The organism is Derxia lacustris, assembly GCF_002105195.1.
Taxonomy (GTDB): Bacteria; Pseudomonadota; Gammaproteobacteria; order Burkholderiales; family Burkholderiaceae_E; genus Derxia; species Derxia lacustris.
The window spans coordinates 400,570-451,852 of record NZ_MUHU01000025.1; the positions used below are offsets into that span (position 1 = coordinate 400,570).

Sequence of the window (51,283 nt, forward strand, 5' to 3'; positions counted from 1 at the left end):
GCCGGCCCGGCCGCGAACCGGTGGTGCTGCGCGTGCGCCAGCCCGACGGCGGCAGCGCCGAGATCGAGTTCAGCGCCCATGTCGAGCTCGACGGCGAAGGCCAGTCGCGCCGCATCGTCGGCTTCTCGCGCGACGTGACCCAGCGCGAGCTGACCACCCGGCTGCGCCACGAGCGCGATCTGGCCCAGCGCGAGATGCGCACCCGCAACGAATTCCTGGCCCGCATGAGCCATGAGCTGCGCACGCCGCTCAATGCCGTGCTCGGCTTTGCCCAGCTCATCCCGGTGCAGGAAGGCGCGGCGCTGTCCGAGCGCGCGCGGCGCCATCTCGACCACATCGTCGAGGCCGGCAACCACCAGCTCCAGCTCATCAACGAGCTGCTCGAACTGGCGCGCACCGCGCGCGAGGATTTCAGCGTCGACATCGCCGAGCTGGCGCTGGCGCCGCTGCTCGACCGGCTGCGCCCGCTGGCCGAGGCCACGCTGGGTCAGCGCGTCGGCCGGCTGGTGGTGGCCTGCCCCGATGCGCTGCGGCTGCGCGGCGACGAGCGCCGGCTGGTGCAGGTGCTGCTCAACCTGCTCAACAACGCCGGCAAGTTCGGCCCGCACGGCAGCGTCATCGAGCTCGACTGCGTGCGCGTCGGCGACCGGGTCGAGCTGAGCGTGAGCGATCGCGGCCCCGGCATTCCGCCCGAGGCGCTGGAACGGGTGTTCGATCCCTTCGTGGGCCGGGGCGTCGGCGCGCCCAGCGACAGCGGCGTGGGGCTGGGCCTGAGCCTGTCGCGCGCGCTCGCCACGGCGATGGGCGGCAGCCTGACCGCCGCCAACCGGCCCGAAGGCGGCGCGCGCTTCATCCTGAGCCTGCCGGCCGCCGACTGAGACCGTTGCCGGCTCAGGGCTGGCGCCGGTCGAGCGCGAGCGCATGGCGTTCCACCCGCGCAAAGCGGCCGGTCGCGGCATCGAAGTCGTAGCGGTCGGCGCGGCAGGCCGCCGGCCCGTCGCCGTCGCGCGCCCAGCCCAGCAGCCAGACCGAATTGGGCACGCCCGCGCGGACTCGCGCCGAGACCGCCGTGCCGGCCTGCACCACCCAGGCCGCGCGTGCCGCGCCCGGCGGCGCCAGCGGCCGCACATAGGGCAGATGCACATGCCCGCCCAGCAGCAGATCGGCGCCGGCCTCGGTCCAGGCCTGCGCCGCCGCGCGATGGCCGTGCAGCAGATTGGCCCGGTCGCTCTCCTCGATGGCGAGCAGCGGCTGATGCGTGACCACGATGCGCAGCTGGCCCGGTCGCGCCTGCGCCAGCCGCGCCGCCACGCGCGCGATCTGCGCCGCCGACACTTCGCCGTCCTTGTGTCGCGCTGGTCGCGTGGTGTTGACGCCCAGCACCAGCAGCTCGGCGCTCTCGAACGCCGGCTCCAGCTCGGGGCCGAAGGCGGCGCAGTGATTGGCATAGGGCGCGCGCCAGCGCCGCCACAGGTTGAACAGCGGCAGATCGTGATTGCCCGGCAGCACCACGCGCGCCGCCGCGCCGAGCGCATCGACGAAATCGCGCGCCGCCGCGAACTGGCGCCGCCGCGCGCGCTGGGTGATGTCGCCGGCCAGCACCAGCAGATCGGGCCGCAGCGCCTGCGCCAGCGCGATCAGCGCCGCCACCACCGGCGCGCGCTCGGTGCCGAAATGCGGGTCGGACAGGAACAGCAGGCGGCTCATGCGGCGGCCTCGGAGTCGAGCGCGGCATCGCGGCAGTCTTCGAGCCCGGCCGGCACCACCAGATGCAGCGGCGTCGGCGCCAGATCGAAGGTCAGCGGCGTCGCCAGCCGCAGCAGTTCGCCGTCGAGCGCCAGCTTCACGCCGTGGCGTGCGCGGCGCTGGCCGGCATGCACGGTCAGCTGGCCGAAGGCAAAGCGCGTGAGCTGCTCCGAATCGGCCAGCCGGCCGAGCGCGCCGGCCAGCAGCAGCCGGCCGAGCGCCAGCGGCCCGAGCGGCGGCAGCGCAAATGCCGCCAGCTCGCCGTCGACCACCGCCTGCGCCTCGGGCAGGCCGAGCCGCGCCAGTTGCAGCGGGTTGTTGCCGACGATCAGGGTCGAGGCGCGCAGCCGCAGCGCGGCGTCGGCGGCACCGTCGGGCGCAGCGCGGTCGAGGCCGAGCGCATACGGCCGGTGCTCGCGCCACAGCGTGACCAGCGCCGCCAGTGCCGCCACCGCGCGGCTGCGGCCCAGGCGCTGCTTCCAGACCTCGCGGTCTTCCAGCAGGCGCGGATAAAGCCCGAGGCTGGCATTGACCAGGAAGACGCGGCCGTTGACCCGCCCGACCTGCACCCGGCGCAGCGTCGGCCGGGCCTGGGCCAGCAGCTCGATGCCCTCGGCCAGATCGATCGGCACGCCCTGGCTGCGCGCGAAGTAGTTGAAGGTGCCGCGCGGCAGCACGCCGAGCGCCACGTCGGCGCCCAGCAGCGCCTGCGCCACCGCGTTGATGCTGCCGTCGCCGCCGGCGGCCACCACCACGCCGCGCCGGGCCTGGGCGCGGCGCAGCGCTTCGACGGCCAACGCCGGCAGATCGGCGCCGCGCTGCGCCAGCAGCAGCTCATGGCGCCGGCCGGCGCCGGGCACGCCGAGCCGCGCGGTCAGCGCCTGGGCCAGTTCGGCGCTGTCGTGCCGGCCCGAGCCGGCGTTGGCCACCACCAGCAGCGGCGGCGAATCGGCCAGAGCGGGGCCGGTCATGGCCGGGCGCCGCAGTGGCGTCGGCGGGGGTAGCGGCCGGCGGGCTTGGCTGGCATGCGGTTCTCCTCGGAAGGGTTGGGTGGCGCAGGCGCGTGCCTGCCGTGCCGAGCACCATCGCGCCTTGTGCCGGCCGCCGGCCAACGGGAAAGAATCTTGAGGCGCTTGTTACAGCGCGGCCCGGCGCCGCGGCGGCGCGGTTACCTCCGTTCGGCCCCGCGACGTCTTGCCGCCGCCCTTGGGCGGTAACCTCGCGGCCATGTCCGCCGCCCCCGCCTATCTCGTCCAGTCCGGCGTGTTTCTCGCCGCCGCCGTGGTTGCCGTGCCGCTGTTCAAGCGGCTTGGCTTTGGAGCCGTGCTCGGCTATCTGATCGCCGGCATCGTGATCGGGCCGTCGGCGCTCGGGCTGGTGCGCGATCCCGACCGGGTGCTCGATTTCGCCGAGTTCGGCGTGGTGCTGCTGCTGTTCCTCATCGGGCTGGAGCTGGAGCCGGCGCGGGCCTGGGCGCTGCGCCGGCCGATCTTCGGGCTCGGCGGGCTGCAAGTCGCGGGCAGCACCGCACTGGCCTTTGGCGGCGCGCTGGCGTTTGGCGTGGACTGGCGCGAGGCGCTCATCATCGGCATGGGCCTGGCCATGTCGTCGACCGCGCTCGGCCTGGCTTCGCTGGAGGAGCGCGGGCTGCGCGACACGCCGGGCGGCGAGGCGTCGTTCGCGGTGCTGCTGTTCCAGGATCTGGCGGTGATTCCGGTCTTCCTCATCGCGGCGCTGGTGGCGCCCGGGCATCACGCGCGCATCAGCGCCGGCGCGGTGTTGCCGGCGCTCGGCGCAATCGTGGCCATCGTCGTCATCGGCCGCACGCTGCTGCGCCCGGTGATGCGGGCGGTGGCGCGCACCGGGCTGCGCGAGCTGTTCGTGGCGCTGGCGCTGCTGATCGTCATCGGCGTATCCATTGCGATGCAGGCGGTCGGGCTGTCGATGGCGCTCGGCACCTTTCTGGCCGGCGTGCTGCTGGCCGACAGCGAATACCGCCATGAGCTGCAACTCGACATCGAGCCGTTCAAGGGGCTGCTGCTCGGGCTGTTCTTCATCGCCGTGGGCATGACGGTCGATCTGCGGCTCGTGGCCAATCAGCCCGGGCTGGTCTTCGGGCTGGCGGCGCTGGTGGTGGCAATCAAGTTCGGGCTGCTGTACGGGCTGGCGCGCGGCGCCGGCCAGGTGCCGCGCGATGCCGGGCTGTTTGCCGTGGCGCTGTCGCAGGTGGGCGAGTTCGCCTTCGTCATCTACGGCATCGGCGAGTCGCAGAAGAACTTCTCGGCGCGCAGCACCGACATCCTCAATGCGGTGGTGGCGGTGACCATGCTGGCCACGCCGCTGCTGTTCGTGGCGACCGACCGCTTCCTGCGCCGGCGGCTGGCGCCGGGCAAGAACGAGCCGATCGACGAGCGCAAGCCGGTGATCGTGGCCGGCTTCGGGCGCTTCGGGCAGATCCTGGTGCGGGTGCTCAATGCGCGCGGCGTCGAGACCACGGTGATCGACCGCGATCCCGATCAGATCGAGGTCATGCGCGAATTCGGCTGGCGCTGCTACTACGGCGACGCGACCCGGCTCGACGTGCTGCGCCAGGCCGGCATCGACGAGGCGCGGCTGTTCGTGCTGGCCATCGACGATCCGGTCGCGGCGATCAAGGTCGCCCGGCTGCTGCGCGAGCGCTGGCCGGCGCTGCCGATCGTGGCGCGCGCGCGCAGCCGGACCGAGGCCTATGCCTTCCGCGAGCTGGGCATCGTGTCGGTGCGCGAAACCTTCCATTCCAGCCTGGAGGCGGCGGCCGAATCGCTGATGCATCTGGGCATGGCGCGGCAGGCGGCGCATCAGGTGGTGCGCGAATTCGAGCGCTACGACCGCAAGATGCTGGAGCGCAGCTTTGCCGTGCGCGACGACCGCAAGGCGCTGCTCGGGCTGGTGGAGCAGGGCCGGCTCGACCTGGAGGAGCTGCTGTCGAACGAGAAGCTCCAGCGCGAAGCCGAGTTGCGCGAGGCCGATGGCCGGCCGCACGGCGTGGCCGATCTCAAGCCCGGCGGCGAGGGCGGCGGCAAGGCGGCGGCCTGACGGCCCGTCGGAACGCGTCGCCGCTCAGCCGTCCGGCTTCAGCACCGCGCCGGCGCCGGCACAGATCAGCTCCACCGCCGGATGCTTGATGCGGCGCTCGGCGGCGATCGCATAGAACTGCTCGCGCACCGTCGGGCTCGTGCCGACCAGCAGCAGCGCGTGCTGCTCGGCCAGGTCTTCGGCCACCAGCTCCGCCGCCGGAAACAGCCCGAGGCCCCCGCGCGCAAACGTGGCCAGCAGCGCGCTGTCCTCGAACTCGCCGGCCAGTCGCGGCCGGATGCCCAGGCTCTCGAACCATTGCTCCAGCCGCGCCCGCAGCAGGCTGTGGCGCGTCGGCAGCAGCACCGGCGCGCGATCCAGGCTGTGCGGAAAGCCGGCGCCGTACTGCGCCGCCAGCTCGGCTGTGCCGAACCAGGCGATGCCGGTCTCGCCGAGCGCATGGTTGAACAGCCGCAGACTGGCGTTCGGCGCCACCGGCCGGTCGGCCAGCACCACGTCGAACTTGTGCAGCGCCAGATCGCCGAGCAAATCCTCGAACTCACCCTCATGGCAGCTCAGCCGGATGCCGGCGCCGGGCGCGATCACCGCCTGCAGCAGCCGGAACGCCACCAGCTTGGGCAGCGAATCGGCAATGCCGACCGACAGCCGCAGCCCGCCCGCGCCGCCCGCATGCGCGAGCGCCTCCTCCATCTGCTCGCCGATCTGGAAGATGCGGTCGGCATGGTCGAGCGCGATGCGGCCGGCCTCGGTCAGCGCCAGACCGCGCCCTTCCTGCGTGAACAGCGCCTGACCCAGATCGGCCTCCAGCGTGCGCAGCTGCGCGCTCACCGTCTGCACCGCCAGCCCCAACCGCGCTGCCGCGCGCGCAATCCCGCCTTCCTTGGCGATGACCCAGAAGTAGTGCAGGTGGCGATAGTTGAAGCCGGCCATTGCGGGATTTCCTGTGTGAACTCACCGCAAGCTTCGCAAAAACCTACATGAAAGTCAGTCGAAAGCTGATTTTTCGGTTCCGGCTTCCGGCCGAGACTGCGGCTTCCCGCTGTTTTGTCCTTCAAGCCACAAAGGAGCCCGTCATGGACATCCGCAACTCGAACGTGACCACCGTCGAAAGCCGTCCCTGGTTCGACGGCGCCGTCACCCCCGACGCCGCCCGCAAGGTGCTGCGCCAGACCTATGCGCTGCTCGGCGCCAACCTCGCGTTCAGCGCGCTGGTGGCCGGCACCGTCACGGCGATGGGCATTCCCGGCCCGGGCCTGATCGTCACGCTGATCGGCTTCTACGGCCTGCTGTTCGCCATCACCAAGTTCCGCAACAGCGGCGCCGGCGTCGGCCTGACGTTTGCGCTCACCGGCTTCATGGGCTGGACGCTCGGGCCGCTGCTCAGCCACACGCTCAAGCTGCCCGGCGGCGCCGAGGTGATCGCCATGTCGCTCGGCGCGACGGCGGCCATCTTCTTCGGCATGTCGGCCATCGGCCTGACCACCAAGCGCGACCTGTCGTCGATGGGCAAGATGCTGTTCGCCGGCATGATCGTCGCCATCCTGGCGAGCCTCGGCGCGATCTTCTTCGACATCCCGGCGCTGGCGCTCACGGTGTCGGCGGTGGTGGTGCTGCTGATGGCCGGCATGATCGTGTTCGAGACCAACAACATCGTGAAGGGTGGCGAGACCAACTACGTGATGGCGACGGTCAGCCTGTTCGTGTCGATCTTCAACCTGTTCACGAGCCTGATGCATCTGCTGGGCTTCGCGAACAGCAACGACTGAGCGACGGACGCCGCGATGGATGCCTTTTTCGCTGCCAGCCTCATGGGCCATCCGGCCTGGCAATGGCTGGTGTTTGCGGCCGTGGTCGGCGTGCTGCTGGTGCTCGACCTCGGCCTGTTCAATCGCAAGGACCATGCGATCGGCGTGCGCGAGAGCCTGAAGATGTCGGCGTTCTACATCTTCATCGCGCTCGCGTTCGGCGGCTGGGTCTGGTGGCAGATGGGCTCGACCGCCGCCATCGAGTACACCACCGGCTATCTGATCGAGAAGTCGCTGTCGATGGACAACGTCTTCGTGATCGCGATGCTGTTCGGCTACTTCGCCATCCCGCGCGAGTACCAGCACCGGGTGCTGTTCTGGGGCGTGCTGGGCGCCATCGTGATGCGCGCGGTGATGATCGGCGCCGGCGCGGCGCTCATCGAGCGCTTCGGCTGGATCATGTGGTTCTTCGGTGCCTTCCTGATCTTTACCGGCATCAAGATGTGGTTCGGCGCCGAGCATGAGCCCGACATGGCGAAGAACAAGCTGATCGGCTGGCTGCGGCGCCATCTGCGCGTGACCGAAAAGCTGCACGGCAACCACTTCTTTACGCGGCAGCCGCCCAAGGGCGGTGGCAAGCCGGTGCTGTGGGTCACGCCGCTGTTCCTGGCGGTGGTGGTGATCGAGGTGGTCGATCTGGTGTTTGCGGTGGACAGCGTGCCGGCGATCTTCGCCATCACGCTCGACCCGTTCCTCGTGTACACGAGCAACATCTTCGCGATCCTGGGCCTGCGCTCGCTGTACTTCGCGCTGGCGGCGATGATCCATCGCTTCGACTACCTGAAGTACGCGCTGGCGCTGGTGCTGGTGTTCGTGGGCGGCAAGATCCTGGCAGCCGAGTTCATCGGCCACATTCCGCCGCTGCTGTCGCTCGGCATCACGCTGGCGATTCTGGCTGGCGGCGTGGTGGTGTCGCTGACCAAGACGCGCCATCTGGCGGTGGACGACGAGGACAGCGCCCGGGCCATTTCGGCTGGCGGCGAACTGCTGGCGCGGCAGGCGGCCGAAGCGCAGGTGGCGACGCCGCGCCCCGCCTCGTCGAGCTGAGGCGGGCGGCGTTGTAGGACAGCTGCGCTGCCAGGTCGGCGCCGGATGCCGCAGACAGGCGGCGTCGGCCGACAAGCGAAACGGCCCGGGACCGACCCCGGGCCGTTTCGCATTTGCGGACCATGCCTCTACCTGCTTCGGCCCCGGAGCGCCTCCCAAGGAGAACAGCATGATTTCCGTCTACGACCCGTTCTGGCCCGCAACCGCGATGTTCGACTTCTGGGTCAAGTGCTATGTGGAAAGCGCCGTGCGCATGGGGCTCTGAGCGCCCGCCACCAATGCAAAGGCCCGACGCGTCGGGCCTTTTTCATGCGCATCGAAAGCGCATCACTGGTGCAGCAGGATGTCGACGATGACGCCGGTCGCCACCGCGATCAGCAGCCATTGGCCGTCGACCCGCGCCCAGCGATGGCCGGGCGGCGGCCGGCGCAGGCCACGGGCGCGCCAGTCGTCGACATAGACCACGCGGGTGCCGCGCGGCATGTGCTCGCCGCGCGCCCATTCGCGCCGCTCGGGTCCGCGCGGGCGTTCTTCGTCGCTCCAGTTGCGGTGGTCGTCATGCCAGTCGCGCCGGTCGTCATGGCCGCGCGGGCCGTTGCCGCCGGGGCCGCGGCCGTCGCCATGTTCGCCGCCGCCGTGGCCGTGGGGCGGGTCGGCGAAGGCGGGCAGGGCAAGGCCGGCCAGCGCAAAGGCAAGCAGGCGGCGGCGGGGCAGGGAAGTCATTTCGTGGTCTCGCAGGCGGGTTGAACGAGCGCCGAGCATGGCAGCCGCAGATTGCCGCGAGCGTCCGAAACGCAAGCGAAAGCGCGCGCACATTTCTGGCTGCAACCGTTTGCGGCCCGTGCAACGCGGCGCGCGCCGGACGGCGGTTCAGCCGGCGCCGGCCAGGGCCGCCAGCGCCGCGCCGCAGGGCAGGGCGATCTTGTCGGCGAGCAGGTCGTCGGCGCGCGTGACGCCGAGGTTGATTGCCAGCACCGGCTTGCCGGCCCGGGCCGCATCGCGCGCAAACCGGAAGCCCGAGAACACCATCAGCGACGAGCCGACCACCAGCAGCGCATCGGCGGCGGCGAGCGCGGCATAGCTTGCATCGACGCGCTCGCGCGGCACGTTCTCGCCGTAGAACACCACGTCGGGCTTGAGCACGCCGCCGCAGCGCTCGCAGGCCGGCACGGCAAAGCGCGAGAAGTCGTGGCCGTCGAGATCGGCGTCGCCGTCGGGCGCGATGCCGGCCGCGAGGCCCAGCCAGTCCGGATTGGCCGCCACCAGCCGCGCCTGCAACTGCGCGCGCGGCGTGCGCTCGCGGCAGCCCATGCACACCACCGTGTCGATGCGCCCGTGCAGATCGACCACCGCCGCGCTGCCGGCGGCCTGATGCAGCCCGTCGACGTTCTGCGTGACCAGCAGCTCCAGCCGCCCGGCGACTTCCAGCGCGGCCAGCGCGCGATGACCAACATTGGGCTCGGCGCGGCGCATCAGCGTCCAGCCGATGGCGCTGCGGGCCCAGTAGCGCGCGCGCACCTCGGGCCGCGCCATGAAGTCGCGGAAATCGACCGGCGGCTTGCGCTTCCAGGCGCCGCCGGCGTCGCGGTAATCGGGGATGCCCGACTCGGTGCTGATGCCGGCGCCGGTCAGCACCAGCCAGCGCGGATGGCGCGCGAAGCGGTCGAGCAGCCGGTCGAGTTCGCTGCTGGCGAGCGTCATGGCGTGCCGGCGCCGGGCGTGTTGCGATGCGCCGGCGGCCGCTCGCGCGAACGGTCGCGCTCGCGCGGATCGACCACCACCACCATTGGCGGCTGCGGCCGCGCGGCCAGCTCGTCGAGTTCGCGCCGGCGGGCGAGCTCGCGCGCCAGCCGCGCTTCGCCGGCCTGCCGCTGGGCGGCGGTGGAAAGCCGCTGCTCGCCGGGCCGGCTGCTGCTGGCGCCCGGCAGCGTCGAGACCACCTCGGCCGCCTCGGTCGGCGCCGGCTTGGCTGCGCCCGCCGCCAGCGCCGTGCCGATCAGCGCGCCCGCCAGCGCCGCCGCGCCGGCCACCTGCACGGCCCGCCGCGTCACCGCGTCGCCGACCGCCTGCGCCCGTCCCACCGTTCTGCCTTGCCGCATTTCCGTCTCCCTCGCCCAGGACCGCAGCGACGATAGCGCGCCCGCCGTTCCGCCCATCCCGCATGGTGGAGGGCGACCGCCCGGCTGATCGCCGCATGCCGATGCCCGCCGTCCTGCCGCCGCTCGCGGGCTACCATTTCCGCCTCTTCCAGCCAACCGCACGCGGCCAGCCATGCACGCCGAACTCCCCACGCACGCCCACCTTCCCGACGACGACGATGTGCGCCGCACCGCCCAGCGCAGCACGCTCGTGAGCGTGGCCGTCAACGTCGTGCTCGCCAGCGTGCAGATATTGATCGGCGTGCTCGCGCACTCGGCGGCGCTGGTATCGGACGGCGTGCATTCGCTGTCTGACCTCGCCTCCGACTTCGTGGTTCTGCTCGCCAACCATCACAGCCGCCGCGAGGCCGACGACGACCATCCCTACGGCCATCTGCGCTTCGAGAACGCCGCCTCGCTCGCGCTGTCGCTGCTGCTCGCTACCGTGGGTGCCGGCATGCTCTGGGCCGGCGTGCACCGGCTGTTCGGCCCGCCGCCCGATGCCGCGCATGTGCCCGGCGCCGCCGCCGTGGCCGTCGCGCTGGTGGCGCTGGTGTCCAAGGAACTGCTGTTCCGCTACATGCTGGCCGCCGCCAGGCGCGTGAAGTCGTCGATGCTCGAAGCCAACGCCTGGCATGCGCGCTCCGACGCCGCCTCGTCGCTGGTGGTGACCGTGGGCGTGCTCGGCTCGATGGCCGGCTACCGCTTTCTCGACCCGCTCGCCGCCGCCATCGTCGGCGTGATGATCGTGCGCATGGCCTGGGAATTTGGCTGGCACGCGATTGCCGACCTGACCGACCGCGCCGCCTCGCCCGAGGAAGTGGCCGCCATCCGCGAAACCCTGCGCGCCACCTCGGGCGCGCGCGACCTGCACCGCCTGCGCACCCGCAAGATGGGCGACCGCGTGATCGTCGATGCCCACATGCTGGTCGACCCGCTCATCAGCGTGAGCGAAGGCCATTACATCGCCGAAAGCGCGCGCCACCGGCTATTGAAATTGCACGGCGTGGTCGACGCCACGATCCATATCGACCCGGAAGACGACGTGATCGACGGCGCGGTGGTGAAACTGCCCGGCCGCGAGCAATTGCTGGCCGAATTGAAGGATTGCCTCGGCGATCTGCCGGTGGATATCGAGAAGACGCAATTGCACTATCTCGAAGGGAAGATCTGGGCCGATGTGTTTCTCAAGCCGGCTGCGGCTGGCAATAGGGAAACGCTGGAAACGCGGATGGAAATGGCGCGCGGCCGGGTGCTGGAGTCGGCGAATTTCGTGGCGATCAAGGTGTTGCAGGTGCATTCGTGAGATTGAATCGATATCGACAATCGGCACGGCCATGCATGTCACGGCAGGAAGAGATTGCCGCCAAAAAAACAATGGCCCGCCCGAAAAACGGGTGAGCCATTCAAGGCGCTGATCTTGCGGCCCCAATAATGCTGAAACGACGGCTTCACCGCGCTTTATTGGGCGTCAGTCGCTTTCAATCATGCAGTACTTGAAAAATTCTTCCCAAGATTACCGCGCCAGCGTTGCCAGCATCTCATCGGCAATCAACTTGTGCGTGCGCCGCGTCGGATGGTATTCATCCCAGAAGTAATAGCTGTCAGGATTGGCACATGCCGCAGTGAAATTGCCTGTCGCGCCGCCCGGCTGGCATGCATCGACGATATTGAGATATCCGTTCGCTGCCGCATTCGACCGAATCCGGGTGCTTGCCGCAGTGTGATCGAAGTAATGAATCTGGATGCCGAGATTGCGCGCAATCGGTGCCAATTCAGCCGACAAGCGACTGTTGATCCGATCCCGGAAAGTGCTCGCTTCACTGACGAATGAGACCGGTTCCACTGCCAGGCTCTGATAGTTTTTCCAGTTGGCCCACGGCAGCAATCCCAGATCGCTGGAGCCGACCACCATCACATGCATTGCGCCGAGATTCTTCAGTTTTTGGACGGCGGTTTCGATGTTGGCGACGCTTTGATCCGCCAACGCCTGGACTGCGGCAGTGGTGAGCGGCGTGCTGCTGCTATCGACAATATTGCTGTCCACATGCTGGAACAGGTCGTTGGCGGAAATGAAAACCACGTAGAGCGCATTCGCATCGGCAGAATTGCTGGCCAATGCGCCCTTGAATCTGTCGATCTGACCCAGAACGCCCGTCGATATGTAAGGGTCCATCCAGGCGTAATAGTTGCCGGCATCGCTTTTGGCGCCGCCCACGGCATAGTCGACCAGCGGAACATTGAGCAGCGTCGCCAAATTCTCGACCGCAGTCACGCCGTTCGACCAATGACCTTGCCAATAATGCGTCTCGTCCGGCGTTTCGACCTGAGTGAGGCTGGCATCGACAGCGACCGGTCCGATGGGTTGAAGCAGGGACTTCGAGATGGCTTGCGAACCGTTGGCATTGCCCGCATCGGAATAGCTGTCGCCAAATGCGACAACCTGACTGAAAGCGGGTGGCGAAGAATCGTCACCGCAGCCGCCAAGCAAAATTCCAACAACGATGGAAAACAGCAAACTTGTCTTCGACATTGATCCCGCCCGCCGCTGGTTGATGTTGACCATTCGATCGCTCGACTCCCAATTGGCTTGAAGGCCGATTGGCGCGACTGCATTGCCATGCAGCAGAGTCAATGTAGGTGAGGCCAACTCCGGCGAGGCAAGCGGATGCGACGGGCAATTGCGCGAAAGCGACGGCAATCCTCGATCTCGTACCCGAATTCCGCATCGCAAGTCGATTTCAGTCAGGTTCGGATTTGTCGGCATTCGTGAACGCGATGGCGGCCGATCTGCACCGCTTTCCCGCCGGACATCGACGCATTCCGCGCATCGGATCTTGGGCATCTTGAGGCTCCACCCACTCGCCTCCCATTCCGGTGCCGCCATGCGTTTCAAGCCCTCGATAAGCCAGCTTCTCGCTTCTGCACTCGGGCTGTTGTCGTTGCTGTTCGGCCTTGCCACCGTCTCCAGCCTGACGGCGCTGCGCGACAGCAACGACTCGCTCGATCGCGTCAACCGCGAAATCCGCGTGGTCCTCAACCTCGTCGATGCCATCAATCACACGCGTACCGCGCGGGTGTGGCTGGCGCAGGCGTCGGTGCTGCGCTCGTCCGGGCAAGGTCAGCGCGCCGAAGAGGCCATCGCCCTTGCCGCCGACAAGATGACCAAGTCGCAGGCGAGCGCGCAGGCCTATGCCGCGACAGCCACCGATCCGGCCGAACGTGCGCTGGCAGACGACTACATGGCGCGTTATCGCAAGTACGTCGATCTGGGCGTGACGCCGCTGTTCGACGCGATGCGCAACAACGATCTGTTCCTCTACATGACCACGCTCGAAGAGCACACCTCGGCGCTGGATCGCGAGTTCGAGCAGGCGCTCGATAGTTCGCTGGCCTATCGCGAGGCGCAGGCCAAGGAACTCAACGCCCAGGCGGAGCGCAATTTCCACCGCGGCATCTGGCAGCTGGTGGGCTTTGCGGCGGTGTTTGCGGCCCTGGTGCTGCTGCTGTGGGTGGGGGCGGGCCGGCAGGTGCTGGCGCCGTTGCGCCAGGTGTCGGCGCTGCTGGGCCGGATCGCCGACAACGACCTGTCGAGCGGGCCGCCCCGGGTCAGCGGGCGCGAGCCGCGCGAGGTCGAGGCGATGCTCACCAGTCTGTCGCGCATGCTCGCGAGCCTGCACGAGACCATTTCGACGATCCGCAATGTGGCGGGCGGCGTGTCGGTAGCCAGCTCGGAAATCTCGCAGGGCACGCTCGATCTTTCGACGCGGACCGAGCGCCAGGCCGCGAGCCTGGAAGAGACGTCGGCGACCATCCACGAGATGGTCGAGCGGGTTTCGGCGACGGCCGAGGCGACCGCCCGGGCCGACACGCTCTCGGCCGAGGCGACCAGCGTGGCCGGCGAGGGCGGCCGTCAGGTGGAGGCGGTGGTGGCCAGCATGCGTCAGATCCAGGAGGCCAGCCGGCGCATCAGCGACATCACCTCGGTCATCGACGGCATTTCGTTCCAGACCAACATCCTCGCGCTCAATGCGGCCGTCGAGGCGGCACGGGCCGGCGAGCACGGGCGCGGCTTTGCGGTGGTGGCGGCCGAGGTGCGCGCACTGGCGCATCGCAGCACGTCGGCGGCGAAGGAGATCAACTCGCTCATCAACGACACCACCGACACCATCGACCGTGGCGTGCAGCTGGTGAGCCGGACCGGCGGCACCATCAGCGGCATCGTCGAGCAGGTGGATCGCGTCGCGGCGCTGATCGGCGAGATTCGCGGCGCGGCGGCGGCGCAGTCGAGTGGCCTTGGGGGCGTGAATGCCTCGGTCGGCGAGATCGATCAGCTCACGCAGCAGAACGCCGCGCTGGTGGAGCAGAGCGCGGCGGCGACCGCCAGCCTGCGCGACCAGGCCCAGCATCTGCTCGGCACGGTCAACACCTTCAAGCTGGCCTGAGCGCCGCCGTCATTCACACCTCGCGGCCGTGCCGTTTGAGGTAGGCGCGCCAGTACATCTTTCCGTCCGGCGTGATGAAGCCCCACCACTGGCTTTTCTTCCCCATCACGAACAGCGACCACGCCTCGCCGCCGCTGGGCACCACCAGCCGGTGCGCGGTCGCTGCCGACCGGAACACAACCGCACCCGGCCCGCGCCAGAACACGCCGAGCGCCGCCGCCTGCCGCGCCAGCGCCGCGCCGGTCGCCGCATCGAGCGCGCCCAGCTGCTCGATCAGCACCGCCGCCTCCGGCCGCAGCACGCCGGTGCTGCCTTCGGCCGCGCTCGTCACTTCCCAGTAGCCGCCGCGCAGCACCCAGCTGACGTTCCACCACGGATGGTCGTGCAGCGCGCGGTCGTGGTCCGAGCGCAAGACGTGATGGATGCGCGCGCCGAACGGCGGCCAGGCGCGCTTGCGGTCGCAGCGCAGCAGCCAGCCGCGTTCCATGTAGTTGCCGATGTTGGGATAGGGCGAGCGGCGCGAACGGCGGATGAGCCAGTCGATGACGACGGCGGGGAGCTTCAACTGCATGGCGGCGGGCGGGAGTGGGCGGCGGCGCGATTCTGCCAGCCGCCCGCGCGCGCCCATCGGCGGCAGAACGCCGCGCTCAGTCCACCTTGGCGATGACCGCCACCGGCCCGCCGCCCGGCGGCCCCTGATGCTCGGCGCCGCCCGACACGTAGAGCGTGGTCTGCCCGACCACCGACGCGATCACCGCGCCGGCCGCCGCGCGCGCATGGCGGGTGGCGTCGAGGTCGGCGTCGGACAGCATGGTGTGGCGCGCGCCGCGCACATGGCCGGTCGGATCGGCTTCGGCCTTGGCCAGCACGTTGACCACGCGGCGCGCGGCGTCGGCCGGCGCGATGCCCAGGTCGGCGAGCGCGCCGCGCACCGCATCGGCATCGATCGGGTCGCGCATGGCCCGGTGCGCGATCGCGTAGGGGCTGGCCGAGGTGAGGCTCATGCCGAACACGATCACGCTCACATGCTTCTGCTCATTGCCGGCCGAGCAGGACGCGACCGACGAATACAGCGTGCGGTGCGCCAGCACGTCGCGCTCGCGCACCGCTTCCTCGGGCAGCTCGCCGAGCGCGATGGCCACGCCCAGCGCCGAGGCGCCGCGCGACCAGGCCATCGACTCGCGGGTTTCGAGCGTGACGGTCTTCTCGCCCAGGCTGCGCGCCGATTCGATGTCGGCCACGCGCAGCAGCGGGCATTTCACCTGCACGAAATGCACGTCGGCCGTGTCGTCGATGCCGGCGTCGGCGATGGCCGCGCGCACCGCCTCGGCCGTGACCTGGATCTGCGCCATCCGGCCGACTTCATGCGGCTGCAGCTCGCGCGTGCTGCCGATGCCGACCGCCAGCCGCTTGCCGGCGGGCGCGGTCTTGCTGGTCCAGCGCCGCGCAAACACCGTCATGTGCGGGCTCAGCACGCCTTCGGTGCCGCCCGACATGACGATGGCGATGCGCCGCGCGATGTCGGTCCGCGACGCATGCATCGCGTCGGCGAGCAGGGTGGCCACGGTTTCCACCGCGTACTCGCGGGTGAAGTCGTTGACCAGCCCGTTGCCTTCGGTCTTTCCCAGGATGGCTAGGATCTCGTCCGCGCGTACCGTTCCTCGCGCCAGAAGCTCCGCCAAGCCCGTCACATCGCCCGGCCCGCGCATGGGAATGCGCACGACTTCAATGCTTTGCATGTTCACCCCGGCGCGATCCGCATTGCCGCGCCGGCCTCTTGCCTGCCGCTCTTCCTGACGCAAACGCCCGCATGCCTGCCGTTCCTTTGCTTATCGTTGTGAATGTCGTCGTCTTCCTTGTACAGAAGCTGCGTGGCGACTTGATGCTTTACCTCTTCGCCCTGTGGCCGCTGGAAGCAGGATTCCTGCCGTGGCAGCTCGTGACCAGCGCATTCCTGCACGGTGGCGTCTCGCACATCGCTTTCAACATGCTGGGCCTGTGGATGTTCGGCCGCGAGATCGAGGAAGCGCTCGGCGCGGCGCGCTTCTGGGTGCTCTATCTGACGAGCGTTGTCGCCGCCGCGATCACGCAACTGATCTTTCTTGCGCTGACCGGCTCGCTGGTGCCGACGGTGGGCGCGTCGGGCGGGGTGTTCGGGCTGCTGCTGGCCTGGGCGGTGTTCTTTCCCGACCGCGAGGTGGTGCCGCTGTTTCCGCCCATTCCCATGCGCGCGCGCACCTTCGCGGCCGGTTATGCGGGCATCGAGCTGCTGCTCGGCGTGACCGGCACCAGCCAGGGCGTCGCGCATTTCGCGCATCTGGGCGGCATGCTGGGCGCATGGCTGCTGATCCTGCGCTGGCGCGCGCGGGCGCGGGCGGCGACGCGGCTGCGCCGCTGAAGCGGCCGCGCGGGCGGGCCGCGCCGGCCTTGCAGCCGCCTTGCGCGAGCGGGCCAGCGCAAGCGCCCGCCCGTGGCGCCGGCCTTGCACCGGCGCCCGCCGCGCTCAGATGTCGATCTGCGTGCCCAGCTCGACCACGCGGTTGATCGGGATCTTGAAGAAGTCGGTCGCGAGCGCCGCGTTCGACTGCATCCACGCAAACAGCTTTTCGCGCCACAGCGCCATGCCCGGCATGTTGGTCGGCACCACGGTCTGGCGTGACACGAAGTAGGACGTGTCCATCAGCTCGTAGCAGAAGCCCAGCCGGGCGGCGGCGGCATGCATGATTTCGTCGACATCCGGGTCTTCCTTGAAGCCGTAGCAGGCTTCCACCCGCGCGAAGCCCTCGGGCAGCTCGACCACCTGCACGCGCTCCTCGTCGACCGTGTGCGGCACGTCGAGGATGCGCACCGTCAGCAGCAGCACCCGCTCGTGCAGCACCTTGTTGTGCTTGAGGTTGTGCAGCAGCGCGGCCGGCACCGCGTCGCCGATGCTGGTCATGAACACCGCCGTGCCCTGCACGCGCGGCGGCGGCCCGGCGGCGATGGCGCCGACGAAGGCATCGACCGGAATGCTCAGCTCGCGCAGCCGCTCGAACAGGATTTGCCGGCCGCGCTCCCAGGTGGACAGCACCGTGAAGGCGATGGTGCCGATGACCAGCGGGAACCAGCCGCCGTCGCCGATCTTGAGCGCGTTGGCGGCAAAGAAGGCCAGATCGAGCACCAGGAACATCAGCACGATGCCGCGCGCATACAGCTTGCGCACGCCCCACACGCGGCGCAGCACCACATAGACCAGCACCGTGGTGATGACCATCGTCGTGACCACCGCGATGCCGTAGGCCGAGGCCAGCGCCGACGAGGTCTTGAACATGAGCACCAGCGCGATCACGCTCAGCAGCAGCATGCGATTGACCAGCGGCACGTAGATCTGGCCGATCTCGCGCTCATTGGTGTGCTGCACCCGCATGCGCGGCAGATAGCCGAGCTTGATCGCCTGGGCCGTCATCGAGAACGCGCCCGAGATCACCGCCTGCGACGCGATCACCGTGGCAAAGCCCGACAGCAGCACCAGCGGCAGCGTGGCCCACTCCGGCACCGACAGGAAGAACGGATTGCGGATCGCCTCGGGATGCTCGAGCACCAGCGCGCCCTGGCCGAAGTAGTTGATGAGCAGCGCCGGCATGACAAAGCCGAACCACGCGATGCGGATCGGCCGCGCGCCGAAATGGCCCATGTCGGCATACAGCGCCTCGGCGCCGGTCAGCACCAGGAACACCGAGCCCAGCACCGCGATCGACGCAAAGCCGTGTTCCTGGAAGAAGCCGATCGCGTACCACGGCGCGAACGCCGCCAGCACCGCCGGATGCTCGACGATGTTGACCACGCCGATCACCGCCAGCGCGCCGAACCACAGCACCATCGCCGGCCCGAAGAAGCGGCCGATCACCGCCGTGCCGTGCTTCTGGATCGCGAACAGGAACACGATGATGACCAGCGTGATCGGCAGCACCCAGCGCGTGAAGGCCGGCGTCACCACCTCCAGCCCTTCCACGGCTGACAGCACCGAGATCGCCGGCGTGATCATCCCGTCGCCATAGAACATGGCCGCGCCGAACAGCCCCAGCACCGACAGCCACCAGCGCGCGCGCGGATGCCCCTCGGTACCGCGCAGCGCCAGCGCCGCCAGCGCCAGCACGCCGCCCTCGCCGCGGTTGTCGGCGCGCATCACGAAGATCACGTACTTCACCGACACCACTAGCAGCACCGACCAGAACAGCAGACTCAGGATGCCGTAGACGTTGTTCACGGTCAGCGCAATGCCGTGCTCCGGATTCATGCATTCCTTGAAGGCATAGAGCGGGCTGGTGCCGATGTCGCCGTACACCACGCCGAGCGCCGCCAGCAGCAGCGGACCGAGCTTGCCGCCGTGGGCGGCCGGCTCATGCACCTCGACCGCGCGCGCGCAGGCCAGATCCTGCGACAACGTGGGCACGGGATTGCCGTCGGAGGCGGTGACGCAGGCGGTATCGGCTTGCGTGCCGCGTTCGGGAACGGACATGGATGAGTCTCCTGTTGTTGTCGCCGGCGAAGTGCGCCGCCGGAGGTCGGTCGACGATTGTGCTGCGCAGCAGCTACGGCTTCAGCGTCGGAAACAGGAATTGTCTGCCGCAGGGCAAGGACCGGCAGCCCGGCGTTGCGCGCGGCGCGAAGGCGCCGGCGGGCGACAAGCGGAAGTGGAAAGAAAGGCCGGCGCGGGGTGAGGGAGGGGTGCAGCGCCAGAACATGCCCGTGCTGTCAGGCCGTCGGCGCTTCCGCAATCGTTTCCGCCTGCCTCATTCGTTTCGAGCGCCAATGCCGCGCAATTCCAGCCGCATCCGGGCCTCGACCAGCGCCTTGTGCAATTTCCCGCGCAACACTTCCTGCGCCGGCAATTGCAGCCAATACTCGGCCACATGAATCCCGTCGGGTTCCAAGTCCATCAATTCCACGACCTCGGCATCCTTGTCGCTGCACAAGATGATGGCGATCGGTGCATTCTCGCCCGGCTGCCGTTCATGCTTGGCGAGCCATTTGAGATACAGCTCCACCTGGCCCTTGTGCTCGGGCTTGAATTCGCCCAGCTTCAATTCGATCAGAACCAGCCGGCGCAACCGGCGGTGAAAGAACAGCAGGTCGATGTAATAGTCATGCCCGCCCACCTGAATGCGCTTCTGCCGGCCCATGAAGGCAAAGTCGCTGCCCAGTTCAAGAATGAAGCGTTCCAGCTCGGCCAGAATGGCGCTTTCCAGGTCCTTTTCGGTAAAGCCGTCTTTCAGATCCAGAAAGTCCAGCAGATACGGGTCTTTCAGGAATAGCGCCGGGCTGGGGTCGTCGCCCTTGCCCAATTGGGCCAATTCCTGGCGGATGACTTCTTCTGGCTGTTTTGCAATCGCGGTGCGCTCGAACAGCAGGCTGTCCATCCGCTCGCGCAGCGTGCGCACCGACCAGCGCGAGCGCGCGCACAGCTCGGCGTAAAAGCCGCGCCGCGTCGGGTCGTCCACCTTCAGCAGCTCCACCAGATGCGACCAGCTCAACTGTGCCGACAGCGTCGTCACAATCTCCAGGCTGTCGAAGCACTGGTAGAGCTTGACCATGCGGAACAGGTTGCGGCGGCCGAAACCGGTGCCGAATTCCGGCACCAGCCGGTCGGCCAGCTTCTGCATGGTGGCGTCGCCATAGTCGGCTCGCGCCTCGGTCACGACGGTTTGCTTGATGGCCCGGCCGATGTGCCAGTAGCTCAGCACCAGCGCCTGGTTCACCTGCACCACCACGCGGGCGCGCGCCTGCTCCAGCAGCTCGCGGATGTCGCGGTACAGCGCGTCGATCGCCGCATCGGCTGGCGCCGCATCCGCGACGCGCTTGCGCAGCTTGTCGGCGGCCTTCGAGCGCTGGGTTTCGCGAGGTTCTTCCTGGCGGGCCTTGTCGGCCTTGGGGCGGGCCATGTGACGGCTTTCGTGGCTATCGATGCGGGCAGCCGGCGCATGCGGCGCCGAGCCGCCTGAAATCGTAACCGCCAGCTTTGGCGCGCTCGCTCAGCGCAGCCCGAGCGGCGCCAGCGCCGCGCGCAGCTCGTCGGCAATGGCCACCGGCTTGCGCGTGACCACGTCGATCAGAACCATCACGTTCTCGGCCGTGGCCACGCAGCGCTCACCGTCGAACACCGCCTGCGCCAGCGTGAGCGAGCTGCGCCCGAGCGCCGCGACCGCCGTGCCGATCTCGGCGGTGCCGGGCCAGTGCAGCTCGGCGCGGTAGTCGATGGCAAAGCGCGCCAGCACGAACACGCCCTGCGCCGGCCGCAGATCGGGACCGATCAGCTCGGTGAGGAAATGCGCCCGGCCGGTCTCGCAATAGGCCGCGATGGCCAGATTGTTGATGTGGCCGAGCTTGTCGGTATCGGAGAAGCGCAGCGTGTCGCGCGCCCAGTGCGCATAGCGCGCGCGGTCGGCCAGCTCGGCGGCAGCCATGACCTCAGCCCTTGGTGTTGACTAGGTTGAGGAACTCGGTGCGCAGCGCCAGATTGGTCTGCAATTCGCCGAGCAGTGCCGAGGTGACGGTCTCCTCGCCCGAGGCGCGGATGCCGCGGCTTTCCATGCACAGATGGCGGCAGCGGATGACCACGCCGACCGCGCGCGGTTGCAGATGCTCCATCAGCGCATTGGCGATCTGGATGGTGAGCCGCTCCTGCACCTGCAGCCGGCGCGCAAAGCATTCGACCAGCCGCGTCAGCTTGCTCAGCCCGACGATGTGGCCCTTGGGCGTGTAGCCGATGGATGCGGTACCGAAGAAGGGCGCAAGGTGATGCTCGCAATGGCTGTAGACCGGAATGTTCCGCACCACGATCAGCTCGTTGTATTCCTCGGCGCCGTCCTCGAACACCTTGAGCACGTCGGCCGGCTTCATGTCGTAGCCGGCGGTCCAGTCCTTCCAGGCCTTGGCTGCGCGATGCGGGGTTTCAAGCAGGCCCTGACGGTCAGGGTCTTCGCCGAGGCTGCGCAGAAAGCGCCGCCAATCCTGTTCGGAGAATTCTTCGTGGGACATCCCGCGCTCTTTCTTTGGATTACTTGTGTCAGACATATCGGGCGAGTCTAGACCGTCATTCCGGCCGCAAGGTTCGATGAACCGGCCGGTTGGCGGCGCTGCCGATTGAATTTGCCGATGACCCGGATTGGCTCCGGGCGCATGCGGCAGTGCACAAGAATCGCGCGGCCGGCATTGCACCGGCCGCGCCGGCCGCCACGCAGTTGCGCGGCAGCCGGGGCGCGCGTCAGTACTCGACCAGCAGGTCGCGTGCCGCCACCGTCTCGCCCGACTTCACATGGATGGCCTTGATCGTGCCGTCGCGGTCGGCGCGGATCTGGGTTTCCATCTTCATCGCCTCGATGGAGACGAGCGGATCGCCGGCCTTCACCGTCTGGCCGGGCTTGACCGCGACCATCACGATCATCCCGGGCATCGGCGCCGGCACATGCGCCGGATTGGCCGGATCGGCCTGCACATGGCGATTGGCCTTGGCCGCGCCGGCCTTGTCGACCTTGAGCACGCGCGCCTGACCGTTCAGCTCGAAGAAGATCTTCGTGCCCTCGTCATCCTCACCCTGGGCCGTGCCCTGCATGCGGATGACCAGCGTCTTGCCCGGATCGAGGTCGACCGAAATCTCGTCGCGCTCGGCCATGCCGTAGAAGAAGGTCGGGCTCGGCAGCACGCTCACGTCGCCGTACTGGCGCTGATGCTCGGCGAAGTCCTTGAAGACCTTCGGGTACATCAGATAGCTGGCGAGGTCGGTGTCGCTGACCAGGCGGCCGGCGGCCTTCTCGGCATCCTTGCGCGCGGCGGCCAGGTCCACGTCGGGCAGCGTGTCGCCCGGGCGATAGGCCGCCGGCGGCTCGGCCTTGAGCACCTTGCGCGAGATTTCGGCCGGAAAGCCGTCGGCCGGAAAGCCCAGCTCGCCCTTGAACAGCGAGATCACGCTGTCGGGGAAGGCGATCTCGCGGTTGGGGTCGAGCACCGAGCGCGAGTTGAGATCGTTGGCGACCATGAACAGCGCCATGTCGCCGACCACCTTGGAGGTGGGCGTGACCTTGACGATGTCGCCGAACAGCCGGTTGACGTCGGCATAGGCCTGCGACACCTCGGGCCAGCGCTGCTCCAGACCCATGCTGCGGGCCTGCTCGCGCAGGTTGGTGTACTGGCCGCCGGGCATCTCGTGCTTGTAGACATCGCTGGTGCCGGAGCGGATTTCGCTCTCGAACGGCGCGTAGATCTTGCGCACGCCTTCCCAGTAATGGCTGATGGCTTGCAGCGATTCGCGGTCGATGCTCAGGTCCTGGCACGGGTCCATCGGCGTGCCTTCGAGCGCGGTGACGATCGAGCCGAGATTGGGCTGCGAGGTCAGGCCGCTCATCGAGTCGAGCGCGCCGTCGACCGCGTCGGCGCCGGCCTCGATCGCCGCCAGCACCGAGGCGGCCGCCGCGCCGCTCGTGTCATGCGTGTGGAAGTGGATCGGCAGCCCGGTTTCTTCCTTGAGGATGCGCACCAGCTCCTTGATGGCGCGCGGCCGCGCGACGCCGGCCATGTCCTTGATGCCGAGGATGTGCACGCCGGCGGCCTGCAATTCCTTGGCGATGCGCACGTAGTACTGACGGTTGTACTTGCGCGTGCCGTCGAACAGGTCGCCGGTGTAGCAGACCGCGCCCTCGCAGAGCTTGCCGGTCTCCAGCACCGCGTCGATGGACACGCGCATGTTGCGCACCCAGTTCAGCGAGTCGAACACGCGGAACACGTCGATGCCTTCCTTCGCCGCCTGCTGCACGAAGTAGCGCACCACGTTGTCGGAATAGTTGGTGTAGCCGACCGCGTTCGAGCCGCGCAGCAGCATCTGGAACAGCACGTTCGGCACGGCGGCGCGCAGCTGGGTCAGGCGCTGCCACGGGTCTTCCTTGAGGAAGCGCATCGCCACGTCGAAGGTGGCGCCGCCCCAGCATTCGAGCGAGAACAGGCCCGGCAGCATCCGCGCGTAGTAGGGCGCGATGCGCAGCATGTCGATGGTGCGCATGCGGGTCGCGAACAGGCTCTGGTGCGCATCGCGCATCGTCGTGTCGGTCAGCAGCACGCGCGGCTCGTCGAGCATCCATTGCGCGAAGCCCTTGGCGCCGAGGTCTTCCAGCAGCTGGCGGGTGCCCGGTGCGGGCGGCATGGTCAGGTCGCTGCCGGGCAGGCCGCTGCGGTTGGGCAGCACGATGTGGGCATGCGACAGGTCGGGCTTGGCGCGGCCCTTCATGTCGGGCTGGCCGTTGACGATGACCTGGCCGATGTAGCCCAGCACCTTGGTCGCGCGGTCGCGCCGCTTCTTGAACTTGAACAGCTCGGGCGTGCTGTCGATGAAGCGCGTGATGACCGTGCCGGCGATGAAGTCGGGATGGTTGATGACGTTCTCGACGAATTGCAGATTCGTCGCCACGCCACGGATGCGGAACTCGCGCAGCGCGCGGTCCATGCGCGTGATGGCCTCGCGCACGCTCGGCGCCCAGGCCGTCACCTTCACCAGCAGCGAGTCGTAGTAGGGCGTGATGACCGCGCCCGGATAGGCCGTGCCGCCGTCGAGCCGCAGGCCGAAGCCGGCCGCGCTGCGATAGGCGGTGATGCGGCCGTAGTCGGGCGTGAAGCCGTTTTCCGGGTCTTCGGTCGTCACGCGGCATTGCAGCGCATGGCCGTTGAGGCGGATGTCTTCCTGCTTCGGCACCGGGCAGGGCGGGCGGCCCTCGACGCCGACGAGGTCGCCGATCATCGCGCCTTCGCTCACGCGGATCTGGCTCTGCACGATGTCGATGCCGGTGACTTCCTCGGTCACCGTGTGCTCGACCTGCACGCGCGGGTTCACCTCGATGAAATAGAACTCGTCGGTATCGGCGTCCATCAGGAACTCGACCGTGCCGGCGTGGGTGTAGCCGACCGCGCGGCCGAGCTTGAGCGCGGCATCGCAGAGCGCGGCGCGCTTTTCGGGCGACAGATAGGGCGCGGGCGCGCGCTCGACCACCTTCTGGTTGCGCCGCTGCACCGAGCAGTCGCGCTCGAACAGATGCACCAGGTTGCCGTGCTTGTCGCCGAGCAGCTGCACTTCGACGTGGCGCGCGCGGCGCACCAGCTTTTCCAGGTAGACCTCGTCGTTGCCGAAGGCGCCGGCAGCCTCGCGGCGCGCCACGGGCAGCTGCGCCTCCAGATCGGCTTCGTTCTCGATCACGCGCATGCCGCGACCGCCGCCGCCCCAGCTCGCCTTGAGCATCACCGGATAGCCGACGCCGAGCGCCGCCGCCTTCGCGCCCTCGATGTCGAGCGGCAGCGGATCGGTCGCGGGCATCACCGGCACGCCGGCGGCCACCGCCGCATTGCGCGCCGCGACCTTGTTGCCGAGCGTGGTCATCACCTCGGGCGTCGGGCCGATGAAGATCAGCCCGGCCTCGGCGCAGGCGCGCGCGAAGTCGGGGTTCTCGCTCAGAAAGCCGTAGCCGGGATGGATCGCATCGACCTTGGCCAGCTTGGCGATGCGGATGATGTCGTCGATGTCGAGATAGGCCGCGAGCGGCTTCTTGCCTTCGCCGACCAGATAGCTCTGGTCGGCCTTGAATCGATGCAGCGCGAAGCGGTCTTCGTGCGAGTAGATGGCGACCGTGCGAATGCCGAGTTCCGACGCCGCGCGCATGACGCGAATGGCGATTTCAGAGCGGTTGGCGACGAGGATCGACTGGATACGTCGCGTCTGGGGCGCGTTCAATGGGCGTCTCCGGTGGGGTGTTGCGGGGGTGCGCGGGCGAGTGCCCGAGGGCAGTGCGCAGCCGTATGGCTACGTGTTTTCCGAATGGTAATGCCCGGGTTATGGCCCACTGATGCCGCATCGCGGAATTGCACACCGTAATTCGGATTGCGGAAAGCCCGGTTGCACCACAAGCGGGCGGCGTGGTCCGATGCCGAGCGCCGCCGTCGCGGCCATCAGGGAGAACACCGCATGCAATACCGACGTCTGGGCCGTTCCGGCCTGCAAGTCAGCGAGCTGTCGTTCGGCTCGTGGGTCACTTACGCCAATCAGCTCGATACCGGCGCCGCGCTCGAATGCATGGCCGCCGCGCATGACGCGGGCGTGAACTTCTTCGACAACGCCGAGGTGTATTCGCACGGCGAAAGCGAGCGCGTGATGGGCGAGGCGCTGCGCCAGCTCGGCTGGGCGCGCGAGAGCTACATCGTGAGCACCAAGTTCTTCTGGGGCCTGCACGACGCGCCCAACCTGCGCAACACGCTCAACCGCAAATACCTGTTGCAGGCGATGGACCGCTCGCTGGAGCGCTTCGGGCTCGACTTCGTCGATCTGGTCTATGCGCACCGGCCCGATCCGCACACGCCCGTCGAGGAAACGGTTTGGGCCTTCCACGACATGATCGAGCGCGGCCAGGCGCTGTACTGGGGCACGAGCGAATGGAGCGCCGACGAGATCCGCGCCGCCTGGGACGTGGCCGAGCGCCATCACCTGCACAAGCCGGTGGTCGAGCAGCCGCAATACAACCTGTTCGCGCGCAAGCGGGTCGAGCAGGAATACGCCCGGCTGTATGAAGACATCGGCATCGGCCTGACGACCTGGAGCCCGCTGGCCTCGGGCCTGCTGACGGGCAAGTACCGCAACGGCGTGCCGGCCGGCTCGCGCGGCGCGCTGGCCGGCTACGACTGGCTCGCCGAGCTGCTCACCAATCCCGCGCGCAACGAGGCGGTCGGCAAGCTCGAAGCGCTGGCGCAGGAGCTGGGCTGCACGCTGGCGCAATTCGCCATCGCCTGGTGCCTCAAGAATCCGAACGTGAGCAGCGTCATCACCGGCGCGTCCCGCGCGGCCCAGGTGGTCGAGAACATGAAGGCGGTGGAAGTGGCGCCGCGCATCACGCCCGAGCTGGTCGCGCGGGTCGAGGCGATCGCGGGCGGGCTGGCCGACTGAGCCGGCGCCGGTACGTCCGCCGACCGACGTACCGGCGCCCGAAAACGCGTCGCCGGGGTCGCGGACGTTCGATTTCCGGAGCTGGGCATCAACCCTGATGCGCACCGGCGCGGCGGCGGATTCCGCTTCAAAAACAAGCGCTTGCAAGCGCGTTCACGGCGCTGGCAGCCCGTGGCACATGCATTGCCCCTGTCTTCCTGCGCCGCGCTGGCCCGGCAGTTCGCCCGGCCGTCGCGGCGTCATCCAGGAGACGGAGACACGCATGTCCATACAAAGTCAGAACCGCCCGCCCGCCGCGCAGGTCCAGGTCATGGGGATCGACGCCGGCGGCACCATGACCGATACCTTCTTCGTGCGCGCCGATGGCCGCTTCGTGGTCGGCAAGGCCCAGAGCAATCCCGAGGACGAATCGCTCGCCATCTTCAATTCGTCGGAGGACGCGCTCGCCCACTGGCAGCGCGGCGTCGACGAGGTCTATCCGGAGCTGGTCACCTGCGTGTACTCGGGCACCGCGATGCTCAATCGCGTGGTGCAGCGCAAGGGCCTGGACGTGGGCCTGATGGTCAACAAGGGCTTCGAGCATGTGCACTCGATGGGCCGCGCGATCCAGAGCTATCTGGGCTATGCGCTGGAGGAGCGCATCCACCTGAACACCCACCGCTACGACGAGCCGCTGGTGCCGCTGTCGCGCACGCGCGGCGTGACCGAGCGCACCGATGTGCAGGGCGAGATCGTGATTCCGCTGCGCGAGGCCGAGGTGCGCCAGGCCACGCGCGAGCTGGTCGCGGCAGGGTCGAAGGCCATCGTCATCTGCTTCCTGCAATCGCACAAGAACGGCACGAGCGAGCAGCGCGCCCGTGACGTGACGCTCGACGAGCTGAAGAAGCTCGGCGCCGACATTCCGGTGTTCGCCTCGGTCGACTACTACCCGCAGCGCAAGGAAAGTCACCGCATGAACACGACGGTGCTCGAAGCCTATGCGGCCGAGCCGTCGCGCCAGACGCTCAAGAAGGTGAGCGACCGGTTCGCCAGGCACGGCGCGAAGTTCGACCTGCGCGTGATGGCGACCCATGGCGGCACCATCAGCTGGAAGGCCAAGGAGCTGGCCCGCACCATCGTCTCGGGGCCGATCGGCGGCGTCATCGGCAGCAAGCTGCTCGGCGAGACGCTCGGCTACGACAACATCGCGTGCAGCGACATCGGCGGCACCAGCTTCGACATGGCGCTCATCACCAAGGGCAGCTTCGCGATCGCGTCCGACCCCGACATGGCGCGGCTGGTGCTGTCGCTGCCGCTGGTCACGATGGACTCGGTGGGCGCGGGCGCGGGCAGCTTCGTGCGGCTCGATCCCTACAGCGGCTCGCTCAAGCTCGGCCCCGACAGCGCCGGCTATCGCGTCGGCACTTGTTGGCCCGAAAGCGGGCTCGACACGGTGTCGGTGTCGGACTGCCATGTGGTGCTCGGCTACCTCAATCCCGACAACTTCCTCGGCGGCGCCATCAAGCTCGACGTGGAACGCGCGCGCCGGCACATCAAGGCGCAGATCGCCGATCCGCTCGGCCTGTCGGTGGAGGACGCGGCGGCCGGCGTGATCGAGCTGCTCGACCTGCAACTGCGCGAATACCTGCGCAGCAACGTCAGCGCCAAGGGCTACAACCCGACCGAGTTCGTCTGCTTCAGCTACGGCGGCGCCGGCCCGGTGCACACCTATGGCTATACCGAAGGGCTCGGCTTCAAGGACGTGATCGTGCCGGCCTGGGCGGCGGGCTTCTCGGCCTTCGGCTGCGCCTGCGCCGACTTCGAGTACCGCTACGACAAGAGCGTGGACCTGGCGCTGCCGCAGGACGCGGACGACGCCGCCAAGGTCAAGGCCGCCGAGACGATCCAGGCCGCCTGGTCGGCGCTCGCGGCCAAGGTGATCGAGGAGTTCCGCATCAACGGCTTCAAGCCCGAGGACGTGATCCTGCGGCCCGGCTACCGCATGCAGTACATGGGCCAGCTCAACGATCTGGAGATCAATTCGCCGATTGCCACGGCCGCCACCGCCGAGGACTGGGACGCCATCGTGACGGCCTTCGAGGACACCTACGGCCGCGTCTACGCGAGTTCGGCGCGCTCGCCGGAACTGGGCTTTTCGGTGACGGGCGCGATCATGCGCGGCACCGTGATCACGCAGAAACCCGTCCTGCCCGAGGACGAGGACGGCGGCGACATTCCGCCCGCCGCCGCGCGCACCGGCACCCGCAAGCTCTACCGCCACAAGCAATGGTTCGACGCGACGCTCTGGAAGATGGAGGCGCTCAAGCCCGGCAATCGCATCCTCGGCCCGGCCATCGTCGAGTCGGACGCGACCACCTTCGTCGTGCCCAAGGGGTTCGCCACGACCCTCGACAAGCACCGGCTGTTTCACCTCAAGGAAGTGAAGTAAGGAGCCCGCCATGAACATGCTTTCAGCCCAGGAAGTCGGCATCGCCGACCTGCTCAAGACCGGCCAGACGCTCAAGCAATTCCGCGACGGCGTGCTCGACCGGACCAAGAAGACCGGCCATTACAACGGCCTCGAAAAGCTCGAACTGCGCGAGCGCGACCCGATCGGCTACGAGAAGCTTTTCAGCAAGCTGCGCGGCGGTCTGGTGCACGCCCGCGAGACCGCCAAGAAGATCGCCGCCTCGCCCATCGTCGAGCAGGAAGGCGAGCTGTGCTTCACGCTCTACAACGCGGCCGGCGACTGCGTGCTCACGTCGACCGGCATCATCATCCACGTCGGCACGATGGGCGCGGCGATCAAGTACATGATCGAGAACGACTGGGAAACCAACCCCGGCATCAAGCCCGGCGACATGTTCACCAACAACGATTGCGCGATCGGCAACGTGCACCCCTGCGACATCGCGACCATCGTGCCGATCTTCGCGCACGGCAAGCTGATCGGCTGGGTCGGCGGCGTGACCCATGTGATCGACACCGGCGCGGTGACGCCCGGCTCGATGTCGACCGGCCAGGTGCAACGCTTCGGCGACGGCTACATGATTACCTGCCGCAAAACCGGCATCAACGACACACCTTTGCGCGACTGGCTGCATGAATCGCAGCGCTCGGTGCGCACGCCCAAGTACTGGATCCTCGACGAGCGCACCCGCATCGCCGGCTGCCACATGATCCGTGACCTGATCGAGGAGGTGATCGACGAGGTCGGCCTCGACGACTACGAGCGCTTCGCCTACGAGGTGATCGAGGAAGGCCGGCGCGGGCTCAACACGCGCATCAAGGCGATGACGATGCCGGGCATCTACCGCAAGGTGGCCTTCGTCGATGTGCCCTATGCGCATCCCGACGTGCAGACCTCGTCGGCGTTCGCCAAGCTCGACTCGATCATGCATTCGCCGGTCGAGATGGAGATCCGCGCCGACGCCACCTGGCGGCTCGATTTCGAGGGCGCGAGCCGCTGGGGCTGGCATTCGTACAACGCGCATCAGGTGGCGTTCACGAGCGGCATCTGGGTGATGATGACCCAGACCCTGGTGCCGACCCAGCGCATCAACGACGGCGCCTACTACGGCACCGAATTCCATCTGCCCAAGGGCGGCTGGATGAATCCCGACGACCGCCGCACCGGCCATGCCTATGCCTGGCACTTCCTGGTGTCGGCCTGGACCACGATGTGGCGCGGCCTCGGCCAGGCCTACTTCAGCCGCGGCTATCTCGAAGAGGTGAACGCCGGCAATGCCAACACCAGCAACTGGTTGCAGGGCGGCGGCATCAACCAGGACGGCGACATCCACGCGGTCAACAGCTTCGAGGCGTCGTCTTGCGGCACCGGTGCCAGCGCGATCAAGGACGGCCTCAACCATGCCGCCGCGATCTGGAATCCCGAAGGCGACATGGGCGACATCGAGATCTGGGAGATGGCCGAACCGCTGCTCTATCTGGGCCGCAACGTGAAGGCCAATTCGGGCGGCTACGGCAAGTACCGCGGCGGCTGCGGCTTCGAGACGCTGCGCATGGTCTGGAAGGCGCAGGACTGGACCATGTTCTTCATGGGCAACGGCTACATGAACAGCGACTGGGGAATGATGGGCGGCTATCCGCCCGCCACCGGCTATCGCTTCGAGGCGCACAAGACCGGCCTGCAGTACCGCATCGCCAACGGCGAGAGCCTGCCGCTCGGGGCCGACACCAATCCCGACTTCCCCGACTACGAGAACCATCTCAACGAAGGGGCGACGGTCAAGCGCGACCAGCAGTGCATGACGACCGAGGACTGCTACTCGAACTACGACCTCTACCTCAACTACCTGCGCGGCGGCCCGGGCTTCGGCGATCCGCTCGACCGCGAGATCGAGTCGATCCAGAAGGACCTGAACAACGGCTTCCTGCTGCCCGAGTTCGCGCAGAAGGTGCACGGCGCGGTGGCCACGAAGGACGGCAACGGCCAGTGGACCGTCGATGCGAAGCAGACCGCGCAGCAGCGGCTGCAAATCCGCAAGGAGCGGCTGGCGCGCTCGGTGCCGGTGGCCGACTGGATGAAGCAGGAGCGCGAACGCATCCTGCTCAAGGACGCGTCGCCGCAGGTGCAGCACATGTTCGCCACCAGCTTCGGGCTGTCGCAGAAGTTCGAGAACGGCTTCCGCAAGTTCTGGGATCTGCCCGCCAGCTGGACCCTGCGCGAGGAAGACCTCGGCGTGCCGTCCTACGGTTCGAAGTACCGCATGGACCTGTCGAAGATGCCCGATGTCCACACCGTCGTTCTCGTCGAGGAGTGAGCCCCATGACCACCTACACCACCGATCAGGTCCGCAATCTCGTCGACGGCAAGCTCGACTGGGACACCACGCTGCGCATGCTGTCGATGCCGAAGGACGCCGAGCGCTTCCAGCAGTACATCGAGGTGCTGCAGAAGAAGCTCGACTGGGACGACCGCGTCGTGCTGCCGCTCGGGCCGCACCTCTACATCGTGCAGCGCGCCGACACCAAGCAATGGCGCGTCAAATGCGACTGCGGCCACGAGTTCTGCGGCTGGCGCGAGAACTGGAAGCTGTTCGCCCATGTGTACGTGCGCGACAGCGACGAGGCGATGAGCGAGGTCTATCCCAGGCTGATGGGGCCGGACACGAAGTGGCAGGTCTACCGCGAGTACATCTGCCCGCAGTGCGCCACGCTGCATGACGTGGAAGCGCCCACGCCCTGGTACCCGGTGCTGCACGACTTCGAGCCCGACATCGACGCCTTCTACAAGGACTGGGTGAAGCTGCCGCTGCCCGAGCGCGTGGACTGAGCCCGAGGCGTTCGAAATCCGGACGCCCATCGAACGCCCGACCGGCCGATTTTCGGTCGGTCGGGCGTTCGCGTGCCTGCTGTGCACCCGCCGGACGCCGGCTGGCGCCGCTCTTGCACGCAGGCCCTCCCGCAGCGCGCTCCGCGAACTCCCGGCTTGTCGGCCGCGCGGGCGCAATGCACCCTCGCCTGCCCCGCGTCAGCGCGGACGACGGCGCGTACCGGCCCCGACCACGAAGGGCCGGACGCATGGAGACCATCAAGCGAAGGAGGCGCGAGCCATGTTCTCGAACCCCGACAACGACGCGCTCGTCATGACCGCGTGGGAATGCCTGCTGCGCGGCGATCTGCCCGCGGCGCCCGCGCCCCGGCCCATCGTCGGCGGCTCGTGGCGGCGCTGCCTCGACCTGAAGGTGGACCCGGGCCGTTGCGGCGGCCCCGAGCCGATCGCCGCCGGCCGGCTCGATGCGCTGCGGCAGTCGAATGCCGAACTGCTCGACATGGCCGCGCCGGTACTGGTCGATGCGCATGCGCTGCTGGCCGGCACCGACACCATGCTGGCGCTGGCCGATGTCAGCGGGACCATCCTCAAGCTCGAAGGCGACACCGGCACCATGGGCAGCGCCGAGTCGATCCATCTGCTGCCGGGCGTGACCTGGAGCGAGGTGATCTGCGGCACCAACGCCATCGGCACCGCGCTTGCGGTCGGCGAGCCGGTGCAGATCCATTCGGCCGAGCATTACTGCGAAGGCATCAAGCGCTGGACCTGCTCGGCGACCGTCATCCGCCATCCGCTCGATGGCGAAATCCTCGGCGTGGTCGATGTGTCGGGGCTGTCGGAGAGCTATAGCCGGCACAGCCTGGCGCTGGTGGTGACGACCGCCAACCGCATCGCCGGGCGCATCGCGGCGCGCGAGATGGAGCTGCGCTATCGCCTGCTCGACCGCGCGGTGCCGCTGCTGGCGGCGTCGCAGCGCGACGGCGTGATGGTGTTCGACCGGCGCGGCTATCCCATCAAGACCAATGCCGGCGCCCAGGCCCTGGCCGGCGGCGAGAACTGGTGGCGCGCCGGCGGCGGACGCATCGGCGCGCTGAGCTTTGCCGGCACGCCGGCGCCCGCCGGCGCGCTGCCCGACTGGATCGATCCGGACCGCGTGCAGCCGGTGCTGGAGGGCGGCGAGCGCATCGGCACGCTGGTCACGCTGCCGGCGCCGGGCGGCCAGCGCCGGCCGGTCGGTGCCGGACTGTCGTCATGGCTTGGCGAGGCGGCGGCGCTGTGTCGCGGCGATGCCCGCGACGGCGATGGGCGACGCGGCACTGGCACGACGCCCGCCCGGTCGGCCGGCGCGGCGCCCGACCCGTCCGACGCCAGCGCGCCCGCCGACGAAGCCACGCCGGCCGGCTTCGAGCACATCGTCGCGCGCGACCCGGCCATGCGCGAGGCGGTGGCGCGCGCCAGCCAGCTCGCCGCCGCGCGCGTGCCGGTGCTGCTGCTCGGCGAGACAGGCGTGGGCAAGGAGGAGTTCGCCCAGGGCATCCACCGCGCCAGCGCCGGGCGCGACGGCGCCTTCGTGGCGGTGAATTGCGGCGGCCTGTCGCGCGAGCTGCTGGCGAGCGAGCTGTTCGGCTATGCCGAGGGCGCGTTCACCGGCGCGCGGCGCGGCGGCATGGTCGGCAAGTTCGAGGCCGCGAACGGCGGCACGCTGTTCCTCGACGAACTCGGCGAGATGCCGCTCGACCTGCAACCGCATCTGCTGCGCGTGCTGGAGCGCGGCGAGATCCACCGGCTCGGCGAGAACCAGCCGCGCCGGGTGTCGTTCCGGCTGGTGGCCGCGACCCACCGCGATCTGCGCCGCGAGGTGGCCGAGGGCCGCTTCCGCATGGACCTGTTCTATCGCGTGGCCGTCACCAGCGTGCAGATTCCGCCGCTGCGCGCGCGGCATGCCGACCTGCATGCGCTGGTCGGGCACTTCCTGGCCCGCTTCGCGCGCGAGCACGGCAGTGGCGCCTGCCGGCTCGATCCGGCGGTGCTGGCGGCGCTGGCCGCGCACGACTGGCCCGGCAATGTGCGCGAGCTGCGCAACGTGGTCGAAGGATTGGTGCTGATGGCGCGCGGGCCGGTGATCGGCCCCGACGCGCTGCCGCCGGAATGGCGCGCCGCCGTCCTGGGTGGCGCCGACGACCGGGGCGGTGCCGCCACGGGCCCGCAGCGCGCCGGCACCGAGGAGCCCGCGCTCGCCGGCACCCGGCTCGACGCCGCCGAATGCGGCGCGATCCGCGACATGCTGGTCGCCACGCAGGGCAACCTCACCCAGGCCGCGCGCCGGCTCGGCATCGCCAAGAGCACGCTCTACGCCAAGCTGCACAAGTACGGGCTCGATGCCGGTCGGGCCACGGCGCGCGGCACCGGCACCGACGGCGCCATGCCCTGATCGCCGCGCTGGCGGTCCGCCCGGAAAACATCCTGCTTGTGACCTGCGCCGGCGCGCCGGAAAGTGCGCCATCCCCCTGTCACGAGCCAGCGATGTCCGATTCCGCGCCGCCCGATTCTCCCGCCGCCGACGCGCCCGATGCCAAGCTGGCCGGCGCGCTGCTCGAGACCGCCAACAGCGCCTCGCAGAGCGTGGCGGTGCTGCACTTCACCTTCATGGCGGTGTGCGCCTACCTGCTGCTGGTGGTCATCGGCACGACCGACATGCATCTGCTGCTCGGCCGCAGCGTGCCGCTGCCGGTGGTGAACCAGGAGGTGCCGATCGTCGCGTTCTACGCGCTGTCGCCCTATCTGCTCACGCTGCTGCACTTCAACCTGCTGCTTCAGTTCCAGCTGCTGTCGCGCAAGCTCTATGCGTTCGATGCGGCGGCCGGTCCGCGCGGCCACGATCCGGGCAGCCTGCGCGACCGGCTGCATGTCTTTCCCTACAGCTATCTGCTGGCCGGCGACATGACGCCGCTGGTGCGCAACCTCACCGCGCATGTGGTCGCCATCACGCTGATCGCGCTGCCGGTGGTCACGCTGTTCGCGATGCAGATCCGCTTCCTCGGCTATCAGTCGGCGGTGGTCACCACGGCGCAGCGGGTGGCGCTGTGGATCGACCTGATCCTGGTCATCGCCATGTGGCCGGTCATCATGGACAAGCGCGACCGCTGGCTGCACTGGTGGCATGAGCTGTTCGCGCAGCTGCGGCTCGGGCCGGTGGGCTGGACCGCGTATGCGCTGCTGCTGCTCGGGCTGATGCTGGTGCTGTTCGGCGGCGATTACGTCTGCGTGCGCGTGGGCGTGCTGACGATGTTTGCCGCGATGGCGCTGGCGCTGGTGCGGCCGCTCGGCGAGCGCGGCCCGCGGGCGCTGTGCGCGCGGCTGCTGCCCACGCTGCTGTGGGCGTTGAGCGCCGCCGTGCTGCTGCACTTCACGCCGCTGTTCGGCCATTGGGCCCAGTCGATGCCGACCCAGGTGTTCGCCATCGCGCTCGTCGTGCTGCTCGGTGCGCCGTGGATCTTCTTCTGGCGCAGCGGCCTGCCTTGCGGCGGCGTGGTACTGGCCGGTTTCTGCACGCTTCAGCTGCTGCTGCCGCAGGCCGTCACTACCGAAGGCGAGCTGATGGCGCGCTGGCCGGGCTGGCTGGCGGTGCATCTGGGCCATGCGCCGGTCGAGGCCGGCGACACGCCGGGCGCCAGCACCTCGCCGAGCTGCCCGGCGGCGCGCGCGGCCGAGGTCGAGGACCTGCTGCGCTACCGGCCGCCGCGCATCTTCGACCGCGCGGTGGCGCGCGCCGACTGGTGCCGGCGCGAAGGCTGGTCGGTGCTGTCCTGCGATGTGCTCGAAGGCATGCGCCGGCTCGATCTGCGCGAGCAGGCGCTGTTCGCCCAGCCGCTCGATCCGGCCACGCTGACCGAACTGCGCCGCGACAGCTGGACCACGCCGGCCGCCTGGGACAGCGCCCAGAGCCGGGTGCAGCGCGCCATCCTCAAGGGCCGGGCGCTGCGCCATGCGCGGCTGGAAGGCGCGCTGCTGGTGCGCGCCGACCTGCGCCAGGCCGATCTGACCGGCGCCTGCCTGACCGGCGCCTGGCTCGGCGGCGCCGATCTCGACGGCGCCAATCTGCGCGGCGCCACGCTGCTCGGCGCCCATCTGCGCGACATCGGCCTGGGCCGGCGCACCGACATCGAGGTCGGCGACGACGACGATGCGGCCGGCGCCGGACAGCCGGCGGACCGGCCGCCGGTCGAGCGCTTTGCCGCCGACGGCGACCGCAGCCCCTGCGCCGAGCCGTCCTTCGTGTCCGCCACCTCGCTGCGCTGCGCGGTGCTCGACTACGCCTCGATCGATCTGGTCGCGCTGGCGACCGCGCGCGACAACCTGCATGCCGGCACCAACTGCATGCGGGCCTGGTTCGCGCAGTCGCCGCAGCTGGCGCCCGACCCGGCCGCGCCCAGGCCGCCGGCCAGCCCCGAGCGCAAGCCGGCGCCGGCCGGCAGTGCTGCCGCTGCGGCGCCGGCCTTGCCGGCGGCCGCGGCGCTGACCTGCACCGCCACCCACTGAAGCGCGCCGGCCGAACGGCGCGCGCACCGCCTGTCGCATCGCCGCGATGCGACATGTCGCTTCACGGCGACGTCACACGGGCAGACGAGAGTGCGCCGTCTTCACACGGAGCTCTCTCATGAAAATTCGCCTGATGGCGGGGCTGATCGCCGGCGCGCTGGCGCTGGCCGGCTGCAACAACGACAGCAACAGCGACCCCGTTCCCAAGAACGTTCTCTTCTTCCTCGGCGACGGCTACGGCATCGTCCCGATGACCGCGGCGCGTATCTATGCGGTGGGCGAAGACGGCGAAATGACCATCGACACCCTGCCCGAGACGGCCTTCATCAAGACCTTCTCGAACGACGCGCAAGTCACCGACAGCGCCCCGTCGATGGCCGCCTACATGACCGGCGTGAAGGCCAACAACGACGTCATCGGCATGTCGAGCGACACCCGCGCCTTCGACGCCAGCGGCAACGGCTACTTCATCGGCGCCGATTCCACCTGCCCGACCAGCGGCAACGGCACGCCCGTGACCACGCTGCTCGAACTGGCCAAGGCCGCCGGCCGCGCCACCGCCGTGGTGACGACCACCAAGGTCACGCACGCCACGCCCGCCGCCACCTACGCCCACATCTGCCACCGCGACGGCGAGAACAACATCGCCGCGCAACTCGTGCCGGGCGGCAGCGGCTACAACAGCGCGCTCGGCGACGGCGTGGACGTGGTGCTCGGCGGCGGCTGGCAGCACTTTCTGCCCAAGGGCGATGCCAAGGGCTCGGTGCGCACCGACGCGCGCGACCTGACGGCCGAACTCAAGGCCAAGGGCTACACGGTGGTCAACGACCTGACGGCGCTGAATGCCGCGCCGACCGCCAGCGGCACCCGTCTCGTCGGCCTGTTCACCAAGGGCCACATGAATTTCGACCTCGACCGCGACGCCACCGTCGAGCCGAGCCTGGCCCAGATGACCACCAAGGCCATCGACATCGCCAGCAAGAACCAGAAGGGCTTCTTCCTGATGGTCGAAGGCGGCCGCATCGACCAGGCGCTGCACCCGACGCTCGCGCGCAAGGCGCTGCAGGACGCCAAGGCCTTCGACGAAGCCATCAAGACCGCCATCGACAAGATGAAGGTCATCGATCCCGATCTGAAGAACACGCTCATCGTCGTGACCGCCGACCACGATCACACGATGGTGATGAACGGCTATGCCACGCGCACCGGCAAGACCAGCGACAGCAATCCCGGGATCCTCGGCCTGATGAGGAGCTACACCGACCCGACCAAGCCGGCCGTCGACGCCGACAAGAAGCCCTTCACCACGCTGGTGTTCGGCAATGGCGAGAGCCGCGTGCAATCGTCGCGCGCCGCCATGACCGACCTGACCGACGCCGTCGTCTACGACAAGAACTATCACCAGGAAGCCGCGGTGCTCATGCCCGCCGGCGGCGAGACCCACGGCGGCGGCGACGTCTTCCTGGGCGCCACCGGTCTGGGAGCCGACGGGTTCCACGGCACGCTCGACAACACCGCAGTGTTTTCGATCATCCGCAAGGCCATCGGCCTGTGAACCCGCCACGCAACGGAGCCAAGACCATGAAGCAAAGCATCAACACGGCCGTCGCGCTGGCGCTCGCCGCCGCCTTCGGCGGCACGGCGCTGCCGGCCCACGCCGCCGGCGAAGCGAAGAACATCATCTTCTTCCTGGGCGATGGCATGGGCCCGGTGCCCAAGACTGCCGCGCGCATCTACAAGTACGGCGAAGCCGGCTCGCTGACGATGGACACGCTGCCCTACACGGCGCGCATCAAGACCTATTCGCTCGACGCCCAGACCACCGACAGCGCCCCGTCGATGGCGGCCTACATGACCGGCGTGAAGCAGCGCAACGAAGTGCTGAGCATGGACGGCAACACCGTCGCGCAAGCGCCGTCGAAGGACACCGCGACCAACGTGTCGGACGCGGTGAACAATTGCTCGACCAGCAACGGCGCCGCCGTGACCACGCTGCTCGAATACGCGATCGCCAAGGGCAAGGGCACGGGCGCCGTGACGACCGCGCGCCTGACCCACGCCACGCCGGCCGCCACCTATGCGCATGTGTGCCACCGCAACGCCGAGTACGAGATCGCGCGTCAGGCCGTGCCGGGCGGTGCCGGCTTCAACACCCGGCTGGGCAATGGCGTGGATGTGCTGATGGGCGGCATCAGCAGCTACTGGCGCCCGTATGACGCGACCGCCAAGCGCGGCCGTCCGGATGGCCGCGATCTGGTCGCCGAACTCAAGGCCAAGGGCTACAGCTACGCCAGCGACCTGACCACGTTCAATGCGCTGCCGACCGCTGCCGGCACCAAGGTGATCGCGCTGTTCGACCAGGCGCTGTCGCAAGGCCACATGAGCTACGAGGCCGACCGCGACCCGACCAAGGAACCGAGCCTGGCCGAGATGACCAGCAAGGCCATCGACATCTTGTCCAAGAACAGCAACGGCTATGTGCTGATGGTGGAAGGCGGCCGCATCGACCATGCGCTGCACGGCACCAACGCCTACCGCGCCGTCACCGACACGGTGGCCTTCGACGACGCCGTCAAGGCCGCGCTGGCCAAGGTCGATCTGACCAACACGCTGATCGTCGTCACCGCCGACCACGACCACACGATGGCCTTCAACGGCTACGGCAAGAAGGGCACGCCGATCCTTGGCCTGAACGTCAACTACGCCACCGGCGCCAACAGCCTCGACGCCAACCAGCTGCCCTACACCACGCTGGTGTTCGGCGGCGGAAACAACCGGCCCGATACCCGCACCGCGCTCGACAGCGCCACGGTGCAAGGCAAGGACTACCTCCAGGAAGTGGTCATCAAGCGCGGCGATGTCGGCTCGGAAACCCACGGCGGCGGCGATGTGCAGCTGTACGCCACGGGCGCCGCGTCCAAGACCTTCAAGGGCACGATCGACAACACCAAGGTGTTCACGCTGCTCAAGTCCGCCGGCGGGTTGTGACGCCAAGGCTGTGAAGCCCGCAGGACACCGCGCCTTCCCCCTGGGCGCGCTCGGCCGGTCCGCCCCTGGACCGGCCTTTTTTCCTTTTCAGCGGCGCTGCATCGCGGCGCCGACGGAGCGATGAAGATGCAGTACCGATGCTTGTTTGTGCGGCGCATGGCCGCAGCGCTGCCGCTGCGGCAGCTGGGTCTGGGCGTGGCGCTGAGCGCCGCCCTGGCCGCCGGCGCGCCCGCGCTGGCCGATGCGAGCGGCGCCCAGCCGGCGCTCGCCGCGCCGGCGGTGCCGGCACCGCGCGCGCTGCCGGTGGCGGCCGCCGCTGCCGTGGCGGCGCCGATCCCGGCCGGCGAACTGCCGCCGCTCGACGCCGTCGTCAGCTACGAAAGCCTGCTGGTCAGCCATGCCGGCATCACCGAGACGCGCAACTTCCGCAATCTGCTGATCCGCCGCCCCGGCCATGTGTGGATGCAGCGCCTGCTGCCCGAGCACCGCGCCGGCCACGGCGAAGCGGCCGAGCATGGCGGCCACAAGCATTTCGATTTCGAGGCCGCGACCCAGCACCTGACGCGCGACGCCGCCGGCGCGGTGCGCGCCGACTATGTCGACGACGCGGCGCGGCTCATCGTCTTCCTGCCGCCGGCCGAATACGCGGTGGCCGGCTTCGACGGCTCGTGGGAAGGCGCGGCGGCGCTGGTGCCGCAGAAGGTCGTGATGGCGATGCCGCGCATCAACCGGCCCGCGCCGGCCGGCGCCGAATGGCATGAGGAGCGCCGCAACGGCTGGACCAACCGCGTGCTCTGGTCCAACACCCTGCGCGTGGCGCTGGAGATCGAGACCGGCCGCGACGACGGCAGCGTGCGCCGCATCACCCGCGTCGTGCCGCGCACGCCGGCGCTGGCCGATGCCGAGCTGCCCTGGCTCAAGCTCAAGGGCTATGAGCAGAAGGAGTACCAGGACTTCCTGGACTGATCGGCGTGCATGACGGCGGTGGCGGCGTCGAGCGGCTAGCATCGGCTGGTCGCCGACCGCTCCCGCCGCCATGCCCATTCCGCTCAACTACATCGCGCGCAACCTGCGCGTGCGCAAGCTCACCACCGCGCTCACCGCCGGTGGCATGGCGCTGGTCATCTTCGTGTTCGCGGCGGTGCTCATGCTCGACGCCGGGCTGAAGGAGACGCTGGTCTCGACCGGCCGCGCCGACAACGTGATCGTGATCCGCCAGGGCGCGCAAACCGAGGTGCAGAGCGGCATCCAGCGCGATCAGGCCTCGCTGATCGAGTCGGTGCCCGAGGTGGCGCGCGATGCGGCCGGCCAGCCCTTCGTGTCGAAGGAATGCGTGGTGCTCAACTCGCTGCCGCGCCTGGGCAGCGGCAAGCGCGCCAACGTGGTGGTGCGCGGCACCGGCCCGGCGGGCGCGGCGCTGCGGCCGCAGGTCAGGCTCATCGAGGGCCGCATGTTCCGGCCCGGCTCGACCGAGATCGTGGTCGGGCGCCAGGTGCGCGACGGCTATGCCGGCGTCGAGCTGGGCCAGTCGCTGGCCTTTGCGCAGCGCAAGTGGACCGTGGTCGGCGTGTTCGATGCCGGCAATTCGGGCTTCGACAGCGAGATCTGGGGCGACGTCGACCAGATGCTGCAGAGCTTCCGGCGCAACGCCTATTCGAGCGTGCTGGCGCGGCTGGCCACGAGCGACAGCTTCGATGCGCTGCGTGCCCGGCTCGATGCCGATCCGCGCCTCAAGGTCGATCTGGAGCGCGAGAACCGCTTCTACGAGAAGCAGTCGCAGTCGCTGTCCGACTTCATCACCATCCTCGGCATGGTGCTGTCGGTCATCTTTTCCATCGGCGCGATGATCGGCGCGGCCATCACCATGTATGCCGCCGTCGCCACCCGCACCGCCGAGATCGGCACGCTGCGCGCGCTGGGCTTCCGGCGGCGCGGCATCCTCGGCGCCTTTCTGCTGGAGTCGCTGCTGCTCGCGGCGCTCGGCGGCGTGGTGGGGCTGGTGGCGGCGAGCTTTCTGCAAACCATCACCGTGTCGACGATGAACTTCGTCAACTTCTCGCAGCTGGCCTTCGGCTTCCGGCTCACGCCGGGCATCGTGCTGCGCACCGCCGTGTTCGCGCTGGCGATGGGCGCGGTCGGCGGCTTTCTGCCGGCGCTCAAGGCCGCGCGCATGAAGATCGTGGACGCGCTGCGCGCCGGCTGAGCCGGCGCGCGGTGCGGCGGCGCAAAGCCTGAACACCGCCGGGTTTGCTGCGCTTTTCCGGCGCCGGTCGCTTCATTCCCGGGCCGAGGCTGCCGTCAAGACTCAGACAGCCCGGGCTTCCGCACGGGCCCGAGAACCGACGGAGCATCGCGATGCACGCGATCGACAATTCCGCAGCCGGCCCCGCCGCGCTGCCCGCCCAGGCCGAGCCGGCCGCAGCGACCGGCGCCACGCCCGCCAGCCGCGCCACGCCGCAACCGCAGGCCGCCCCGGCCGGCGCCGAAACCCGCGTGCCCGACCTCAATCTGGCCGAGCGCCTGGCCTATGCGCAAAAGCTGGCCCAGGCCGAGCAGCAGCTGCTGCAATCCGAAAAGATGGCCTCGATCGGCCAGCTGGCAGCCGGCGTGGCGCATGAGATCAACAACCCGATCGGCTTCATCAACAGCAACCTCAACACGCTGCGCGACTACGTGGGCGATCTGCTGCGGCTGATCGACGCGCATGAGCGCGGCCCGGCCGAGGCGCGCGCCGTGGCCGAGGAAATCGACCTGCCCTATCTGCGCGAAGACCTCGGCAACATGATCGAGGAGTCGCTCGACGGCATCGCGCGGGTGCGCCGCATCGTGCAGGACCTGAAGGATTTCTCGCATGTGGACCACGGCGAATGGCTGTGGACCGATCTGCACAAGAACCTCGATTCCACGCTCAACATCGTGAACAACGAGGTCAAGTACATCGCCGACGTGAAGCGCAACTTCCTGGCCGGGCTGCCGCCGGTGTACTGCAACGCCTCGCAGATCAACCAGGTGTTCATGAACATGCTGGTCAACGCGGCGCACGCCATCCGCGCCCGGGTGCAGCAGGGCGATTACACGCGCGGCCTCATCACCGTGACCACGGCGGTCGAGGGCGAGGACGTGGTGGTGAGCATTGCCGACACCGGCTGCGGCATCGCGCCCGAGCATGTGGCGCGCATCTTCGACCCGTTCTTCACCACCAAGCCGGTGGGCCAGGGCACGGGCCTGGGGCTGTCGCTCAGCTACAGCATCGTGCGCAAGCATGGCGGCTGCATCACCGTGCGCAGCACGCCGGGCCAGGGCAGCTGCTTCAACCTCTGCCTGCCCATCAAGGGCGGTGCCGACACCAAGGCGTCCTGATCGTGCCCGCGACCGAACAGTTCCAGCGCGACGAAGACACCGGCTTCGCGCGGCGCAGCCATTTCTTCGACACCGTGCGGCGGCGCGCCGACGAGCATGCCGGCGCCGACGCGCGCTTCTGCCTGCTGGCGGTCGAGCCGGGCGATCTGGGCCCGGCGCTGTCGCTGCTGGGCGAGCTCAACGAGGCCGCGCTGCTGGAGGTGGTGGCCGACCGGCTGCGCCGCTTCGAGCAGGCCGGCTTCGACATCGGCCGCATCGGCCAGGCGCGCTTCGCGCTGCTGCTGCCCCATCTGGCCGATGCGCTGCATGCGCGCGAGATCGCGGCCCAGGTGGTCGATGCGCTCAAGCCCGACATCGCCATCGGCGCGACCCGGCTCACGCTCGATCCGCGCGCCGGCGTGGCGATCTTTCCCGACGACGGCGCCGATGCCGCGGCGCTGTTCCGCGCCACGCTCGCCGCGCTCAAGTACGCCGCCGAGCAGCATGAAAGCCTGGTGCTCTACGACCGCCAGATCGGCGCCGCCCAGGCGCGCGAGGCGCGCATCGGCCTGGCCTTCCGCACCGACGCCCAGCGCCTGAGCACGGCCCAGCGCGATGCCGAGGACATCGTGCTGTTCAGCGACGAGTTCGAGCCGGCGGCCGCGCCGGCCAGCGCCGCCGAGCCGGCATTCCGGCTGCGCGTCGAGCCGCGCCTCGACGTGGCCACCGGCCGCGCGGTCTGCATCGACAGCCAGCTCGGCTGGACCGATCCCGACGGCAATGCGCTCGACAGCGCCGCCACCTGGACGCTGGCGCGCCAGCTCGGCCTCACGTCGACGCTCGGCCGCTGGTGGCTGCGCGAAGGCATGCGCGGCTATGCCGAGGCCATGCAGGACATGCGCGGCGTGCCGCGCCTGGGCCTGCGCATCGCCTCGCGGCTGCTGCTGCGCGCCGACTTTGCCGCCGTGCTGCAGGAACAGATCGCGCGCGCCGGCCTGCGCCCCGACCAGATCGAGCTGAGCCTGCTGGCCCAGGCCCGGCTGGCCGACAACGAGCCACTGGTGGCCCAGGTGCGCGAGCTGCGCCGCGCCGGCGTGCGCATCGCGATCGACCATTTCGGCGAGGACGAGGCCGGGCTCGGCTTTCTGCGCCGCTTTCCGGTCGATGTGCTCAAGCTCGACGCGGCGCTGATCGCGCGCATCGAGAGCGACCCGACCGACAACGCGCTGCTGCGCTCCATCCTCAGCATCGCGCGCTGGCTCGACCTGGAAGCCGTGGCCTGCGGCGTCGAGCGCGAATCGCAGCGCGTGCTGCTGCAACGCCTGGGCTGCCGGCTGATGCAGGGCCCGCTGATCGGCGCCAGCACCGCGCTGCGCGATGCCGGCCAGCTGGTGCGCGCGCCGCGCGACGACGGCGAACCGCATGTGCCGGCCGCCGCGCCGCGCACCCTGCTGCTGCTCGACGACGAGCCCAACATCCTGTCGGCGCTCAAGCGCGTGCTGCGGCGCGACGGCTACACCATCCTGGCCACCACCGACCCGAGCGAAGCCTTCCATCTGCTGGCCACCCAGCCGGTCGATGTGGTGGTGTCGGACCAGCGCATGCCGATCATGAGCGGCACCGAATTCCTCAAGCGCGTGAAGGACCTGCATCCGCAGACCATGCGGCTGGTGCTGTCGGGCTTTACCGACGTGCAGTCGATCACCGACGCCATCAACGAGGGCGCGATCTACAAGTTCCTGACCAAGCCGTGGAACGACGAGCATCTGCGCGCCCAGATCGGCGAAGCCTTCCGCCGGCTCGACATCGAGCGCGACAACGAGCGGCTGCGCGAGGCGCTCGAATTCGCCAACCGCAAGCTCGAAGGCCTGAACACCGCGCTCGAAAGCCGCATCGAGGAGAAGACCGACGAAATCCTGCGCGACCTGGAGCTGCTCAACATCTCGCAGGAGATGTTCGATCTGCTGCCGGTCGGCGTGATCGGCGTCGACGACGGCGGCATGGTGGTGCTGGCCAATCCGGCCGCCGGCCGCGCGCTCGGCCCGGGCGCGATTCCGGGCGCCAGCATCGAGCAGCTGCTGCCCTCGGTCACGCTCGGCAGCTACCGGCGCTGGAAGCGCGCCGCCGGCCATGCCGGCGCGCCGGCGCTGCCGCGTCTGCCGCTGGAATGGACCGCGCCCGATGCGGTCGAGGCCAGCTTCTTCCGGCTCGGCGGCATCTCGCGCGCCCAGGGCGACATGATCGTGCTCGGCGACGGCACCCACGGCGCCGATCTGGCCGGCAGCGCCAGCCTGCCGCGCGGCGACGCCGGCCCGCGCACCGGAGGCGGCCGATGATCGCCCTGCCGCCCGCCAGCCCGGTCCGCGGCGCCGCCAGCGTCGATGCCGACGCCAACGCCGCGCCCGAACGGCGCGCGCCGCCGGGCCCGGCCGACGCCGATCCGGTCGGCGCCGCGATCGGCCTGCTCAACCGGCTGCCGGCGTTTTCGCCCGGCTTCGTGGCCAGCATGCGCGAGCTGGCCGACGACAACGTCAGCCTGGCCGCGATGGCCAGCGGTGTCGAGAGCGATCCGGTGCTGACGCTGCGGCTGCTGCGCGTGGCCAATTCGCCGTTCTTCGGCCTGAGCCGGCGCGTCGACAGCGTGCATGACGCGATCACCGTGCTCGGCCTGATGAATGCGCGCGCACTGATCGTGGCCGGCCGCGCGATGGACAGCCTGCGGCCCGACCCAAGCGCCGACTTCGACCTCGACGCCTTCTGGCGCCACAGCCTGGCCTGCGCCGCCGCCAGCGAATGCCTGGCGCTGCGTCGCGGCCTGCCCGCCACGCGCGCCTTTCTGGCCGGCATCGTCCACGACGTCGGCGAGCTGGCGACCGCGCTGCTCTGGCCCGAGCGCCATCGCGCGGTCCGCGCGGCGCGGCGCGCGGCGGCGGTCGACAAGATCGGCATCGAGCATCAGTGGTACGGCTTCGACCATGCCGAGCTGGGCGCGCGGCTGGTCGAGCACTGGCGCTTTCCGGTCGATCTGTGCCGCGCCGTCGCCGGCCACCACGGCACCCGGCAATGGGACGACACGGCCCAGCCCGGCTCGCTGCGGCTGGTCGGGCTGCTGCGCTTTGGCAATGCCTACGCGACCTGGATCGAGCGCAGCGGCGGCATCGACGGCCTGGGCGAGCGCGAGCCGCCGGCCGATCTGGCCGAGCTGGCCGACGACGATCTGGCCAGCCTCGGTCCGCGCATCGAGCGCCGGCTGCGCGCGCTGCTCGACATGGTGGCGGGGTGAGCATGGACGGACTGTTCGATCTCGACCTCGGCCCGGGCGAAACCCGGCGGCCGTCGGTGCTGGTGGTGGACGACGAGCCGAGCATCCTGTCGGCGCTGCGCCGCATGTTCCGCAAGGAGGACATCGACGTGTTCACCGCCGGCTCGGGCGCCGAGGCGCTGGAGTTGCTGGCCGGCCAGCCGGTCGATTGCGTCATCTCGGACATGCGCATGCCCGAGATGGACGGCGCCCAGCTGCTGGAGCAGGTGCGCAATCTGGCGCCGCAGACGGTGCGCATCCTGCTCACCGGCCATGCCGACACGGCCAGCACCATCGCCGCCATCAATCGCGGCCAGGTCAGCCGCTATGTGCACAAGCCGTGGAACGACAACGAGCTGGTGCTGGTGGTGCGCGAAGGCTTGCAGACCAAGTGGCTGGCCGAGGAGCGCGAGCGGCTCGAGGAACTCACGCGGGCGCAGAAGGAAGAACTCACGCGGCTGAATGCCGAGCTGGAAGACCGCGTCAAGGCGCGCACCTCCGAGCTGGCGCAGACCAACTCCTTCCTGGAGCTGGCGCACAAGGACTTGCGCACCACCTTCCTGAATGCGGTGCGCTCGTTCTCGACGCTGATCGAGCTGCGCTCGCCGGCGATCGCGGGCCACGGCAAGCGGGTCGCCGATCTGGCGCGCGCGATGGCGACCAAGCTCGGCCTGAGCCCGAGCGATCAGCAGGACATCGTGTTCGGCGCGCTGCTGCACGACATCGGCAAGATCGGCATGGCCGACGCCGATCTGGAGCACAGCTGGGCCAAGCTCGATCTGCCGGCGCGCAAACGCTTGCAAAGCCATCCGCACAAGGGCGCGGCCGCGCTGATGGGGCTGGCCGAGCTGAAGAACGCCGCCACCTACATCAAGGCGCATCACGAGCGCTGGGACGGCGCGGGCTTTCCGCTCGGGCTGGCCGGCGAGGAGGTGCCGGTCGGCGCGCGGATCATCGCCATCTGCGAGGACTTCGACGAGTTGCAGATCGGCCTGCTGACCGGCAGCAAGATGACCGCCGCCCAGGCGCGCGAGGTGGTGCTGCGCGGCAGCGACAAGCGCTACGACCCGAAGCTGATCGAGATCTTCGAGGCGGTGCTCGACGATCCGAACTGGAGCAGCGAGCGCGGCCGCTTCGTCGGCACCGAGGCGCTGCGGCCCGGCATGGTGCTCGGGCGCGATCTGCATGCGGCGAGCGGCGTGCTGCTGCTGGCGGCCGGCTTCAAGCTCGACGAGCCGATGATCCGGCAGTTGCGCGAATTCGAGCTGGCGGAGAAGAAGCCGCTGGCGGTGGCCGTGATGGATGCGCAGCCGCTCGCGCAGCAGTCGCCGGCCCAGCAGCAGCAGGGCCAGCAGATGGCGCAGGAGCAGCAGCAGCAGTAGCGCGCTGCGGCACGGGCGCAGGCGTCAGCGGCCGCGCCGGTGGCGGCGCTGGGCGAAGCGCGCCGGATCGACGGCGTCGAGCAGCTCGGTATCGACCGGCGCCGGATCGCCGCAGGCCAGCGCCGCGACGATCTCGCCGGCCAGCGCGGCCCAGGTGATGCCGCGCGAGGCGAAGGCGGTGGCGGCATAGAGGCCGGGCAGGCGCGGCCAGTCGGCCAGATGATGGTCGGGCGCGGCGGCGTCGAGCGCCTGGCCGACGGCGCCGACCAGCGGCAGCCGGTCGGAGGCGACCGCGCGCAGGCCGCTGCGGCCGGGCAGGGCGGGCGCGTCAGTGTCGGCATCGGCGTCCGGCGCGGGCAGCAGCGCGGCGGCGCGCAGGGCGGCCTCGGGCAGATCGAGCAGACGGGCGTAGCGGGCGCGGTTCTCGGCTTCTGCAGCGGACGTGAGCTGGCCGTTGGCGGCCACCGCCGCGACGCGCGCCGGATCGAGCTCATAGGTGGCGCCGACCAGCACGCCGGCCGCCAGCGCCGGCAGCACATAGCCGTCGCCGGTCACCGGAATGGCGGGCGCCGGCGCCCACATCGGCAGCAGATTGAGCTGGCCGGCGATGCGCTGGATCGGCCAGTCGAGCGCGGCGCCGGCGGGCAGGGCCGGCAGCGCTTCGGCGCCGGTGGCGATGACGGCGATGTCGGCGCCGGCGAGCGTCTGGCCGCTGGCGGCGAGCGCCGTCCAGCCGCCGGCGGCGGCCGCTTGCAGCGCGGCGACCGGCGTGCCGAAGCAGGGCCGCAGGCGTTCGCCGCGCGGATCGGCCGCCGCGAGCAGGGCGCCGCAATAGCGCGCCGGCACCAGCCAGCCGCCGTCGGGGAACAGATAGCCGCCGGCCATGGCGCCCGCGCCGGGCGGCAGCGGCATGCCGCCACGCACCGGGCCGCGCGCCAGTTCGGCGGCTTCGGCGCGCTCGACCCAGCGCACATGGCCGGGCGGAAAGTCGAGCGCGGCGAGCGCGGCGCGCATCGCGGCTTCCTCGGCGGCATCGGTGGCCAGATGCAGCAGGCCGGCGCGTTCGCCGCCCACGTCGAGGCCGAGGCTTGCAAGCCCTTGCAGGCTGCGCAGCGCGGCCAGATAGCCGGCCCGTGCGAAGCGGGCCTGGCGCGCATCGTCGCGTGCGACCAGCGGTTGCAGCGCGCCGGCCGGATTGCCCGAGGTGAGGCTGGCGGGTGCCGGGCCGGCGTCGATCAGCGTCACGGTGAGGCCGCGCGCCAGCAGCCGGGCCGCCACCGCGCAACCGGCCAGGCCGGCGCCGATGACGAGGGCGGTTGCGGGCGGGCGGCGGGCGGGTTCGTGGCGGCGGTTGGTGGCGGGCTGGCGCGCGGCGGGGTCGATGGCGGCGCCGCGGTCGGCATTGCCGGCGCCGGTCTCGCCCGAGCCCGTGCCAGCGAGCGCCAATGCGCGCGCGCGCCGGTGCGGCGCCAGCGTGGCCACGAGCATGTCGCGCTTGTCGCCGTGACCGCGCGCGCGGCCGACCTCGAAGCCGGCCTGGGCGAGCGCATCGCGTACGGCACGCGCATAGGTCCAGGTGGCGGCGGTGGCATCGGGCGCGGCCAGCCGGGCCAGCGCGCCGAACAGCCGCGCGCTCCACATGCGCGGATTGCGGTCGGGCGCAAAGCCGTCGAGATAGAAGGCGTCGGCACCGAGCGTGAGGCGTGGCGCGAGCTGGCCGGCATCGCCGAAGGCCAGCAGCAGCTGTACCGCGCCGTCGGCGAATTCGAGCCGGTGCAGGCCGGGCAGCGGCAGCGGCCACTGGCGCGCGAGTTCGGCGGCGTCATGCGGCGTCGCGGCGGATGGGGCGGCGGTCGCATCGGTCAGCCCATGACCGCGCCGCAGTTCCTGCGCCGTGACCGGATGCGCCTCGAACGACACGAACCACAGCCGCGCGCAGCGCGCCGGATCGGCCCGCCAGGCAGCGAGCGTTTCGAGGAAGTTGTTGCCGAAGCCGAAGCCGGTCTCGACCACGGTGAAGCGCGCCCGCCCCTGCCAGCGACCGGGCAGGCCATTGCCGCCCAGGAACACATGCCGCGCCTGGCCGGCCGCGCCGGCATCGCTGGTGTAGACATCGCCGTAATCGCGCGAATGCGGTCGGCCGTCGGGCAGGAAATCGAGCCTGGCCGGGCGCAGCGGCGCCGGCGCGGCGGACGGATCGGTACGGTCGGCGGGTGCGCCGGAAGACGGGGCGGAAGCAGGGCGAAACTCGTTCATCGGCCGAGCATAGCCGCTGCTAAGCTGGCTTTTCCGCAGCCAACTCCCTCCAAAAGCACATGGACAGTCATCAGGCGCTCAAGGCAAGAAACTTCCCCTCGGCCCACGAGGAAGCGCGCACCGCTGAAGAGCTGGTCGCGCACTACCAGGGCCCCAACGGCGCCTACCGGATGGCCTTCACCGACACCGAGTTCCTGCTGCGCGAGGAGCTGCGGCCGATCCGCATGCAGCTCGAACTGCTCAAGCCCGAGCTGATCCAGCGCGATCTCAACATCGAGTCGACCATCGTCATCTTCGGCAGCGCGCGCATCCAGCCGCGCGACAAGGCCGAGGAGCTGCTTGCCGCCGCGCGCCAGGGCGGCGATGCCGGTGCCATCCACCGCGCCGAGAAGCGGGTGGAAATGTCGCGCTACTACGAGGAGGCGCGGCGCTTCGGCCGGCTGGTCACCGAAGGCTCACGCGATCTGGGCGAGCCGGTGATCGTGGTGACCGGCGGCGGCCCCGGCGTGATGGAGGCCGGCAATCGCGGCGCCTTCGACGTGGGCGGCCCGAGCATGGGGCTGAACATCGCGCTGCCGTTCGAGCAGGCGCCCAACCCCTACATCACGCCCGAGCTGTGCTTCCAGTTCCACTACTTCGCAATCCGCAAGATGCATTTCCTGATGCGGTCGGTGGCGCTGGTGTGCTTCCCGGGCGGCTTCGGCACCTTCGACGAGCTGTTCGAGGTGCTGACACTGACGCAGACCGGCAAGAGCCGGCGCCGGCCGATCTTGCTGTTCGGCCGCGAGTTCTGGACCAAGGTGGTGAACTTCGAGGCGCTGGTCGAGGCCGGCATGATCGGCCCCGAGGATCTCGACCTGTTCAAGTTCGTCGACACCGCCGAGGAAGCCTGGGACGCGATCAAGCACGCCTACACGCTCGACGACCCGACGCGGGTCGCGCGTCAGGCCAGGGCGGCGGCAGCCGGCAACGGTTCGGCCGCTCAGTAACGCACGCCGGTGCCGACGGCGGCACCGAGTACCGAGCCGATCGCGATGGCGGCCGTGCGGCCATTGCCGCCGCCGATCTGGCTGCCGATGGCCGCGCCGGCGATCGCGCCGGTCACCGTGCCGAGGTTGGGGCCGCCGCCGTAGTAGCCGGTCTGCTCGCGGTACACCGGCGCGGGCGGCGCGGCGCGATACACCGGCACCTCGCGGTAGACGATGCGTTCGCGCACCACCGGCACTTCCTCGTAGATCACGCGCGGCGCGCGGCGCACGACCACCACGTCGTCGTCGCAGTCGTCGCGCCAGTGGCGGCCGCGATGCTCGCGGCGTTCATGCCAGTCGCGCCGGTCGTCGTCGACCACCACCACGCGCTCGCCGCGATAGACGCGGACTTCGTCGTCATAACCGTGGGCCTGCGCCAGCGGCGCGAAGGCAATGCCGGCCAGCGTGGCGAGTCCGGCGGCCAGGACGGGCAGACGCGGGAACGGGAAGCGGCTCATGTTTGTGTCTCCGTGATGCGGCACTTGCCGCGCCGCCTTTGTAATGCGCGGCGTGGGCGGCAGGGTTTACGGGCCGGGCGACTGTGTAACCGGAGGTGGCGCGGTTGGCGTTGCGCGGGGTTGGGCCGGCGGGCGCCGACGCGAGCGGCCGCCGGCCCAACCCCGCGCAACGCCTTTTTGGTTCTGAGGGCGACGGGCGTCCGCGAGCGGACGCCTCTGCTTCGAGTGCCTCGCTGGCTTGGTGGCTCGGCTCAACTCAACTCAGTAGGCTCGGCTCAGCAGCAAGCAGACGGCACCGCACTCACGCACGCCGACCTTCGCCCGCGACCCCGAGCGACGCGCCAGCGAGCCGCTGACTCTTCGCCCCCTCAGCCGCGCAGCGGCCAGCCCGCTCCGATCCGGAAAGCGGCTGGGCGGGTGGCGGGCGGGGCGCTCATTCGTGAGCGCCGAGCGCAGGTGCCGGGCGTCGGCGAACGCCGCAGGCGTTCAGGTCCGCATGTTTGAAGGCCGC

General features: G+C 69.6%; 38 protein-coding genes (1 of these 38 cut by a window edge). 22 read left to right on the forward strand and 16 right to left on the reverse strand.

From position 1 onward, the window contains the following. Nucleotides 1-878 carry the 3' portion of a PAS domain S-box protein gene (locus B9P64_RS17725; protein ID WP_085317326.1) on the forward strand. 1,888 nt of this gene lie to the left of the window's left edge, so the window shows 878 of its 2,766 coding nt (coding positions 1,889-2,766); its start codon lies off the left edge, out of view; it ends in the stop codon at nt 876-878. Between the two features lie 13 nt (nt 879-891). Here the strand turns inward: B9P64_RS17725 and B9P64_RS17730 are convergent, their stop codons facing one another. Both B9P64_RS17730 and B9P64_RS17735 read right to left on the reverse strand, forming a co-directional pair. Further along, nucleotides 892-1,707, reverse strand: a complete 816-nt coding sequence (locus B9P64_RS17730; protein WP_085317328.1) for a metallophosphoesterase family protein — start codon at nt 1,705-1,707, stop codon at nt 892-894. Continuing rightward, nucleotides 1,704-2,717 carry a diacylglycerol/lipid kinase family protein gene (locus tag B9P64_RS17735; RefSeq protein WP_085317330.1) on the reverse strand — a complete coding sequence of 338 codons (1,014 nt, stop codon included), beginning with the start codon at nt 2,715-2,717 and terminating at the stop codon, nt 1,704-1,706. Before B9P64_RS17735 ends, B9P64_RS17730 begins: the two co-directional genes overlap by 4 nt. A gap of 256 nt (nt 2,718-2,973) precedes the next feature. Here B9P64_RS17735 and B9P64_RS17740 point away from each other — a divergent pair, with 256 nt between their 5' ends. Beyond that, complete coding sequence (locus B9P64_RS17740) at nt 2,974-4,821, forward strand: monovalent cation:proton antiporter-2 (CPA2) family protein (RefSeq protein WP_085317332.1); 1,848 nt, start codon at nt 2,974-2,976, stop codon at nt 4,819-4,821. 24 nt (nt 4,822-4,845) lie between these two features. Here the strand turns inward: B9P64_RS17740 and nhaR are convergent, their stop codons facing one another. After that, the gene (gene nhaR / locus B9P64_RS17745) at nt 4,846-5,751 is read right to left on the reverse strand and encodes a transcriptional activator NhaR (RefSeq protein WP_085317334.1); all 906 of its coding nucleotides are present in this window, start codon (nt 5,749-5,751) and stop codon (nt 4,846-4,848) included. Between the two features lie 143 nt (nt 5,752-5,894). Here nhaR and B9P64_RS17750 point away from each other — a divergent pair, with 143 nt between their 5' ends. Further along, the gene (locus B9P64_RS17750) at nt 5,895-6,587 is read left to right on the forward strand and encodes a Bax inhibitor-1/YccA family protein (protein WP_085317336.1); all 693 of its coding nucleotides are present in this window, start codon (nt 5,895-5,897) and stop codon (nt 6,585-6,587) included. A 15-nt stretch (nt 6,588-6,602) separates the two neighbouring features. After that, on the forward strand, nt 6,603-7,673 hold the full coding sequence (locus B9P64_RS17755; RefSeq protein ID WP_085317338.1) for a TerC family protein: 1,071 nt from the start codon (nt 6,603-6,605) through the stop codon (nt 7,671-7,673). 327 nt (nt 7,674-8,000) lie between these two features. Here B9P64_RS17755 and B9P64_RS17760 read toward each other — a convergent pair whose 3' ends face one another. The 3 genes from B9P64_RS17760 to B9P64_RS17770 all read right to left on the reverse strand — a co-directional run bounded on the left by B9P64_RS17760 (nt 8,001) and on the right by B9P64_RS17770 (nt 9,772). Beyond that, nucleotides 8,001-8,396, reverse strand: a complete 396-nt coding sequence (locus B9P64_RS17760; RefSeq protein ID WP_139826366.1) for an RcnB family protein — start codon at nt 8,394-8,396, stop codon at nt 8,001-8,003. Between the two features lie 147 nt (nt 8,397-8,543). Beyond that, on the reverse strand, nt 8,544-9,374 hold the full coding sequence (locus tag B9P64_RS17765) for an NAD-dependent protein deacetylase (protein ID WP_085317342.1): 831 nt from the start codon (nt 9,372-9,374) through the stop codon (nt 8,544-8,546). Continuing rightward, entirely contained in the window at nt 9,371-9,772 is a 402-nt protein-coding gene (locus tag B9P64_RS17770; RefSeq protein ID WP_085317344.1) for a hypothetical protein, read from the reverse strand. The genes B9P64_RS17765 and B9P64_RS17770 overlap by 4 nt, the downstream gene beginning before the upstream one ends. Before the next feature lie 172 nt (nt 9,773-9,944). Between B9P64_RS17770 and B9P64_RS17775 the strand changes: the two genes are divergently transcribed. Next, nucleotides 9,945-11,117 (forward strand): cation diffusion facilitator family transporter, encoded by a 1,173-nt coding sequence (locus tag B9P64_RS17775; RefSeq protein WP_085317346.1) that lies wholly within the window; start codon nt 9,945-9,947, stop codon nt 11,115-11,117. A 210-nt stretch (nt 11,118-11,327) separates the two neighbouring features. Here B9P64_RS17775 and B9P64_RS17780 read toward each other — a convergent pair whose 3' ends face one another. Then, nucleotides 11,328-12,656, reverse strand: coding sequence for an SGNH/GDSL hydrolase family protein (locus B9P64_RS17780; protein WP_176256867.1), 1,329 nt, complete (start codon nt 12,654-12,656; stop codon nt 11,328-11,330). 40 nt (nt 12,657-12,696) lie between these two features. Here B9P64_RS17780 and B9P64_RS29110 point away from each other — a divergent pair, with 40 nt between their 5' ends. Further along, on the forward strand, nt 12,697-14,256 hold the full coding sequence (locus tag B9P64_RS29110) for a methyl-accepting chemotaxis protein (protein ID WP_085317350.1): 1,560 nt from the start codon (nt 12,697-12,699) through the stop codon (nt 14,254-14,256). Nucleotides 14,257-14,269: 13 nt separating this feature from the next. Here the strand turns inward: B9P64_RS29110 and B9P64_RS17790 are convergent, their stop codons facing one another. Next, the gene (locus tag B9P64_RS17790) at nt 14,270-14,827 is read right to left on the reverse strand and encodes a hypothetical protein (RefSeq protein WP_085317352.1); all 558 of its coding nucleotides are present in this window, start codon (nt 14,825-14,827) and stop codon (nt 14,270-14,272) included. Nucleotides 14,828-14,903: 76 nt separating this feature from the next. Further along, complete coding sequence (gene atzD / locus B9P64_RS17795; protein WP_085317354.1) at nt 14,904-15,995, reverse strand: cyanuric acid amidohydrolase; 1,092 nt, start codon at nt 15,993-15,995, stop codon at nt 14,904-14,906. Nucleotides 15,996-16,066: 71 nt separating this feature from the next. On the opposite strand from atzD, the gene B9P64_RS17800 reads away from it, so the two are divergent. Further along, nucleotides 16,067-16,654: a rhomboid family intramembrane serine protease gene (locus B9P64_RS17800; RefSeq protein WP_085317355.1), complete on the forward strand. Its 588-nt coding sequence runs from the start codon at nt 16,067-16,069 to the stop codon at nt 16,652-16,654. A gap of 105 nt (nt 16,655-16,759) precedes the next feature. Here B9P64_RS17800 and B9P64_RS17805 read toward each other — a convergent pair whose 3' ends face one another. The 5 genes from B9P64_RS17805 to B9P64_RS17825 form a co-directional block, all read right to left on the reverse strand. Next, nucleotides 16,760-18,754, reverse strand: a complete 1,995-nt coding sequence (locus B9P64_RS17805) for a potassium transporter Kup (RefSeq protein WP_085317357.1) — start codon at nt 18,752-18,754, stop codon at nt 16,760-16,762. Between the two features lie 274 nt (nt 18,755-19,028). Then, the gene (locus B9P64_RS17810; protein ID WP_085317359.1) at nt 19,029-20,177 is read right to left on the reverse strand and encodes a PDDEXK nuclease domain-containing protein; all 1,149 of its coding nucleotides are present in this window, start codon (nt 20,175-20,177) and stop codon (nt 19,029-19,031) included. A 90-nt stretch (nt 20,178-20,267) separates the two neighbouring features. Further along, the gene (locus B9P64_RS17815; protein WP_085317360.1) at nt 20,268-20,699 is read right to left on the reverse strand and encodes an acyl-CoA thioesterase; all 432 of its coding nucleotides are present in this window, start codon (nt 20,697-20,699) and stop codon (nt 20,268-20,270) included. A gap of 4 nt (nt 20,700-20,703) precedes the next feature. Then, nucleotides 20,704-21,273, reverse strand: a complete 570-nt coding sequence (gene folE / locus B9P64_RS17820; protein WP_085317362.1) for a GTP cyclohydrolase I FolE — start codon at nt 21,271-21,273, stop codon at nt 20,704-20,706. Between the two features lie 226 nt (nt 21,274-21,499). Continuing rightward, the gene (locus B9P64_RS17825) at nt 21,500-25,003 is read right to left on the reverse strand and encodes a pyruvate carboxylase (RefSeq protein WP_085317364.1); all 3,504 of its coding nucleotides are present in this window, start codon (nt 25,001-25,003) and stop codon (nt 21,500-21,502) included. A 231-nt stretch (nt 25,004-25,234) separates the two neighbouring features. Here B9P64_RS17825 and B9P64_RS17830 point away from each other — a divergent pair, with 231 nt between their 5' ends. From B9P64_RS17830 to B9P64_RS17895, 14 genes are all read left to right on the forward strand, one after another. Next, nucleotides 25,235-26,206: a potassium channel beta subunit family protein gene (locus tag B9P64_RS17830; protein WP_085317365.1), complete on the forward strand. Its 972-nt coding sequence runs from the start codon at nt 25,235-25,237 to the stop codon at nt 26,204-26,206. Nucleotides 26,207-26,468: 262 nt separating this feature from the next. Next, nucleotides 26,469-28,634, forward strand: coding sequence for a hydantoinase/oxoprolinase family protein (locus tag B9P64_RS17835; RefSeq protein WP_085317367.1), 2,166 nt, complete (start codon nt 26,469-26,471; stop codon nt 28,632-28,634). Between the two features lie 10 nt (nt 28,635-28,644). Next, the gene (locus tag B9P64_RS17840) at nt 28,645-30,969 is read left to right on the forward strand and encodes a hydantoinase B/oxoprolinase family protein (protein ID WP_085317369.1); all 2,325 of its coding nucleotides are present in this window, start codon (nt 28,645-28,647) and stop codon (nt 30,967-30,969) included. 5 nt (nt 30,970-30,974) lie between these two features. Continuing rightward, nucleotides 30,975-31,481: an acetone carboxylase subunit gamma gene (locus B9P64_RS17845; protein WP_085317371.1), complete on the forward strand. Its 507-nt coding sequence runs from the start codon at nt 30,975-30,977 to the stop codon at nt 31,479-31,481. A 280-nt stretch (nt 31,482-31,761) separates the two neighbouring features. Continuing rightward, on the forward strand, nt 31,762-33,912 hold the full coding sequence (locus B9P64_RS17850) for a sigma-54-dependent Fis family transcriptional regulator (RefSeq protein WP_139826368.1): 2,151 nt from the start codon (nt 31,762-31,764) through the stop codon (nt 33,910-33,912). A gap of 92 nt (nt 33,913-34,004) precedes the next feature. Further along, nucleotides 34,005-36,020: a pentapeptide repeat-containing protein gene (locus B9P64_RS27065; protein ID WP_085317373.1), complete on the forward strand. Its 2,016-nt coding sequence runs from the start codon at nt 34,005-34,007 to the stop codon at nt 36,018-36,020. Nucleotides 36,021-36,138: 118 nt separating this feature from the next. Continuing rightward, nucleotides 36,139-37,575, forward strand: coding sequence for an alkaline phosphatase (locus tag B9P64_RS17860; RefSeq protein ID WP_085317375.1), 1,437 nt, complete (start codon nt 36,139-36,141; stop codon nt 37,573-37,575). Between the two features lie 26 nt (nt 37,576-37,601). Next, entirely contained in the window at nt 37,602-39,008 is a 1,407-nt protein-coding gene (locus B9P64_RS17865; protein WP_085317377.1) for an alkaline phosphatase, read from the forward strand. A 126-nt stretch (nt 39,009-39,134) separates the two neighbouring features. Next, the gene (locus tag B9P64_RS17870; protein WP_139826369.1) at nt 39,135-39,974 is read left to right on the forward strand and encodes a hypothetical protein; all 840 of its coding nucleotides are present in this window, start codon (nt 39,135-39,137) and stop codon (nt 39,972-39,974) included. A 70-nt stretch (nt 39,975-40,044) separates the two neighbouring features. Continuing rightward, nucleotides 40,045-41,211, forward strand: coding sequence for an ABC transporter permease (locus B9P64_RS17875; RefSeq protein ID WP_085317381.1), 1,167 nt, complete (start codon nt 40,045-40,047; stop codon nt 41,209-41,211). Between the two features lie 152 nt (nt 41,212-41,363). Next, nucleotides 41,364-42,368, forward strand: a complete 1,005-nt coding sequence (locus B9P64_RS17880; RefSeq protein WP_176256868.1) for an ATP-binding protein — start codon at nt 41,364-41,366, stop codon at nt 42,366-42,368. Between the two features lie 2 nt (nt 42,369-42,370). Further along, nucleotides 42,371-44,683 (forward strand): EAL domain-containing protein, encoded by a 2,313-nt coding sequence (locus B9P64_RS17885; protein ID WP_176256869.1) that lies wholly within the window; start codon nt 42,371-42,373, stop codon nt 44,681-44,683. Beyond that, on the forward strand, nt 44,680-45,630 hold the full coding sequence (locus tag B9P64_RS17890; RefSeq protein ID WP_176256870.1) for an HDOD domain-containing protein: 951 nt from the start codon (nt 44,680-44,682) through the stop codon (nt 45,628-45,630). Before B9P64_RS17885 ends, B9P64_RS17890 begins: the two co-directional genes overlap by 4 nt. Nucleotides 45,631-45,632: 2 nt before the next feature. After that, entirely contained in the window at nt 45,633-47,030 is a 1,398-nt protein-coding gene (locus B9P64_RS17895; RefSeq protein WP_085317385.1) for an HD domain-containing phosphohydrolase, read from the forward strand. A gap of 24 nt (nt 47,031-47,054) precedes the next feature. Here B9P64_RS17895 and mnmC read toward each other — a convergent pair whose 3' ends face one another. Then, complete coding sequence (gene mnmC, locus B9P64_RS17900; RefSeq protein WP_085317387.1) at nt 47,055-49,286, reverse strand: FAD-dependent 5-carboxymethylaminomethyl-2-thiouridine(34) oxidoreductase MnmC; 2,232 nt, start codon at nt 49,284-49,286, stop codon at nt 47,055-47,057. Nucleotides 49,287-49,345: 59 nt separating this feature from the next. On the opposite strand from mnmC, the gene B9P64_RS17905 reads away from it, so the two are divergent. Further along, a complete protein-coding gene (locus B9P64_RS17905; protein ID WP_085317388.1) occupies nt 49,346-50,275 on the forward strand; it encodes an LOG family protein in 930 nt (309 codons plus the stop codon). Here B9P64_RS17905 and B9P64_RS27070 read toward each other — a convergent pair. Next, on the reverse strand, nt 50,269-50,772 hold the full coding sequence (locus B9P64_RS27070) for a glycine zipper 2TM domain-containing protein (RefSeq protein ID WP_085317390.1): 504 nt from the start codon (nt 50,770-50,772) through the stop codon (nt 50,269-50,271). The genes B9P64_RS17905 and B9P64_RS27070 overlap by 7 nt on opposite strands. Nucleotides 50,773-51,283 lie beyond the last annotated feature (511 nt).

Excerpts from the sequence above, each read along its gene's own strand:
- B9P64_RS17840 (WP_085317369.1), top strand. The coding sequence starts at position 28,645 with ATGAACATGCTTTCAGCCCAGGAAGTCGGCATCGCCGACCTGCTCAAG.
- B9P64_RS17800 (WP_085317355.1), top strand. The coding sequence starts at position 16,067 with ATGCCTGCCGTTCCTTTGCTTATCGTTGTGAATGTCGTCGTCTTCCTT.
- atzD (WP_085317354.1), bottom strand. The coding sequence starts at position 15,995 with ATGCAAAGCATTGAAGTCGTGCGCATTCCCATGCGCGGGCCGGGCGAT.
- mnmC (WP_085317387.1), bottom strand. The coding sequence starts at position 49,286 with ATGAACGAGTTTCGCCCTGCTTCCGCCCCGTCTTCCGGCGCACCCGCC.
- B9P64_RS17770 (WP_085317344.1), bottom strand. The coding sequence starts at position 9,772 with ATGCGGCAAGGCAGAACGGTGGGACGGGCGCAGGCGGTCGGCGACGCG.
- B9P64_RS17730 (WP_085317328.1), bottom strand. The coding sequence starts at position 1,707 with ATGAGCCGCCTGCTGTTCCTGTCCGACCCGCATTTCGGCACCGAGCGC.
- B9P64_RS17815 (WP_085317360.1), bottom strand. The coding sequence starts at position 20,699 with ATGGCTGCCGCCGAGCTGGCCGACCGCGCGCGCTATGCGCACTGGGCG.
- B9P64_RS17870 (WP_139826369.1), top strand. The coding sequence starts at position 39,135 with ATGCAGTACCGATGCTTGTTTGTGCGGCGCATGGCCGCAGCGCTGCCG.
- B9P64_RS17755 (WP_085317338.1), top strand. The coding sequence starts at position 6,603 with ATGGATGCCTTTTTCGCTGCCAGCCTCATGGGCCATCCGGCCTGGCAA.
- nhaR (WP_085317334.1), bottom strand. The coding sequence starts at position 5,751 with ATGGCCGGCTTCAACTATCGCCACCTGCACTACTTCTGGGTCATCGCC.
- B9P64_RS17880 (WP_176256868.1), top strand. The coding sequence starts at position 41,364 with ATGCACGCGATCGACAATTCCGCAGCCGGCCCCGCCGCGCTGCCCGCC.
- B9P64_RS17895 (WP_085317385.1), top strand. The coding sequence starts at position 45,633 with ATGGACGGACTGTTCGATCTCGACCTCGGCCCGGGCGAAACCCGGCGG.
- B9P64_RS17845 (WP_085317371.1), top strand. The coding sequence starts at position 30,975 with ATGACCACCTACACCACCGATCAGGTCCGCAATCTCGTCGACGGCAAG.
- B9P64_RS17760 (WP_139826366.1), bottom strand. The coding sequence starts at position 8,396 with ATGACTTCCCTGCCCCGCCGCCGCCTGCTTGCCTTTGCGCTGGCCGGC.
- B9P64_RS17750 (WP_085317336.1), top strand. The coding sequence starts at position 5,895 with ATGGACATCCGCAACTCGAACGTGACCACCGTCGAAAGCCGTCCCTGG.
- B9P64_RS17850 (WP_139826368.1), top strand. The coding sequence starts at position 31,762 with ATGTTCTCGAACCCCGACAACGACGCGCTCGTCATGACCGCGTGGGAA.
- B9P64_RS17735 (WP_085317330.1), bottom strand. The coding sequence starts at position 2,717 with ATGACCGGCCCCGCTCTGGCCGATTCGCCGCCGCTGCTGGTGGTGGCC.
- B9P64_RS17775 (WP_085317346.1), top strand. The coding sequence starts at position 9,945 with ATGCACGCCGAACTCCCCACGCACGCCCACCTTCCCGACGACGACGAT.
- B9P64_RS17805 (WP_085317357.1), bottom strand. The coding sequence starts at position 18,754 with ATGTCCGTTCCCGAACGCGGCACGCAAGCCGATACCGCCTGCGTCACC.
- B9P64_RS27070 (WP_085317390.1), bottom strand. The coding sequence starts at position 50,772 with ATGAGCCGCTTCCCGTTCCCGCGTCTGCCCGTCCTGGCCGCCGGACTC.
- B9P64_RS17740 (WP_085317332.1), top strand. The coding sequence starts at position 2,974 with ATGTCCGCCGCCCCCGCCTATCTCGTCCAGTCCGGCGTGTTTCTCGCC.
- B9P64_RS17810 (WP_085317359.1), bottom strand. The coding sequence starts at position 20,177 with ATGGCCCGCCCCAAGGCCGACAAGGCCCGCCAGGAAGAACCTCGCGAA.
- B9P64_RS17860 (WP_085317375.1), top strand. The coding sequence starts at position 36,139 with ATGAAAATTCGCCTGATGGCGGGGCTGATCGCCGGCGCGCTGGCGCTG.
- folE (WP_085317362.1), bottom strand. The coding sequence starts at position 21,273 with ATGTCCCACGAAGAATTCTCCGAACAGGATTGGCGGCGCTTTCTGCGC.
- B9P64_RS17765 (WP_085317342.1), bottom strand. The coding sequence starts at position 9,374 with ATGACGCTCGCCAGCAGCGAACTCGACCGGCTGCTCGACCGCTTCGCG.
- B9P64_RS17905 (WP_085317388.1), top strand. The coding sequence starts at position 49,346 with ATGGACAGTCATCAGGCGCTCAAGGCAAGAAACTTCCCCTCGGCCCAC.
- B9P64_RS29110 (WP_085317350.1), top strand. The coding sequence starts at position 12,697 with ATGCGTTTCAAGCCCTCGATAAGCCAGCTTCTCGCTTCTGCACTCGGG.
- B9P64_RS17830 (WP_085317365.1), top strand. The coding sequence starts at position 25,235 with ATGCAATACCGACGTCTGGGCCGTTCCGGCCTGCAAGTCAGCGAGCTG.
- B9P64_RS27065 (WP_085317373.1), top strand. The coding sequence starts at position 34,005 with ATGTCCGATTCCGCGCCGCCCGATTCTCCCGCCGCCGACGCGCCCGAT.
- B9P64_RS17790 (WP_085317352.1), bottom strand. The coding sequence starts at position 14,827 with ATGCAGTTGAAGCTCCCCGCCGTCGTCATCGACTGGCTCATCCGCCGT.
- B9P64_RS17780 (WP_176256867.1), bottom strand. The coding sequence starts at position 12,656 with ATGCCCAAGATCCGATGCGCGGAATGCGTCGATGTCCGGCGGGAAAGC.
- B9P64_RS17890 (WP_176256870.1), top strand. The coding sequence starts at position 44,680 with ATGATCGCCCTGCCGCCCGCCAGCCCGGTCCGCGGCGCCGCCAGCGTC.
- B9P64_RS17835 (WP_085317367.1), top strand. The coding sequence starts at position 26,469 with ATGTCCATACAAAGTCAGAACCGCCCGCCCGCCGCGCAGGTCCAGGTC.
- B9P64_RS17875 (WP_085317381.1), top strand. The coding sequence starts at position 40,045 with ATGCCCATTCCGCTCAACTACATCGCGCGCAACCTGCGCGTGCGCAAG.
- B9P64_RS17865 (WP_085317377.1), top strand. The coding sequence starts at position 37,602 with ATGAAGCAAAGCATCAACACGGCCGTCGCGCTGGCGCTCGCCGCCGCC.